The following is a 54527-nucleotide window of genomic DNA, read 5'->3' as shown; positions in this document are numbered from 1 at the left end:
GACCAGCAGGCCGGGGCGGCCGGCCGACAACCCGAGCGGACTGAGCCGGTTCGAACGGGACGTGCTGGAACGCACCAACGTCAAGGCCGTCGTCGTCGTCCTCGGCGTCAACGACATCCTGAACAGCCCGGAACTGGCCGACCGCGACGGCATCCTCACCGGCCTGCGCACCCTCGTCGACCGGGCGCACGCCCGGGGACTGCGGGTCGTCGGCGCCACGATCACGCCGTTCGGCGGCTACGGCGGCTACACCGAGGCCCGCGAGACGATGCGGCAGGAGGTCAACGAGGAGATCCGCTCCGGCCGGGTCTTCGACGCCGTCGTCGACTTCGACAAGGCCCTGCGCGACCCGTACGACCCGCGCCGGATGCGCTCCGACTACGACAGCGGCGACCACCTGCACCCCGGCGACAAGGGGTACGCGCGCATGGGCGAGGTCATCGACCTGGCCGCGCTGAAGGGCGCGGCGCCGGTGGCGGCGTAGCGGGACCACCCTCGGTGTCGGGGCGCCGCCCGCACCCCGCTCAGTCCTCGCCCCGCCTGTGGCGGTCGCGGTCCTCACGGCGCGTCTCGCGCTGCTCGCGGCGTTCGTCACGCTGCTCGCGCAGCATGTCCCGGTGACCGTCCAGCATCCTGCGGTGGGTCCCCTCCACGCTCTCCCGGACGGAGTCGTGCAGCTCCCGCATCGCGGCCTTGCGCTCCAGCTTCTCCTGGCGGCGCTCCTCCTTCAGCCGCTGCCGCTCGGCCCGCGTCACCTTGCGCTCGACGCCGACGCCGCCCCAGAAGGCGAAGCCCGTCACGACCACGCGCGGGGCGCCCGGGTCCCCGGGCACGCCCTCCTCGCTGTGGTCGAAGCCGCCCATGAAGCCGATGCCGCGCACGACCACCTCGACGCCCGGCGGCACGACCACGTTCATCCCGCCCATGATCGCGACGCAGTTGATCACGACCTCGCCCGCCGCGAAGTCCGCGTCGCGCAGGTCGATCTCCCCGCCGCCCCAGAACGCGAAGCAGTTGAACCGGCTCGGCACCGTCCAGCGCCCCTTGCGCTGGAAGCCGGACATCACGGCGACCGCCCAGGTCGAGGAGCCCTCGCCGCCGGTGATCCGCCCCGCCCAGCCCCCGTCCCGCTCGGGCTCCTTGGTCATCGACACCCGGGGCGCCGCGCCCGCCCCGCCGACCGGCAGGTCCCGGGTGATCGGCGCCAGGTCCCCGTACGTCCGCGCGCTGTAGGTGGCGTCCAGCCGCTCCTCGAACTCGGTCATGTCCAGGCGGCCCTCGGCGAGGGCGTCGCGCAGGACCTCGGCGACTCGTTCACGGTCGGCGTCGGAGGCGCGGAGTTCCGGGGCGTCGTCGGTCATGTACAGCAGCCTACGAGGTCACCGCGCCGGACACTACGCGCCCGCGCGTTCCGCGTACATCTTCGCGATCACCGACTCGATGTCCGGCTCCCGCACCGACAGGTCCACCAGCGGATACCGGGCCGCGATCCCCGCCACCAGCCCGGCCGCCGACGCCGACGCCGGGAACGCCAGCCACTGCCGCGGCCCCTCCACCCGCACCACCCGGGCCGGCTCCGGCGCCTCGATCGGCGGCAACTCCCGCTCCAGGTCCACCACCAGGGTGCGTTCGCTCTCCCCCGCCTCGTGCAGTCCCTCCAGCGGGCCGTCGTACATCAGCCGCCCGTGGTCGATGACCATCACGCGCGAGCAGAGCTGCTCGATGTCCTGGAGATCGTGCGTGGTCAGCAGCACCGTCGTGCCGCGCTCGGCGTTCAAGTCCCGCAGGAAACCCCGCACCTTGGCCTTGGACACCACGTCCAGGCCGATCGTCGGCTCGTCCAGGTACAGCACCTCCGGGTCGTGCAGCAGCGCCGCCGCGATGTCGCCGCGCATCCGCTGCCCCAGGGAGAGTTGCCGCACCGGCACGTCGAGCAGCTCCTGGAGCTGGAGGAGTTCGACACAGCGGTCCAGGTTCTCGCGGTAACGGGCGTCCGGGATGCGGTACATGCGGTGCATGAGCCGGTAGGAGTCGATCAGCGGCAGGTCCCACCACAGCGTCGTCCGCTGCCCGAACACCACCCCGATGCGGTGCGCCAGCCGGATCCGCTCCCGGGACGGGTCGATGCCCGCCACCCGCAGCCGGCCGCCGCTCGGCGTCAGGATGCCGGTGAGCATCTTGATCGTCGTCGACTTCCCGGCGCCGTTCGGGCCGATGTAGCCGACCATCTCGCCGCGCGACACCGTGAACGACAGCCCGTCCACCGCCCGCACCTGCCGCCGCTCCCGCTTCAGGAAGCCCGTCTTCTTGCGCACGTCGAAGACCTTCTCGACGCCGTCCAGCTCGATGAAAGCGTCAGCGTCCGCCTCCGCCACGGTCCCCGATCCCACCGGCCCCACCGACCCCACCGGTCCCACCGGTCCAGCCGGTCCCGCCCGTCCCGCCGGGTCCGCCGCGGCGTCCGCCTCCGCCGCGGTCCCCGATCCCACCGGCCCCACCGGTCCCACCGGTCTCACCGGTCCCACCGGTCCCGCCGGGTCCGCCGCCGTGTCGGCCGTCTCCGCCATGTCCGCCCTCTCCATCGGCTCCATCGGCTCCCTCAGCTCCCCGTACTGCGGTACGAACGCAGGCCCGCCCGCCAGGCCAGCCCCGCCAGGGCACAGCAGGCCGCGGCCGCGAGCGGCGGCGTGAACGCCACCCACCCGGGCAGGTCCAGCGGATACGGCCGCCCCAGCACATAGCTCGCCGGCAGCCAGTTCACGAACGCCAGCGGCAGCACGAACGTCGCCCCGCGCACCAGGTCGAGCGCGAACACGGTCGGCGGGTACTGCAGCATCGTCGTACCGCCGTAGGTGAAGGCGTTGGCCACCTCCGAGGCGTCCTGCGCCGCGAACTGGAACGCCGCCGCCGCCACGAACACCGCGCAGAAGATCCCCGCCCCGCTGATCAGCGCCACCGGCATCAGCAGCACCTTCGCCGCCGTCCAGTCGATGTCGACGACCACCAGCGCGTACCCGAGCACCAGCAGCCCCTGCACCACCCGGCCGAGCCGGCGCAGCGCGAACCGGTCCGCCGCCACCTGCGCCAGCACCGGCGCCGGACGCACCAGCAGCGTGTCCAGCGTGCCGTCGCGCACCCGGCGGCCCAGCCGTTCCATGGAGCCGATGGCCAGGTCGGCCAGCCCGAACGACACCCCCGACAACCCGTACAGGAACGCCACCTCGGGCAGCGAGTAGCCGCCCAGCGCGTCCACCCGGGAGAACATCAGCAGGATCGCCACGAAGTCCAGCGCCGTCATCGCGAAGTTCCCGAACGCCGTCAGCACGAAGGACGTCCGGTACGCCATCGTCGACCTGATCCACATCCCGGCGATCAGCCCGTACGTGCGCACCCCCTCGACGACGCGCCCGCGCCGTACCCCCGTCCGGGCCGCCTCGGCCGCCTCAGCCACCTCGGCCACCTCGGCCACGTCAGCCACCCTGGACCACCACCCGTCGCGTCGCCGCCGACTGCACCAGCCGCCCCAGCGCCAGCAGCACCACCGCCCAGGACGCCTGGAACAGATACGTCCCCAGCGGATCCGCCTCCCCCAGCAGCACGTCCGCCGGACCCTGGAGCAGCGACGACCACGGCAGCGCCCGCACCACGTCACCGAGCGCGCCCGGGAACACGTTCAGCGGCAGCAGCATCCCCGAGCAGAACAGCCCCGCCAGCCACGCCATCTGCGTCACCCCCGTGCCGTCGAGCAGCCAGAACGCCGACAGCGCCACCAGATAGCGCAGCGCGAAACCCACCACCATCGCCAGCACCACCGTCACCAGGAACGCCGCCCACACGGACACCTCCCGCGGCAGCGCCACCGGGAAGAACAGCGACCCGAACACGAACGGCACCACCCCCCGGCCCAGCAACTGGAACACCGCCCGCCCCACGTCCGCCGCCAGCCACCACAGCTGAAGATCCACCGGACGGTACAGATCGACGGCGACATCACCCGTACGGATGCGCTCCATCAACTCGTCCTCGAACCCGCCGCCCCCGATCGCCAGCGCCGCCAGCAGCGCCTGCCCCAGCCACACGAACGTCACGGCCTGCGCCTGGTCGTACCCTCCGAGCTGCGGTTTCTCGTCCCACAGGGCCAGATAGGTGTAAACCAGGATCAAACCGAAGACCGTGTTGGTGAACACCCCGGCGGCGGTGGCCGCCCGATACGTCGCGTACCGTCGGAATCCCCCCGCCGCGACGGCCACGTACAACCGCCCCGAGCCCGCACTCACAGCCCTCCCCCTCCGACCGGCACCAAAGCGCAGGAGCCTAGTGCGACCGCGGGGGCCCCTGCCACGGAATTTCACGGGTGTGCCGTCGAGTGGGAACGGAACCCGCGGTGCGAGAGTCTTCACCAGAAGAAACTCAGACGTTCCGAAAACCGTACGAAGCGAAGCAGAAGCCGAAACAGGAGTCCGTGCACGAGATGAGCGACGAGCCGCAGCCGCAGCCGCCGAACCAGGGCTGGGCCCCGAGAGAGCCCCAGGCGGCCGGCGAGGGGCGGACGGGGGAACAGGCGACTCCCGCAGCGCCCGCAGAAGCCGGAAAGGCGAAGAAGCCCAAGCGGCCCAAGCGCACCGGATGGCGCCGGCTGATCCCGACCTGGCGCATCGTGCTGAGCACCGTCGTCGTCGGCCTGCTGCTGATCGTCGGCGGCTTCTTCCTCGGCTACCACCTCGTGCAGATCCCCGCCGCCAACGCGCTCGCCACCAAGCAGTCCAACGTCTACCTGTACGCCGACGGCAGCGTCCTCGCCCGCGACGGCGAGGTCAACCGCGAGAGCGTCGGCCTCGCCCGCATCTCCAAGGACGCCCAGCACGCCGTCCTCGCCGCCGAGGACCGCGACTTCTACAGCGAGTCCGCCATCGACCCCATGGCGATGGTCCGGGCCGGCTGGAACACCGCCACCGGCAAGGGCAAGCAGTCCGGCTCCACCATCACCCAGCAGTACGTCAAGAACTACTACCTGGCCCAGGACCAGACCGTCACCCGCAAGGTGAAGGAGTTCTTCATCGCGATCAAGCTCGACCGGGAGAAGAGCAAGAGCGAGATCCTCGAGGGCTACCTCAACACCAGCTTCTTCGGCCGCGGCGCCTACGGCATCCAGTCCGCCGCCCAGGCCTACTTCGGCGTCGACGCCAAGGACCTCACCGCCGCCCAGGGCGCCTACCTGGCCTCCCTGCTCAACGCCCCCAGCCAGTACGACGTCGTCGCCCACCCGGAGAACCGGCCCGCCGCCGAGGCCCGCTGGAAGTACGTCATGAACGGCATGGCCGACAAGGGCTGGATCAGCCCCTCCGAGCGCGCCGCCGCGCAGTTCCCCAAGCCCAAGCAGTCCACCATCTCCACCAACATGTCCGGACAGCGCGGCTACGTCGTCAACATCGTCAAGAAGTACCTGATCGAGAACGACATCGTCGACGAGGAGGAACTCGGCCGCGGCGGCTACCGCATCACCACCACCCTCCAGAAGGACAAGCAGGACGCCTTCGTCAAGGCCGTCGACGACAAGCTGATGTCCCAGCTGGACAAGAAGGAACGCAAGGTCGACAGCTACGTCCGGGCCGGCGGCGCCTCCGTCGACCCGAAGACCGGCAAGGTCGTCGCGATGTACAACGGCATCGACTACGTCAAGCAGTACACGCCCAACGCCGTCCGCCGCGACTTCCAGGTCGGCTCCACCTTCAAGCCCTTCGTGTTCACGTCCGCCGTGGAGAACCACTCCGAGACGCAGAGCGGGCAGACGATCAACCCCAACACCCGCTACGACGGCACCAGCGAACGCCCCGTCCAGGGCTGGAGCGGCGGCCGCTACGCCCCGGAGAACGAGGACCACCGCGACTACGGCCACGTCACCGTCCGCGAGGCCACCGACAAGTCCATCAACGCCGTGTACGCGCAGATGGCCGTCGACGTCGGCTCCGACAAGGTCAAGCAGACCGCGATCGACCTCGGGCTCTCCCCCGACACCCCCGAGCTGACCCCCTCCCCCTCCATCGCCCTCGGCGTCGCCACCGCCAGCCCCCTCGACATGGCCGAGGCCTACGCGACCCTCGCCAACCACGGCAGGCACAGCACCTACACGCTGGTCGAGAAGGTCATGAAGGACGGCAAGCAGGAGATCGAGCTGCCCGAGCGGCGCGAGCACCAGGCCGTCAGCCGCGAGTCCGCCGACACCACCACGTCCGTCCTGCGCAGCGTCGTCCAGAACGGCACCGCCACCGCGGCCCAGGCCGCCGGCCGCCCCGCCGCGGGCAAGACCGGCACCGCCGAGGAGGACACGGCCGCCTGGTTCGCCGGCTACACCCCCGACCTGGCCACCGTCGTCGCCGTCATGGGCCAGGACCCGAAGACCGCCGCCCACAAGCCCCTGTACGGCGCCATGGGCCTCGCCCGTATCAACGGCGGCGGCGCCCCCGCCGAGATCTGGAGCCAGTACACCCGCAACGCCCTCAAGGGCGAACCCGTCAGCGACTTCGACCTCCGGCTCCAGGACGGCGCCGACGTCACCGCGCCCCCGAGCAGCGACGCCTCGGACGAACCGGGCGACGGCGACGAGAGCGGCAGCGGCGACGCCTCCGACGGACCGGGCGACGCCGACGAGGACGGCACCGGCTCCGAAACCCCCGGCGACTCCGACGGCGGCAGCACCCCGCCCGGCGACAACGGCGGCACCGAGTCCGACCCGCCGTCGACCGGCGGCGGCACCCCCTCCACCGGTGGCCCCAGCACCGAGCCCGGCCCCACCGGCGGCGGCGACGGCGGGGACGACGACTCCTCGAACGGCGGCACGGGGCCGGGCGGCGGAGACACCGACGGCGCGGGCGGCGGGGACTCCAACACCGGTTTCCCCGACCTCCCCGTCACGCCCCGGCGTCAGTGACCGTCAGTGACCGGAGGTCGCCTTCAGCCCGACCACGGCGACCAGCAGCAGACAGATGAAGAAGATCCGGGCGGCGGTCGCCGGCTCCCCCAGCACCACCATGCCGAGCACCGCCGCCCCGGCCGCACCGATGCCCACCCACACGCCGTAGGCGGTACCGATGGGCAGCGTCCGCGCCGCGTACGACAGCAGCATCATGCTCGCGACGATCCCGGCACCCGTGAACACACTGGGCCACAGCCGGGTGAAACCGTCGGTGTACTTCATCCCGATCGACCAGCCGACCTCGAGCAGACCGGCGACGAACAACAGAACCCACGCCACGACAGACACCTCCGTGAACGAACTGAACGGTGGTGCGTCGTCTTTGCCTTCAGCCCGGTACGGCGCGTCTCGTCGGGGTGCTTCCCAAGATAGCAAAGGCAGGAAAAAGGGGCTGGTGACCTTGATCACCAGCCCCTGAAGTCCGACCTGGACCCGCGATTCAGAGGTACAGCCCGGTGGAATCCTCCGACCCCTCGAACCGGTCCGCCGCCACGGCGTGCAGATCACGCTCGCGCATGAGCACGTAGCCCACACCCCGCACCTCGACCTCGGCACGGTCCTCCGGGTCGTAGAGCACCCGGTCGCCCGGCTCCACGGTCCGTACGTTCTGACCGACCGCGACCACCTCGGCCCAGGCCAGCCGCTTGCCGACGGCCGCCGTCGCGGGGATCAGGATGCCGCCCCCGGAACGCCGCTCGCCCTCACCGGTGTCCTGCCGCACGAGCACGCGGTCGTGCAGCATCCGGATGGGCAGCTTGTCGTCCTGGGGACCGTGCTCGTTTCTCTTGGCGCTCACGCCCTGAACCTACCTGCCCCCGCTCAGCGCCTGCCCCGCCGGGTGCCGCCCAGGGCGAGCAGCCCCACGACCCCGACCACCACCAGCGCGACGGGCACGACCCGCTCCAGCCGCGGGGCACCCTCCTCGTCGACGAACTGGGCCTTCACATCACTGACCACCCGATTGACCTGGACGTACGCCCGCCCCAGCGTGTGATCGACACTGGAGGCGACCTTGGCCTTCGCATCGTCGACGATCGTCTTCGGGTGCACCCGCATCCCGAGCTCGTCGAGCGTCTCGGCCAGCACCTCGCGGCGGCGCTTGATGTCCGCCTCGATCTGCGCCGGGGTCCTGATGTCCGACGTGTCCGCCACCGTACGCCTCCGAAGTCCGCTCTGCCGCTGTCCCGGACAGTCTGTCAGCTACTTGCGTCTCCGCACTGTCAGGACCCCCCGGTTCGGGCCTGTCCGGCGGATCATGCCGCGGACGCGGGGGCTGGCACGCACATCTGCCGCGTTGTCGTCACTCGCCGACGCTCCGCGTCGACTCCCTCCTCCGCCTTGCAGCTGCACGCACCAGCCCCCGCTCACCGGCGCCCACAAGGCACCGCTCACATCCCGCGACCTGATCCGCCGGACAGGCCCTACGCTGGATCGATGAGCGAGCGACTCCAGCCCGGGGACACGGCCCCCGCCTTCACCCTCCCGGACGCCGACGGCAACGAGGTGTCCCTGTCCGACCACAAGGGCCGCAAGGTCATCGTCTACTTCTACCCTGCCGCGCTTACCCCCGGCTGCACGAAGCAGGCCTGCGACTTCACGGACAACCTGGAGCTGCTGACCGGCGCCGGGTACGACGTCATCGGCATCTCCCCCGACAAGCCGGAGAAGCTGGCCAAGTTCCGCGAGGCCGAGTCCCTGAAGATCACCCTCCTCGCCGACCCGGACAAGAAGACCCTCGACGCGTACGCCGCCTTCGGCGAGAAGAAGAACTACGGCCGCACCTACATGGGCGTCATCCGCTCCACCATCGTCGTCGACGAGGAGGGCAAGGTCGAACGCGCCCTGTACAACGTCCGCGCGACGGGTCACGTAGCCAAGATCATCAAGGACCTGGGCATCTGAGGTCCCCTTCGGCGGGGCCCGTACCGAACTTGAACCATAGCCGACATGCCCTCTGACCTGCACCGATGCCGTGACCTCACTGCTGACGTTGGGGCACTGACTGAAGCGGGCCCGGCAACAGGGATGCCGGGCCCGCCCAAGGCCCCGGGTCGTCGGCCTGCGGAGCAAGGGACCGGGCCCCGCTCCCCCTGGAACAGGATCGACGAGTCTGCGTGTCGACCGTGGCCGAATCACTTCAGGCCATTGCGCCCTGAATCGTCCACCCATCTCACCGCGTACACGACTATCCACGCTGATCGTCGTGGACAACGGCGGAGGCGTGCAGCACTGCCCGCCGTCTCGCAGCAGCAGGCCTCGCATCATCTCGCGGGCCAGGCGGGCAGTCGCCGTGGCAACGTCCTCCGCGATACAGCCGACGACGTCCAGTCGCGACAGCCCCAGCACCGACCTATAGGCGAGCGCTTCCTCCGGCGAGACGGCCCGGATCGCTCCCGCCGACAGGTCCCTGGCGAGCAGCAGTTGCGCCCGCGCGTAAGTGCTACTGGTGTGCGGTGGCTGTGCCACGCCCAGGGCGAGACTGTCGCACTCTCGGTGGTCGACGCTTCCCGTGACCTGGGGTCCGCCGCGGGCGTCCGCGGGGTCCACCACGGCGGCCTTCTACCAGGTGCCGAAGTAGCGGGCGGACCAGTCCGTGACGGCCTGCTCGGCGGAGACGACAGTCACGGCCGCGCTTGCGCTGCTCACGCGTACAGCGTGGTTGATCATGATCATTCCTTCAAGTCGGTGACGTGGCGGCAGCGCACCGACCAGAAGGCGCTGCGCCGGACTACACGTCGGCATGGTTGACGAATCCCAGCGAGGTCAGGCCCTCGGCCCGGCAGAGCCGGTCTGAGGCGCCCCCGACCTCGGTTTGCAAGAGCTGATAGACGGCCCCGTGCCGGTGCCCCCAGTGCATGGCCGCGCGCCACAGGGCCCGCCCGTAGCCGCGGCCTCGGTGCTGCGGCAGGACGCCGAAGTACTGCGGCAGCAGACGTGCATCCCCCCGGGCGTCGGCCAAGGTCTCCATCGGACCGATGGCGCCGGCCACGAGTCCGTCATGGAGCACGGTCAGGACGTGGCCGACCCTCCCGGCCTGCATCTGCCCATACAGGAACGCGAACCCGTCCTCGGCCATCGCCGTGGCGAACGCCTGGAACTCGGCGCCCTCGGGCAGCTCCTTGTACTCCTGGACCGGCACCCCGGGCGCCTCCCCGGGCCCGGCGTTGAAGTCCTTGAGCTGGACACGGGCGCCCTGGGCGTACTCGTCGGGCTGGTCGGCGTCCAGGAACCACACGATCCGGGCCTTGGCCGCGCCGTGGACGGCAGCCAGCTTCCGGGCCAGCTCGGCGCCGGCCGACAGGCTGCCCGGCGCCGCCCCGTATACGTAGACCTTGACGACGCCCCGGCCGCGCTCGACGAGGGTCGGGACAAGGGTCTGCTCCTGGTCGTGCTCGATCGCGTCGGCCAGGACTCGTTCGGTCTTGGTCGCGCCCCAGCGGCGGTCCTTGTCGTGCGGGAGGAAGCGGCCCGTACCGGCGTTGTCCACCACGGCCTCCAGGAGTTCGTGAAGGGGGTCACCCCAGCGCGCAGGGCCCAGGGTGGGCACGTACGGCACGGGCATCACGGGCTCAATCAGGACCCAGGAGAAGCGCATGGCGGCACGCTACCCACGGCCCGCACCCGCCGCAGGCCCCGACGCGAAGTCGTCGGGGCCCGCTCGATCACGACCGGCCTACGACCCGACTAGAACGGGACGTCATCGCCGGCCGAGCAGCTGCACTTGGCACTCTCCATGACGGTGTCCATGTCGCCGACCACGGTGACCTGGGTGACCGACGGGACCGGCGCGAGGACGGGCCGTGTGAAGTACGGCTCCTTCCCCATCGGTGCGGGCCCGTCGTCCGCCAGCGGACGCCTCGGCGAGATCTCGACTGCAACAGCGGTCATCTCTTTCACCCTGCCTTCTTCTCTCGGTGCTGGCAGTACGCCGCCAGCGGGGCCTTCGCCTCCTGGTAGTGCTTGGCCAGCGGCCTGCACACCGTGCAGGAACCGGCCAGGCTGCATCCCGAGCAGCCGCCAGTGCGAAGCATGAGACGGTCCGCGATCGCGCCCAGCCGGGCCAGGCCCTCGATGCCCTCGTGGACGAGGCTGGGCTGTTCGTCGCGGCCGATCTTGCAGATGGACACCAGACCGTGCGGGTCCATGTGAAAGAACGTGTGACCGGCGTTGCAGCCCGTGAACTGCGCTCGCGTGCGCAAGTGCTCCTTGGACTGCGCGGTCAGCACCTCCCCGCCCCCGTAGATCGTGGGCGTGATGTTCGTATAGACCTCGTACTCGACGCCCCACGCCTCGCACAGGTCGACCATGGCCTGTTCCTCGCTACCGTTGTCGCCGGTGACCACAACGCTCATGCGCAGCGGGAGACGGGCGTGCCGGGCGGCGTTCATGCCCTGAACGAACTGGTCCCAAGCACCAGCGCGTTGCGTCAGCTCGTCGTAACTGGCCTTGGTCGCCCCGTACATCGAGACGGTGACGCGGTAGGGCGGGCACTCCTTGAAGAGGCGGAGCAGGTTCTCCCGCCACAGCAGCGACCCGTTGGTCGAGACCGTGATCATCATGCCCAGCTCGAACGCGTGCCGGTGGGACCGCATGAAGTCCTTGTCGATGGTGGGCTCCCCGCCGGTGATCTGGAGGAAGAGCACGCCGGCCTCGGCCATGATGTCCAGACAGCGCCGCTTGTCCTCCCACGGCATCCCGGACTGCATCTTCAGCCCGAGATAGCAGTGCTTGCAGTCGTAGTTGCAGCCGAGGTTGACCTCCCAGGACGCCTTGCCGTAGCCCCGGGAGGTCGGCTGCCGGATGAGGAGGTATTCGCCGGACGGACGGCCGGTCACGTCGAGGTCGGGCCACTGCCCCAGGACCGCGTCGACGAGCCAGGCCGGAGCAGGCTCGGCAGGGTCGTGGGTGCGTAGTTCCTCGTAGCGGGCCTCTGGCAGGAGGGCCCCGCCACGGCTCCCTGGCCGCACGAGCGTGTGCTGTTCCAGGAACGGGCTGGCGATCAAAGAGTGCACGAATGACTCCTTGGTGGGTTGGTGCCGCTCGCGGCCGGTCGCGAGCTGCCCGGTCTCTTCCTTGTGCGGACAGATCGCGGCCAGAGCACGGCAGTTCAGGGCAAGGTCTTCGAGGTGGACGGCGGCCGTGCGGTTGTCCGGGCCGGGCCCTTGGCGCAGGGTGTGGTCGACGCGGCCGAGGAGCCAGCGGGCCGTCTCTCGGTCGGCGGTGTCGTGGCACTCGTTGTTGATCGCCTCGTCCACCTCCGGCACCAGGTGCCCGACGTGCTCGCCCAGGCGCGCGGTCAGCTGGTCGACCTGCCCGCGGTCCGGTACGCGCGACGGCAGGCAGGAGGTGATGCTCAGCGCCTCCGTCCAGTCCGGCCGCGGGTCTGCCGTCGGCTCCGCAGGCTTCACCGCATGCCTGCTTCGGCCGTCTTCTTCCTCGCCACGTCGACGAGCTGTCTGATCGCGTCGGGGCTGCACAGTTCGGCGGGGCCGTCCATCGCGACCACCCAGCAGGAGCGCGCCCGGGGGTGCTGGAAGTCGATTCCGGGGCAGGGCACCCCGAGGTAGTGGTCATCGCCGAAGCACTCGGTCCCGGGCTCTCGCCAGGTCTCGCAAGCCCTCGCGGGGACGAGGCAGTAGTACCAGCCAGCGGTCTGGTCGACGAAGACCGGACCACGGTGGAGAGCCGCGTTCAGGTAGGCGCTCACCTCGGCACGCCCCTCGCTGCCCGCGGCGGCGGTGATCAGCGAGGCGGGGACACGGATGGCGGTGAACGCTCCGCCGCAGCGCAGCAGTGCCACTCCCCGGTCGTTCCATTCCCTCTGGGCCCGGTTGCGGTTGTCCGCAGCAGCGAGCAGCCAGTTCGATACGGCCCTGTCCCGGGCCTGCACCAGCGCCCCGGCCGTGGTCACGACTGCCACCTTCGAGCCGTCGACTTGCCGAACGGGTCCCATGTCTGACTGCCTCCCTCTACGCTCGATTCCGTGCTGGTCTCGACTCTAGAAACCGCAGGTCGAGGCTGGAACTGACTGCGAGTACAGGTGGCTTGCGCTCCAACCGCCAGGATGGACACCCCATGCGGCCTCGCCCTAACCGAACCCCGACCGCCAGTACGGGAATGCCTACGCGGCCCCGCACCGGCCTCATCTCCGGCTACGTCCTGCGCGTCGTAAGGGAGCAGCAGGGCTGCACGCAGGAGGAGGCGGCCGAGTACCTGGGCGTGAGCCTGGACACCGTCGCGGGGTGGGAGACCGCGCGCCGACCGCTGACCGCCGTTCCGTACGGCCAGATGTTCACGTACCGGCACAAGCTGATGCTGATGGGCGCCTCGGCCGCGCTGCTCCAGGCGTGGGAGCGGGCCCTCGAAGCAGACGTCCTCCTCGCGACCGTCCTCGACGAGGAAGCCCCCGTCGAGGAGAGCCCCCTCGCGGTGATGGTGATGCAGCGCGAGCTGGGCGCCGTACTCGCGTGGCCGCTCAACGGCGTGCCACCGGAGCCGGTACGGACCCTGCCCGCCCCTGCCCGGCCCCGGCGCGGACCGACGCCGTCCGGGCCGCAGCTCTCCCGGGAGGAGCGCCGGCGCTTCTTCACACAGATGCGGACCACCGCCGAGCAGGCCCGCGGCCCCGGCCAGTTCCTGCTACGCCGTCAGGCCCTCTACCTGTCCGGGTACGACACCGCCACGGACACCGCCGACTGGCTCGCTCACCAGCAAAGGACCGAACGGCCCGACGACTGGCTCACGGGCTGGCTCAACGGCCGGTCAGTGGCCGCCGTCGCCGCCCGCCAGGGCGACCGCGACCGCATGGACCACTGGATCGACACGGCCCTCCAGGACGACGCAGGCGAGGCCGCCAACCTCAACTACTGGGCGTACTGGGTCGGCGAGATGCAGCACGTAGAGCTGTCCGACGACTTCATCGCCGACCGGACACCGCGCCCCTGGCCCGGAGACCGACTGCTCGACCACCTCGTCCAGGGCATCGCACCCGAGCACGGATACGTGGACCTCAACGTCCACAGCGTGTGGGCCCTGCTCCAACTCCGGCCCAACCTCCTGCGCTCAGGAGCTGCCGCACGCGCCCTACGCGACCGGCTACCGATCATGTTGGATAGCCGGGAGCTCTCGCCACGTGGCAGACGGGAGCTGGAGAGCATCCGCTATGCAATCCGCCTCGCCGAGGCGTGAGAGGAGCCCGAAGTGTCAGACGACCTTTCCGCGGTGGCGAACTTCCTGTACGAGGCGGGGACGCTCAAGCAGACGAAGCGCACCGGATGGTGGATGGCGGGCGTCCGGGACCCGGAGTCGGTGGCCGAGCACTCGTGGCGCACCAGCCTGATCGCGTCGATCATCGCGAAGCTGGAGGGCGCCGACCCGGCGCGGGCCGCGTTCCTCGCCGTCTGGCACGACACCGGCGAGACCCGGACCGGGGACGTCAACCACCTCGGCAAGAAGTACACCGACGGCGAAGCCGACCCCTGCTCCATCGCCTCCGATCAGGTCGCCGGCATGCCCGAGGCCCTGGCACAGGCCGTGACCGACCTGATCGGCGAGTACGAGGCGCGCGAATCCCCCGAGGCAGTGTGTGCCAGGGACGCCGACAAGCTGGAGTGCATGATCCAGGGCATCGAGTACCGAGCCCAGGGATACGAGAACGCGCAGCGGTGGATCGACAACAGCCGCGGCCGGATCGTCACCAAGAGCGGCCAGGCCATCGCAGACGCCGTCCTGGAGACCGGGTCCCTCGACTGGCTCCGCTCCGCCCTGGGCGAAACGAAGCGCTGACCGGGCTGCCCGGCCTTCCTGGACGCCAGAGACGGGCCGGGCACGGCCGTCCGCGATGAGGGCGGCATGTGCGAGGGGCGGCGGCAGACCGGGACGGCCGGTCGTGGCGATCAGCGCCGACGAGTCCTGACGGGAGTTGTTCGCCCGGCCCACAACCAGCGGCTCCCAGGAGCGTACGTTCCCGCCCGCGGCGGTCAGGCCGCGGGGAAGATGGCCAGCTTGAACTCGGCGAGCGTCAGCAGTCGGGCCGTGGACGCGTTGTGCGTGACCCGCAACGCGACCGGCACCTGCGGGTCCACGAAGATGCCGTGCACCTTCACGGAGTAGTTCCCGCCGGGCGACGGCGGCCGGTGCTCCGTCGCCGTGGTGTCGGCCGGGTTCGGCGTCAGCCCGAGTGGATCCCTCACGTACTGGTCCCGCAGCTCGGTGTAGTCGCCGGCTTCCCACTGGATCATCGCGTGCAGGACACCCCAGCCGGCCTTGGACGGCCAGATCAAGCCGCTGCGGTCGTCCGTCGACCAGTCGCTCACCACGTAGCCGTCGGGCTGCTCGACCTGGTGCATCTCGAAGCGGTCCGTGGACTCGGCGGCGCCGAAGGGGAACCGCACGACCCGGTAGGTGGGCCCGGAGGGGATGAGTTGCGGGGTGTCGACCTTCAGGGAGCACACCTGCACCCCCGGCGAGGCACTGCCGTTCGTTCCGGTCATGGGTCAGCGCTGCCCGTCCACGAGCCCGGCCATGCGCCGCGCGCTCTCGTGCGCCACCCCGGCCGCAATCAGCGCCATGTAGTCCGCTCGCCTGCGCGTCCCGTCGGCGGCCTCCAACTCGGCGATGTACACGGCGGTCCTGTCTTGCAGCTCCTGGACCCTGGTCGAATACTCCTCGGCTGTGACGAACCCCCCGGCCCGGCCGGGGCGGTCTCTGTGCCGTCGAGGACTTGCCTCTGCGCCGGTGTGCCGTCCTCGTAGATGACGAAGACGTCGACCGGATCGCCGACCGGACACGCACCGGTACGGGCCCTTCCGCATGCCGTGCGTGACTGTCCGATAACCAGTTCGTTACTCCGTACGAGCTGCGAACACGCGGCCGGGACGGAGGGGATCCGATGGGGACCAGTGCGTACAGCCGGGAGCGGCTGGAGGAGGCGGCTCGGGGAGCGCGGACGTTTTCGGAGGCGTTGGTGCGGTTGGGGGTGGATCCCAAGAGTTCGACGCGGCGGTACGTGCTGGGGCGAATGAAGAAGCTCGGGGTGGATGTGTCGCACTTCCAGCGCGAGGGGGTGAAGTGGACTAGGGAGGTCCTTCAGGAAGCGGTCTCGGCCTCGACGAACATGTACGAGGTACTGCGACATCTCGGGCTGGACGCCGTCGGCGGACACCACACGCACATCAGCCGCCGGATCAAGGCGTACCGCATCGACGTGTCGCACTTCCGAGTGCCGTCCCGGCGCGGCGAGTCGCGCCGTCCACGGACCCCCGAAGCCCTGCTCGTCGAGCAGGCGCCCGCTGCGGCCCGGCGCGTCCACAGCGACCGTCTGCGCTGGGCTATGACGACACTCGGCGTTCCGGAACAGTGCAGCCTCTGCGGCGTGCAGACGGTCTGGCGCGGCCGACCGCTACCGCTTGAAGTCGATCACATCGACGGCAACTGGCGAGACAACCGCATCCAGAACCTTCGGTTCCTATGCCCCAATTGCCACTCAACGACGGACGAGTACCGAGGACGAGGCAAAGGGCGCGCCAAGGGAACGCCCTCATGAACAACAGCGTCCAGTACTCTCGCGAGCGGCTCTTTGAAGCTGCCGCTCTGTGTTCCGACATCGACGAGGTCATCGCCTTCTTTGGCACCCAGCCGTACGCCACCCTGCGTCGCAACCTCACCCGTCGCTTCGCCCACTTCGGAATCGACATCTCGCACTTCAGGCCCTGGGGCAAGCGACCCCGTCCTTCGGCGGGCGAGTTGAGTGCCGCGGTCAGCGCGGCATCCTCGATCGCAGAGACTCTTCGTCGCCTGCAGCGCCCGGACAACGGCGGCCAACGCGCGCTCTTGCGTCAGTGGGTCGCCGAAGAGGGCCTCACCACCACTCACTTCTTGGGACAGGCACATCAGCGCGGCAAGTCCCGCCCGATGTTGGCCAAGAAGCCCGAGGAGGTTCTGGTCAAGCGAGACGACGGCGGTCGAACTCGGACTGCACCACTCCGCCGTGCACTCCGCGAGATCGGCATGACCGAGACGTGCGCCGAGTGTGGCATCGGGCCCGAATGGCTTGGAAAGCCGATGACGCTGGAGGTCGATCACGTCAACGGGGACCGGAGCGACAATCGGCGCGAGAATCTGCGGTTGCTGTGTCCGAACTGCCACGCGACGACCAGCACCTGGTGCAGGGGACGCTCAAGACACCGTGCGGCTCCCGGTACGATGGCAGACGCTGGCGGCGGTGGCGCAACGGCGACGCAGCAGACTTAGGATCTGTGGCCCCTGATCGGGCTTGAGGGTTCGAATCCCTTCCGCCGCACGTGAATGGCCTGCGAATCCAAAGAGGATGCGCAGGCCGTTTTCGTGGGCGCTTCAGCCCAACAGCTCCCGCACCACCGGCACCAGTGCCCGGAACGCCTTGCCGCGGTGGCTGATCGCGTTCTTTTCCGCCGCCGTCAGTTCCGCGCAGGTGCGGGTCTCGCCGTCCGGCTGGAGGATCGGGTCGTAGCCGAAGCCGCCCGTGCCGGCGGGGGCGTGGCGGAGGGTGCCCTTCAGTTGGCCCTCGACCACTCGTTCCGTGCCGTCGGGGAGGGCCAGGGCGGCCGCGCAGGCGAAGTGGGCGGCGCGGTGTTCGTCGGCGATGTCGCCGATCTGGGCCAGCAACAGGTCCAGGTTGGCCTGGTCGTCGCCGTGGCGGCCGGCCCAGCGGGCGGAGAAGATGCCGGGGGCGCCGTTCAGGACGTCGACGCAGAGGCCGGAGTCGTCGGCGACGGCGGGCAGGCCGGTGGCCTGGGCGAGGGCGTGGGCCTTGAGGAGCGCGTTCTCGGCGAAGGTGACGCCGGTTTCCTTGACGTCGGGGATGTGCGGGTAGGCGTCCGCGCCGACGAGGTCGTGGGGCAGGCCCGCGTCGGCGAGGATGGCCCTCAGTTCGGTGATCTTGCCGGCGTTGCGGGTGGCGAGGATGAGGCGGGTCATGGGGTCCAGTATTCCGGACCCCGAGCCTCGCCCGGCCGGGCCCTGCCTACGGCGTGCAGACCTTCGTCAGTTCGCCCGCCGCGTCGGTGACGGGGCTGAGGTCGGGGGTCTCGTCGCCGTTCTCGACCGAGGTGCGGACGTTGTCGACGGCCTTGCCGAGGTCGTCGACGGCCTTGTTGACGTCGGTGTTGTCGGTCTGGTCGCCGATCTTGCCGAGGTTCTTGTCGATGGAGTTGAGGGATTCCTCCCACTGGGTGGGGTCGTCCGCGTTCTCCACGGCCTGCTGGAGTTCGGTGACGCTGTCGGCTATCGCGTCGGCCGTGCGTACGCAGTCGAGCGCCTTGTCGACGGCGTCGCAGCCGGTGGTGAGGCCGGCCGTCAGGGCGATGGTCGCGGCGGTGGCGACGGCGGTGGCGGTGCGGCGAAGGCGGCGTTGGCGGCTCGCGGCCATGGGTCTCGGTCCTCCCCTTGGGACAGGGCCGGGCGGCCCGTGTGCGGTGCGGCGTCGGGCGTACGGCAAGGACTGCTGCCGTACGCCCGTGGTGCTGTACTGCTAGGGACGCGTCTGCGGGCGGCCCAGTTGCCTGCCGTTGGCGTTCCCTTTACTCGTTTTACCTTTCGAGGACCGCGTCGAGTGCCTTGCGCTGGAGGTCGGCGAGTTCGGTGCAGCCGGCGGTGGCGAGGTCGAGCAGGGTGTTCAGTTCGTCGCGGGCGAAGGGTTCGGCCTCGGCGGTGCCCTGGACCTCGACGAAGCGGCCGTCGCCGGTGCAGACGACGTTCATGTCGGTGTCGGCGCGGACGTCTTCCTCGTAGCGCAGGTCGAGGAGCGGGGTGCCGTCGACGATGCCGACGGAGACGGCGGAGACGGTGCCGGTGAGGGGCTTGCGGTTGGCCTTGATCAGCTTCCGGCCCTGGGCCCAGGCGACGGCGTCGGCGAGGGCGACGTAGGCGCCGGTGATGGCGGCGGTGCGGGTGCCGCCGTCGGCCTGGAGGACGTCGCAGTCCAGGACGACGGTGTTCTCGCCGAGTGCCTTGTAGTCGATGACGGCGCGCAGGGACCGGCCGATGAGGCGGCTGATCTCGTGGGTGCGGCCGCCGATGCGGCCCTTGACGGACTCGCGGTCGCCGCGGGTGTTGGTGGCGCGGGGAAGCATGGCGTACTCGGCGGTGACCCAGCCTTCGCCGCTGCCCTTGCGCCAGCGGGGGACGCCTTCGGTGACGGAGGCGTTGCAGAGGACCTTGGTGTCGCCGAAGGAGACGAGGACGGAGCCTTCGGCGTGCTTGCTCCAGCCGCGTTCGATGGTGACGGGGCGGAGCTGCTGGGGGGTGCGGCCGTCGATTCGTGACATGCGGGTGAGCCTAGCGGCCCATGGGGAAGGGGCCTGTCCCGGAGTGGGAAAGGCCCCTTGCCGGTGAGCCGGTGACTCACATCATGTCTTCGATGTCCGCGGCGATCGGGTCGGCGTCGGTGCCGATGACGACCTGGATGGCGGTGCCCATCTTGACGACGCCGTGGGCGCCGGCTGCCTTGAGGGCGGCGTCGTCGACCTTGGAAGCGTCCTTGACCTCGGTGCGGAGGCGGGTGATGCAGCCTTCGACCTCGTCGATGTTGTCGATGCCGCCGAGGCCGGCGACGATCTTCTCAGCCTTGCTGGCCATGTTCGTTCTCCCTGATCCGGACCGCTTTGTCGCAGTAACCCACAGTTGGCCCATCTTCGCGAGCGGTCATGCGGTGTGTACCGAATGATGGCGTCACGACGGCGGTGCCGTCTGTCAACTGGTCTACACCAGTGTACCGGCGACCGGATGGAGACCGGATGAGTGCCGACAGCGCGGTCAGTCCCGCTCGCGCCCGTTGGAACACTGCGTTCCAAGGGTTGCAGAAGATGGGTCGCTCTCTTCAGTTGCCCATCGCGGTCCTGCCCGCCGCCGGCATTCTCAACCGGCTGGGGCAGCCGGACGTGTTCGGGGACGACGGTCTGGGCTGGACGAACGTCTCGAAGGTGATGACGGGCGCGGGCGGCGCGCTGCTCGACGGATCGCTGGGGCTGCCGCTGCTGTTCTGTGTGGGCGTGGCCATCGGGATGGCGAAGAAGGCGGACGGTTCGACGGCGCTCGCGGCGGTGGCGGGGTTCCTCGTCTACTACAACGTGCTGCGGCAGTTCCCGGAGGACTGCCCGGAGGGGTCGGAGGTGGTCCCGCAGATCGGTTGCCAGGTGAGCGACGGTTCGGGGGAGGTGACGGCGTTCGTCTTCCAGAATCCGGGGGTGTTCGGCGGCATCGTGATGGGGTTGCTGACGGCGTACTTCTGGCAGCGTTTCCACCGGACGCGGCTGGTGGACTGGCTGGGCTTCTTCAACGGCCGCCGGCTGGTGCCGATCATCATGGCGTTCGTGGCGATCGTGTTCGCGGCGCTGTGCCTGTGGGTGTGGCCGCCGATCGGTGACGCGCTGGAGAGTTTCAGCGACTGGCTGACCGGGATCGGCGCGTGGGGCGCGGGTGTGTTCGGGCTGGCGAACCGGGCGTTGCTGGTGATCGGTCTGCATCAGTTCCTGAACGTGCCGATGTGGTTCCAGTTCGGTTCGTACACGAAGCCGGACGGCACGGTGGTGCACGGTGACATCAACATGTTCCTGGCGGGCGATCCGAACGCGGGGCAGTTCACGACCGGTTTCTTCCCGATCATGATGTTCGCGTTGCCCGCGGCGGCGCTGGCGATCACGCACTGTGCGAAGCCGAGCCGGCGCAAGGAGGTCGGCGGTCTGATGCTGTCGGTGGGGCTGACGTCGTTCGTGACGGGGATCACGGAGCCGCTGGAGTACTCGTTCCTGTTCATCGCGCCACTGCTGTACGCGGCGCACGCGGTGCTGACGGGTGTGTCGATGGCGGTGACGTGGGCGCTGGGGGTGAAGGACGGGTTCAGCTTCTCGGCGGGGCTGATCGACTACGTCATCAACTGGAACCTGGCGACCAAGCCGTGGCTGATCATTCCGATCGGGCTGTGTTTCGCGGTGGTGTACTACGTGGTCTTCCGGTTCGCGATCACGAAGTTCGATCTGAAGACCCCGGGGCGGGAACCCGAGGAAGACGTGGAGGACGTCACCAAGGTGTAGACCTCTTCCGTTCCTCACGTACCCTTCGAGGGTGGTCTCGCGAAGGCCCCCGGACCGTCGGTCCGGGGGCCTTCTCCGCGCGCTCCGGCGCCTGTGACCAGGGGACTTGGCCGGGTACTGCGCGTAGCGGTCCGGTCGCGGAATCACGGGTTCCTTACGCCGCCTTCATCGTGCTACAACAGGTCTACACCACTGAGTGGTGTAGACCACCACCCGATGGAGGAAGCATGAGCACCGCCACCGACACGGCGGCCCCCGCAAAGAAGCGGGGATCCGGTCTTTTCCAGGGGCTGCAGAAGGTAGGACGCAGCCTCCAGCTCCCGATCGCCGTTCTTCCGGCGGCGGGCATCATGGTCCGGCTCGGCCAGGACGACATCTTCGGCAAGGACGGCCTCGGCTGGGACAAGGTCGCCGCCGTCTTCAACAACGCGGGCGGTGCCCTCACCGGCTCGCTGCCGATCCTGTTCTGCATAGGCGTGGCCATCGGCTTCGCCAAGAAGGCCGATGGCTCGACCGCGCTGGCCGCGGTGGTCGGCTTCCTCGTCTACAGCAAGGTGCTCGAGGCCTTCCCGGTCACCGAGGCGGTGGTGCAGAACGGCGAGGACGTCGCCGCGACGTACAACGACCCGGGTGTGCTCGGCGGCATCATCATGGGTCTGCTGGCCGCCGTGCTGTGGCAGCGGTACCACCGCAAGAAGCTGGTGGACTGGCTCGGCTTCTTCAACGGCCGGCGTCTGGTGCCGATCATCATGGCCTTCGTCGGCATCGTCGTGGGTGTCTTCTTCGGTCTGGTCTGGGAGCCCATCGGCGACGGCATCTCGAACTTCGGCGAGTGGATGACCGGCCTCGGCTCCGGCGGCGCGGCCCTCTTCGGTGGTGTGAACCGCGCGCTGATCCCGGTCGGCATGCACCAGTTCGTGAACACGGTGGCCTGGTTCCAGCTCGGTGACTTCACCAACTCCGCCGGTGACGTGGTGCACGGTGACATCACCCGCTTCCTGGCCGGTGACCCCTCCGCGGGCATCTTCCAGGCGGGCTTCTTCCCGATCATGATGTTCGGTCTGCCGGCCGCCGCCCTGGCCATGGCGCACACCGCCCGCCCGGAGCGCCGCAAGGCCGTCCTCGGCATGATGGTCTCCCTGGCCGCGACCTCGTTCGTGACCGGTGTGACCGAGCCGATCGAGTTCTCGTTCATGTTCATCGCGCCGGTCCTGTACGTGCTGCACGCGGTGCTCACCGCGATCTCGATGGCGATCACGTGGGGCCTGGGCGTGCACGCCGGGTTCAACTTCTCGGCCGGTTTCATCGACTACGCCCTGAACTGGCACCTCGCGACCAAGCCATGGCTGATCATCCCGATCGGTCTGGTGTTCGCGGCGATCTACTATGTGACGTTCCGTTTCGCGATCGTCAAGTTCAACCTGAAGACCCCGGGCCGCGAGCCCGAGGAGGAGGTCGAGGACCTCACCAAGGCGTGAGCCCCGGCCGTACGGCGTGACGAAGGCCCCGGAACCGTGAAGGTTCCGGGGCCTTCGCGTCGTGTCGCGTCCGGGGGTGTCGCGGGCTCAGATCTCGTACACCGCGCCCGTGGCGGCGACCTCCACCGTCCCGTCGTACACCTCGCGCGCGTCGGCCAGGTTGACCGCGGGGTCGGTCCACGGGGGGATGTGGGTGAGCACCAGGCGCCGGGCGCCGGCCCGGGCGGCGCTCTGTCCCGCCTCGCGTCCGTTGAGGTGCAGGTCGGGGATGTTCTCCTTGCCGTGCGTGAAGGCGGCCTCGCACAGGAACAGGTCGGTGTCACGGGCGAGTTCGTCCAGCACGGGGGTGGCGCCCGTGTCGCCGGAGTACGTCAGTGAACGGCCGCCGTGCTCGACGCGGACGGCGTAGGCCTCCACGGGGTGGGCGACGCGCTCGGTGTGCACGGTGAACGGGCCGACCTCGAAGGTGGACGGCTTGACCGTGTGGAAGTCGAACACCTCGCTCATGGAGGAGGCGGACGGGGTGTCGGCGTAGGCGGTGGTCAGCCGGTGCTCGGTGCCCTCGGGTCCGTAGACCGGGAGCGGGGCGCAGCGGCCGCCGTCGTGCCGGTAGTAGCGCGCCACGAAGTAGGCGCACATGTCGATGCAGTGGTCGGCGTGCAGATGGCTGAGGAAGATCGCGTCGAGGTCGTAGAGACCGCAGTGGCGCTGCAGCTCGCCGAGGGCGCCGTTGCCCATGTCGAGGAGCAGCCGGAAGCCGTCGGCCTCGACGAGGTAGCTCGAGCAGGCCGATTCCGCGGACGGGAACGACCCCGAGCAGCCGACGACGGTGAGCTTCATGAAGCAGAAACCTCCGCTGGCGCGTGTGGAGAGACGGGGGTCGTGCGGTCCGTCGAGCGTAAGGCGCAAAACCTGCGGTCGCTCCTCCGCCAGGGGCCGTTGTGGGCGAACTCACCTGTGGGATCACCGGTTCGGCTGGAAGCGGGGGGTGCGGGGCCATAGAAGGGGCGCGCGGCTGCGGCGTGCGCCGGTACCGTCGTCGGTATGGACACGTCCTGGTGGCTCGTCTTCGCGGCGGTGGTGCTGCTCGCGCTCGTGGCGACGCTCGTCGACGGCTGGGGCCGGGGCCGGCGGCCGCCCCGAGGCCGGGGACGGCGCCCCCCGAAAGGGCGGGACGGCCGGGACGGGCCCGGCGGGCGGGGGCCCGAAAACTGAAGCGCCCCGCGGCGGGTACGTCGCGGGGCGGTTTCCGGGAGGAGCCGTCAGGCCCAGAGCTGGCCGTGGAGGGTCTCGATGGCCGCCTCGGTCGTCTCGGCGGTGTAGACGCCGGTCGACAGGTACTTCCAGCCGCCGTCGGCGACGACGAACACGATGTCCGCGCTCTCCCCCGCCTTGACCGCCTTGTTCCCGACGCCGATCGCGGCGTGCAGGGCGGCGCCGGTGGAGACGCCCGCGAAGATGCCCTCCTGCTGGAGCAGCTCGCGGGTGCGGGTGACCGCGTCGGCGGAGCCCACCGAGAAGCGGGTGGTGAGGACGGAGGCGTCGTACAGCTCGGGGACGAAGCCCTCGTCGAGGTTGCGCAGACCGTAGACCAGGTCGTCGTAGCGCGGCTCGGCGGCGACGATCTTCACCTCCGGCTTGTGCTCGCGCAGGTAGCGGCCGACGCCCATGAGCGTGCCCGTCGTCCCCAGGCCCGCGACGAAGTGCGTGACCGACGGCAGGTCGGCGAGGATCTCGGGGCCGGTGCCGGCGTAGTGGGCGCCGGCGTTGTCCGGGTTGCCGTACTGGTAGAGCATCACCCAGTCGGGGTGTTCGGCGGAGAGTTCCTTGGCGACGCGTACGGCGGTGTTGGAGCCGCCCGCGGCCGGGGAGGAGATGATCTCCGCGCCCCACATGGTGAGCAGGTCCCGGCGTTCCTGGGAGGTGTTCTCGGGCATGACGCAGACGATGCGGTAGCCCTTGAGCCTGGCGGCCATGGCCAGCGAGATGCCGGTGTTTCCGCTGGTCGGCTCCAGGATGGTGCAGCCCTTGGTGAGGCGGCCGTCCTTCTCGGCCTGCTCGATCATGTGGAGCGCGGGGCGGTCCTTGATCGAGCCGGTCGGGTTGCGGTCCTCCAGCTTGGCCCAGATGCGGACGTCGTCGGACGGCGACAGCCGCGGCAGGCGCACCAGGGGGGTGTTGCCCACCGCGGCCAGCGGGGAGTCGTAGCGCATCGGCGATCAGGCCATGCCGCCGGCGACCGCCGGCAGGATCGTGATGCTGTCGCCGTCGGTGAGCTTGGTGTCGATGCCGTCCAGGAAGCGGACGTCCTCGTCGTTGAGGTAGACGTTGACGAAGCGGCGCAGCTGCTCGCCGTCGACGATGCGGGCCTGGATGCCCGTGTGCCGGGTCTCGAGGTCGGCGAAGAGCTTGGCGAGGGTGTCCCCGGTGCCCTCCACCGCCTTCTGGCCGTCGGTGTACTGGCGGAGGATGGTCGGGATGCGGACCTCGATGGCCATGGCTGAGGGCTCCTGTCGGAAGTATGTCGTGGGTTCTGAGGGCGCGCGGCGGCACACGTCGGCACGCCGCGGCTCACGGCCGTACGGCGGCGACGAAGATCAACAGATGGCGCTTTTCAGCCTGCACAGGTCGACGTGCAGGCGCGCCACGAGCAGCGTGCCCGGCGCCTTTTCGCTCACGTCGAGAAGAACCATGGGCTCATCGTATCGATTCCCGGGCCGGCTTCCGGAGTGTGATCTCACCTGATGGACTCATTCCGTCCGAAGTGCGAGATCAGTACGCCTCGACGACCTTGACCTCCTCCTCCGTGACCTCACCCTCCACGATGCGGAACGAGCGGAACTGGAACTCGCCGGCACCGTCGGTGTCCGCGGTGGAGACGAGGACGTAGTGGGCGCCGGGCTCGTTGGCGTAGGTGATGTCGGTGCGGGAGGGGTGGGCCTCGGTGGCGGTGTGGGAGTGGTAGATGACCACCGGTTCCTCGTCCCGGTCGTCCATCTCGCGGTAGAGCTTGAGGAGGTCCTGCGAGTCGAACTCGTAGAAGGTGGGCGAGCGGGCGGCGTTGAGCATGGGGATGAACCGCTCGGGGCGGCCCTCGCCGACGGGACCGGCCACCACGCCGCACGCCTCGTCGGGGTGGTCCTCGCGCGCGTGGGCGACGATCTGGTCGTACAGGGCCTGTGTGATGGTCAGCATGCGGCCAGGATATGCAGACGGGCCCCTCCGTACCGGTGGGTGGTACGGAGGGGCCCATATGCCGGACATCCTGAGCGGTGGACGCGCCGGGTGCCACGAGCACCCCGTGCGGCCGGACGTCCGCGGTGCGCGCGAACGCGCTGGTCAGCCGACCTTCTGGAGCTCCGGCTCGTCCTCGCCGGGCCGTCGCGTGGTGATCTGCGGGTTGCGGCTCTTGAGCACGAACCAGCCGATGAGGAGCGCGATGAACCAGCCGCCCATCACGTACAGGCAGACGCGGGCGTCGGCGTCGTAGGCGATGAGGCAGGTGACGAAGAGGAGGAAGGCGATGGCGATGTAGGAGCACACCGAGCCGCCCGGCGCCGGGAAGGAGGAGGCGGGCAGGCGGCCCGCGACGACCTTGCGGCGGTAGCGCACGTGGCTGATCAGGATCATCAGCCAGGTCCAGATGCCGGCGGCGGTGGCGATGGAGGTGACGTAGCCGAAGGCCTTCTCCGGGACGAGGTAGTTCAGGACCACGCCGATGGCCATGAAGACGACGGAGACGGCGATGCCGATGGCCGGTGTCTTGGTCGAGGAGAGCCTGTTGAAGACCCTGGGGGCCTCGCCGTTGTCCGCGAGGGTGCGCAGCATGCGGCCCGTGGAGTACATGCCGGAGTTGCAGGAGGACAGGGCGGCGGTGAGCACGACGAAGTTGACGATGCCGGCGCCGGCCGGGATGCCGATGACGGTGAAGGCCTCCACGAAGGGGCTGACGCCCTCGGCGAACTCGGTCCACTTGACCACCGCCAGGATGACGGTGAGGGCGCCGACGTAGAAGAGCGCGATGCGCCAGGGCAGGGTGTTGATCGCCTTGGGGAGGGTCTTCTCCGGGTTCTCCGACTCGCCGGCGGTGACGCCGACCAGCTCGACGGCGAGGTAGGCGAACATGACGCCCTGGAGGGTCATCAGGGACGAGCCGATGCCCTTGGGGAAGAAGCCGTCGAACTCCCACAGGTTGGAGACGGCGGCGGTGTCGCCGGCCTGGCTGAAGCCGAGGGTGAGCACGCCGACGCCGATCACGATCATGCCGATGATGGCGGTGACCTTGACCATCGAGAACCAGAACTCGATCTCGCCGAACAGCTTCACCGAGATCAGGTTGGCCACGAACAGCAGGACCAGGAAGACCAGGGCCGAGACCCATTGCGGGATGTCCGGGAACCAGTAGTGGATGTAGATGGCGGCGGCGGTCAGCTCCGCCATGCCGGTGACCACCCACATCAGCCAGTACGTCCAGCCGGTGAAGTAACCGAAGAAGGGGCCGAGGAACTCGCGCGAGTACTCGGCGAAGGAGCCGGAGACGGGTCGGTAGAGGAGCAGCTCGCCGAGCGCCCGCATGATGAAGAAGATGATCACACCCGCGAGGGCGTACATGAGGATGATGCTGGGGCCGGCCTTGGCGATGTTGGCCCCGGCCCCCAGGAAGAGACCGACGCCGATGGCGCCGCCGATCGCGATCATCTGGACCTGGCGGCTGTTGAGACCGCGCTCGTAGCCCTCTTCGGGGGCCTTGTCCGTGTCGACCTGCGCAGAGGTCATGTGTGGTGCGCCTTTCTCCATGCCGATCCGGACCTTGCGTCGGCCTCGGATCGGGTCTCGATCCCCCCGGATGATGGAGCTGAGCGGGCCTCACATCCCGCTCGGTGCCTGGCCGGCGGTCTGCCGGCTCGGTGGCGCACCCGGCCGAACATTCGGGTGGTGTTCGCCGGGCGGTCGTGAAGATTTACCACGACGGCGGCGCTGATCACAGGGGTGGACTGTGACGTGTCACACAGGGAGAAGCGGACGAAAGCCGCACCTCCGGGACAAAGGAGGCGCGGCTTTGACGGGATCGTTATCCGGATTTGAGGCCCCGCTGAGCGGACACGGAGAGTGGCGAAACGGCCTTATTCAGGGCATAACCGCACTCAGGTCATGAGCGTCGCGACGAGCGACTCCTGGAGTCCGCCGAGCCACAGGTAGGCCATCACCATCGGCTTGCGCGGGTCCTCGTCCGGGAGCCGGTAGAGCAGGTCGGTGTCGTCCTCGTCGGCGATCTCCAGGCGGGAGCCGATCGCCAGGCGCAGGTCGTTCAGGGCGCGCAGCCACTGCTGGGACTCCTGGGGCGACAGTTTCAGCACCGCGCCCTCTTCGCCCGCCGACGCCGAGGAGAGGGCGTCCAGGGTGCGGACCACCGCCAGCGCGTTGTCCCGCTTGCCGGCCCTGAGGTCGTTCTCGGTGTAGCGGCGGAACTCCGCGGAGTGCGCCCGCTGCTCCTCGGCCTCCCGGGCCTGCGGGGCGCCCTCGGGATCGCCGTAGGCGTCCGGGAACAGGCGGCGCAGCACCGGGTCGGAGGGCGGCTCGCTCGGGCCCTCGGCGAACAGCTCGGCGAGCGGATCCTCGGAGGCGTCCTCGGCGGGCCCGGGGCCGATCAGCTCCAGGAGCTGCACGGCCAGCGAGCGGATGATGGAGATCTCGACGTCGTCGAGCGCGACGGCCGCGCCGCCGCCGGGGAGCGGTTCGAATTGTCCGGGCATGAAGGCGATTCAGCTGCTTCCGTCCTGCGGGCGGGCGTGGGTCGTTTCCGGGCTCATTTCCGGTCCTGCTGGAGGGTGGCCCACAGACCGTAGCCGTGCATGGCCTGTACGTCCCGTTCCATCTCCTCCCGGCTGCCGCTGGAGACGACCGCCCGGCCCTTGTGGTGGACGTCCATCATGAGCTTGGTGGCCTTGTCCTTGGAGTAGCCGAAGTACGACTGGAAGACGTACGTCACGTAGCTCATGAGGTTGACGGGATCGTTGTGGACGATCGTCACCCAGGGCACGTCGGGCTCGGGTACGGCGAAGACCTCCTCCGTCGGCTCGGTCTTCTCGATCTCCATGGGTGCGGCTGCCGTCACACAGCCCATGCTGCCACCACAGGGGGGCACCCGCACAAACGGGCCTGTGGCGGGCGTCACCGGGGCCGGACGGACATCGAAATCGTCAAAGTGACGAAATGGGGGTACGATCCGTCCTATGCCGCATACACCGGGGGACAACCCCCGGACCCCCGGCCGCACCGGGGGCACCCGGCACGTGATGGCTAGGAGAAACTTCGTGGACGCAGCGGACCTTGGGCTGCCGGTGGACGTCCCCTCGACGGCGCTCTTCACGGACCAGTACGAGCTGACCATGCTGCGGGCAGCCCTGAAGGCCGGTACGGCCGGGCGGCGCAGCGTGTTCGAGGTCTTCACCCGGCGGCTGCCGGACGGCCGCCGCTACGGCGTGGTGGCGGGCACCGGGCGGGTACTGGACGCGGTGGAGAACTTCCGCTTCGACCCGGACGTGCTGCGCTTCCTGCGCGAGCAGGACATCGTCGACGAGGAGACCCTGGACTGGCTCGCCCGGTACCGCTTCAGCGGCGACATCTGGGGCTACCCCGAGGGCGAGGTGTACTTCCCGGGCTCGCCGATCATGCGGGTGGAGGGCACCTTCGGCGAGTGCGTGCTGTTGGAGACGGTGATCCTGTCCATCCTCAACCACGACTCGGCGATCGCGGCCGCCGCCTCCCGGATGTCCTCCGCCGCAGGGCAGCGCCCGCTGATCGAGATGGGCGCCCGCCGCACCCACGAGCTGGCCGCCGTCGCCGCCGCCCGCTCGGCCTACGTCGGCGGCTTCGCGACCACCTCCGACCTGGCCGCCGGCTTCCGCTACAACATCCCCACCGTCGGCACCTCCGCGCACGCCTTCACCCTGCTGCACGACAACGAGCGGGACGCCTTCCGTGCCCAGGTGGATTCGCTGGGCCGGGACACCACGCTCCTGGTGGACACCTACGACGTCGCCGAGGCGGTCCGCACGGCCGTGGAGGTGGCGGGGCCCGAGCTGGGCGCCGTGCGCATCGACTCCGGCGACCTGCTGCTGGTCGCGCACCGGGTGCGCCAGCAGCTGGACGAGCTGGGCGCCACCCAGACGAAGATCGTCGTGACCTCGGACCTGGACGAGTACGCCATCGCCTCACTGGCGGCGGCGCCCGTGGACGCCTACGGCGTCGGCACCCAGCTGGTGACCGGCTCCGGGCACCCGACGGCCTCGATGGTCTACAAGCTGGTCGCCCGCGCCGAGTCCGGCGAGCAGGGGGCGCCACTGGTGCCGGTGGCCAAGAAGTCCAGCGGCGGCAAGACCTCCGTCGGCGGCCGCAAGTGGGCCGCGCGGCGCCTGGACGCGGAGGGGTACGCGGAGGCCGAGGTGGTCGGCACCGGGCCGGTGCCCGACGATCTCGCCGGCCGGCAGCTCCTGGTCGAGCTGGTCAAGGGCGGCGAGGTCGTCGCCCGCGAGCCGCTGGACGCCGCCCGGGACCGGCACGCGGCCGCCCGCGCCAACCTCCCGCTGTCCGCCACCCAGCTCTCCCGAGGGGAACCCGTCATTCCGACGGAGTACGCGCACGGGGGCTCGGGTAGCTAATGCTGGGGCGGCCCCGCAAGGGCCGAATCAGCCCCGCGTCCCCCGTTCCGCCCGTCCCCCGTCCCGTCCGTCCCCCGTCCGTCCCCCGTCCCCCATCCCCCATCCCACAGTCGACCCAGTCGAAGGACACCGACCATGCGCCGCGCCTTGATCGTCGTAGACGTGCAGAACGACTTCTGCGAGGGAGGCAGCCTCGCGGTGTCCGGCGGTGCCGACGTGGCCGCCGCCATCACCGAGCTGATCGGGCAGGCGCCCGCCGGCTACCGCCACGTCGTGGCCACCCGCGACCACCACGTGGCGCCGGGCGGCCACTTCGCCGACAATCCGGACTACGTCCACTCCTGGCCGGCGCACTGCGTGGCCGGCACCGAGGGGGTCGGCTTCCACCCGAACTTCGCCCCCGCCGTCGCCTCCGGCGCGATAGACGCCGTCTTCGACAAGGGCGCGTACGCGGCCGCCTACAGCGGCTTCGAGGGCGCCGACGAGAACGGCACGGGCCTGGCCGAGTGGCTGCGCTCCCGCGAGATCGACGAGGTCGACGTCGTGGGCATCGCCACCGACCACTGCGTGCGGGCCACCGCCCTGGACGCCGCCCGCGAGGGCTTCCGCACGCAGGTGCTGCTCGACCTGACCGCCGGGGTGGCCGCTCAGACCACCGAGCGGGCGCTGGAGGAGCTGCGGGAGGCGGGCGTGGAGCTGTCCGGCAAGCCGGTCGTGCAGTAGCCGGCTCCGCCTAGGTCTGCGCGGTCGGGCGTCTGAGCAGGGCGCGGATCGGGTGCCACAGCTCCTGGACCAGGTCCGGGCCGCCCACGGCGCCCGCCACCGGTGCCGTGCGCCATATCAGGCCGTCCGGGTGGTGCAGGACCGCGGTGACCTCGTCCGGGGTGGGCGGAGCCGCGTTGCCCCGCAGGTAGACGCTGCGCAGCCCCAGGTTGCGCAGCCTGGTCAGGGCGCGCGCCCGGTTCTGGGCGTGGACGAGAAAACGCACGCTGCCGGCGCTCGCCGGGGCGGGGCTGGGCAGGTTCAGCGCCACCACCACCGTGCCGTTCGGCAGCTTGCAGAAGCCTCCTGCGGCCATGCGGTCATACCCCCGAGTCAGCCTGTGTCGGTCCGGGTGCCGGACCCGGTGTCAATAAGAGAACCACAGGACGCACCTAAACACGGATCGGCGGTGACCCGCCAGGGGGTCACCGCCGATCATGCTCTGACCTGGGCAGACGCTATTTACCTGCCCGCGGGGCCAACCTCGAGCTCGATCGTCGAGCCGTTCCTGGCCTCCTTGAGGATCTTGATCTTCGTGTTGGTGTCAGTGATCTCGACACCGCCGGTCGGGTTCGCCGGGTCGTAGTAGTCGTTCTTGCGGTCGTTGAAGACCGAGACGCCCTTCGAGCCCGGGACGTACTTCGCGACGTCCGCCTTGTGCAGGGTCATGCCGTCCGTGCGGTAGCGGCTGAACGGCGAGTCGTACGCCTGGACGCGGTTGCGCATCAAGGTGCCGTCCTTCCACTTCAGCGCGGTCGGGTGCGAGTCGATCGGCAGGACCAGGCCCTTGCCCGGGTGCTGGCTGGTGTTGTTGTCCGCCTGGGAGGTGTCCCACTTCCAGATCAGCAGGCCGTTCTGGTAGTTGTAGTGCTCGACCCAGTTCGGGCGCTCCGAGAAGCCGAAGTTGTACGGGCCGGTCTTCAGCGTCTTGTCGTACGACACGTACTGCCGGTTCTCGGCGATGTAGTACTGCGCGTACTCCTTGGTGAAGGAGGCGCCCTTGCGGGTGAAGCCGACCGCCGTCCAGGCGTCGTCCGCGGTCTCCGCGTTGTCGGAGAAGAGCGTCTCGCCGTCGGCCGTCACCGCGATCTCGTCGGCGGCGAAGCCCTTCATGGCCAGGCCGCCGTCGGTCTGGTAGCGGAAGCGCAGGTCGATCTTCTTGCCGGCGTAGGCGTCCAGCGGGTAGACCAGCTTGCCGTAGGCGTCCACGGTGGCGCTCAGGGCGGGCTTGTCACTGCCGTCGCGCTGGATCGGCTGCCCGTCGAAGGTGCCGTCGATCGCGGTCCAGTTGGCGCCGCCGTCGGTGGACACCTCGGTGTAGAGGAAGTCGTAGTCGGCCTCGATGTCGTACCAGCCGTCCAGGGTGAGGGAGGCGGCGGACTTGCCGGTGAGGTCGACGCTGCGGGTCAGGGTGTTCTTGAGGTCGTTGCCGCTGCCGCTCCACCACTGGGTCTTGCCCTCGGCGGGGGGCACGATCTCGGTGGTGACCTCCTCCTTCGGCAGCTCGACGACCAGGCCCTGCTTGTGCTTGGTGTTGTACTCGGCCAGGCCCAGCTTGTGCCAGGAGTTGACGCCCGCCTTGGCGGTGTCGTAGTTCAGCCAGCCCAACTGGAGCTTGTCCCAGGCGTTCATGTCGCCGGGCAGGTCGCCGATCTCGCCCCGGCCGGTGCCCAGCCACGAGCCGGACGACATCAGCGTCCAGAAGCCGGTGGAGTTGTCGCCGCCGTTGGTGTCGTAGTGGTCCGGCAGGCCGAGGTCGTGGCCGTACTCGTGCGCGTAGACGCCGAGTCCGCCGTTCTCCGGCTGGATCGTGTAGTCGCCGACCCAGATGCCGGTGTCGCCGATCTGGGTGCCGCCGAGCTGGTTGCCCTCGGGGCCGGTGGCGCCGGCGTCGGTGCCGAAGGCGTACCAGCGGTGGGCCCAGATGGCGTCCTCGCCCTGCGCGCCGCCGCCCGCGGACTCGTCCTCGCCGGCGTGCACGATCTGGAAGTGGTCGATGTAGCCGTCGGGCTCGTTGAAGTCGCCGTCGCCGTCGAAGTCGTAGCGGTCCCACTGGTCGTACTGGGTCAGCTGGGACTTGATCTGGGCGTCGGTGCGGCCGGCCGCCTTCTGGTCGGCGACCCAGGCGGTGACGCCGTCCTGCACCGCGTACCAGGCGCAGTTGTCGGGGTCGCACTTGTTGGAGCCGTAGCGGGCCTCGTTGTAGGGGACCTTGACCCAGTCGGAGACCTCGCCGTCGACCGAGTAGCGGCCGGAGGACTGCTTCTCGTAGTAGGTCTTGACCGAGTTGACGCCCTTGCCGGAACCGAAGTACAGGTCCTGGAAGTGCTCCTGGTCGTAGTCCTTCTGCCAGGCCGTGGAGTTGTCCGTCCTGCGGTTCGGCTTGGCTATCTCGTTGTGCAGCGGGCCGGGCGTGCCGCCGTAGCGGCTGTCGACCTTGTCGCCGAACTCGACCAGGATGGTGAAGATCTTGTCGGTCTTCTCCCGGCCCAGCTCGACGTACTTGGCGTCGCCCTTCTTGCTCTTCAGCTGGACGACGTTGGAGCCGTCCTTCTTCTTCACCGACGCGTTGCCGGATATGACCTGCTTGAGGGCTTCCTCACGCTGGGCGGCCTGAGTGTCGCTCAGGGGGCCCTTGAGGTCGTGGGAGCGCGTGGTCTTGTCCGGGCTGGGGTCGTGGCGGTCCACGGCCTCCGGCCGGGACGGCGAGTCCGCCTGCGCCACGCCGGCCGCCGAGAACGTGGCGGCCGCCGCGGCGAATGCGACGGTGGTCGCCGCCGTTCTGAACGTCCAGGATCTTCTGGTCACTTGAGTTCCTCCCCCGCGTCCACGCGCGCGGATGGGGGACCAAGGACAGTGCATAGTCCGCGCACACGTGCTCAACGCGTGTAGTCAAGTGACGACATTTGACTAGAGGTTCACCGGAAAAGACAGACCTTGACTTGAGCAGAACAAGTGCACTATGCGGAGTCGCCGTTCGCTTTGCGGACACCGGATCGTGACCTGAGCCCGGTGTGTCGGGGCCCGGCCGGCACCCGACGGGCGCGCGGGACCGTCCACTTCCCGGACGTCATGAATCCGTGCGCCCCCCGTGCATCGGCCGTGCCGGTTAGGTCGGGCTTAGTACTGGTTCCGCTCGGGCACACAGCGGGTTAGAGTCGCTTGGCGGAACGCCCGGAGACCGGCGGAAAGCCAGGCCGACAACCTGTCTCACCCCCATGATTGCCTTCCGAGGACACGATGGCCATGCCCCGTCCGACTGCCGCACAGTTCGCCTACGGTACGTGCACCGTGATCTTCTCGACGCTCGCCATGCTGCTGCTGTCGCGGACGAGTTCGGGTCCCGGAGTCGCCCTCATCGCCGTCGCGGCCCTCGCCCTCGGGCTGCTGGTCGCCATGACGGTCCCCCAGCCCAAAGCTCGCGCGGTGACCGCCGTGCCGGCCCACCGGCTCGCCGCGCACCGGGAGCCGGTGCAGGTGCCCGCGGCGGCCCGGGTCTCCGCGGGCGCGGGCGAGGCGACGCGCGGGCGGGCCGCCTGAGGTCGTCCGCGTCCGTCCGCGTCCGTCAACGGGTGCTGACCACGACCGTCTTGGCCGCCTTGTCGTGCAGGCCCTGTTTGTAGGGCTTGTCGAAGAAGCTCCAGCCACCCGCGATGATCGTCCACACGCAGGCGCAGCAGAACGCGAACGGGATCCACAGCACCAGGGCGCGGATCAGCGACGTCTGCACCGAGGGTGTCGCGCCGTTGTCCAGGTTGGCCACCCGCATCCCGAGCCACTTCTTGCCTAGGGTCTGGCCCGTCCGCGTGGTCATGTAGGTGTCGTACGCGATGTAGAGCACGGCGGCGATCACGGACTGCCCGAAGGACTTGCCGACGGAGACGTCGTCGCCGTCCACCGTGTACTCCTGGACGTTGAAGGCCCAGCTGAGCAACCAGACCACGATGCCCACGAGGATCATGTCGATGATCCGCGCGAGCGTGCGCCGCCCGCTGTCGGCGAGCGGGGGCATCCCCGCCAGCGGATCGGCGGGGTAGCCGCCACCGCCGTACGGGTCACCGCCGTAGGGGCCGCCTCCGCCGGGCGGGGGCCCGCCGTAGGGGCCGCCGCCGGGGGGCGGGGGGCCGCCGTAAGGGCCGCCTCCGCCGGGGGGCGGGGGCGGGGGCGGGTTGTCGTAGGGGTTCTTCCTCAGCGGGTCGTCGTCCGGCGGCTGCTGCCCGCCGGAGCCGGGGGGCGGTTCGCTGCTCATGTCCCGAGTCGAACCCGGAGTCTCCCTCCCCGCATCCGGCGAGGGTCCGTCCGGAGTAGTGCGGGTGCGTGGTCCGACGCCGTCCGGGCGGGGTATGACGGTGCGTCGGCGGGTGCGGGTGCGTGGGGGCTGGTCGCGCAGTTCCCCGCGCCCCTGAAAGAAGGGCGTGCACTGGACGCGCCCCTTCAGGGGCGCGGGGAACTGCGCGAGCAACCACAACGCACCCGCACCCGAAACGAGACCTGCGCTCCCCCGAACCCACCCGCCAAGCTAGCCCGCGACAAACGTGTTGGCGGCCTTGTCGTGCCAGCACTGGTGCCAGGGGCGGTCGAACAGGCACCACACGACGCCGACCACGCCGACGGCGAGGAGGCCGGGAACGCTGTAGACCAGCCAGCGGCGCAGGGCCGCGCCGAAGGACGGCGGCTCGTGGGCCTCGATGTCCCGGACCTCCAGTCCGAGCAGCTTCTTGCCCAGGGTGCGGCCCCACTTGGCGGTCGGCAGCGCCTCGTAGGCGACACCGACGAGCAGCAGGACCGCGAGCACGATGCCCAGGTACGTGGACGTCGTGCCGTCCAGCAGCCAGACCGTGACGGTCTCGCCGGAGAGCTTGGCCTCGTCGATCTTGCCGTTGACGTGGTCGACCGCCTTGACGCCGAGAGGCACGGCGGCGACGGCGGTGACGCCCCCGAGGACCACCGTGTCGATCAGCCGGGCGGCCAGCCGCTTGCCGAGCCCGGCGGGCCGGGCCGCGGCCTGGCGGCGGGCGGCGGCCTGGAACACGTCCTCGACCGGCGGCTTCCACGGCGCGACCGGTTGCTCCTCCGCGCCCGCTCCGGCCAGCCGGTGCACCTGCTGTGCCCAGGAGGTCTGACCGCCGCCGGGTCCGCCCGCCGCGACCGGCGCGGAGGCGGCGGGCTGCTGCGGCGGCGGCGCCTGGTGAGGCACCGCGGGGGCGGCGGGCGTCGGGGGCGCCTGCGCGGCGGCGGCCCGGGCGGCCGCCGCCTTGCCGGCACCGAACCCGGGCCCGGAGGCGGGAGCGGAGCCGGAACCGTGACCGGAGCCGGAACCGGGAGCGGAGCCGGGACCGGCCTCGGCGCCGGGGCCGCCCGGCTGCGGGCCCGTGCGCGGGGTGACCGCGCGGAAGGTCATGGTGCCCTCGTCCTGCGCGGGGGCGGGGGCGTCCTGCCGTCCCGCCGCGGGCCGGCGGAAGACGAAGGTGTTGCCGGCCTCGGCCTCCGCCCTGCCGGGCGCGGCGCCCGCCGGGGCGTCCGGACGCGCCGCGCCGGAGGCGGCCGCGGCGTCCTGCGCGGGACGGTCACCGCCCGCCGAGCCCCCTGAACCCGCCGCCGAGCCCGCCGCGCCGGAGCCCGCGGCCCCCGCGCGGGGGTCGCCCGCGGCGCCGTCGGCGGGCGGTGCCGCCTGCCGGGCGTGCGGAACCCGCGGGTCCGCGCCCGGTGCCGCGCCCGGCCAGGCGCCGGGCCGCTCCGGGGCGCCGGCGGGACCGGACGGGGCGGAGCGGTCGGCGGTCCAGGCCGCGGCGGACTCCGGACGGCTGCCGTGCTGGGACGCGGCGGCGGGCGGCGGGTCCTCGACCGGGTCCTCGTCGAAGAAGTGCGGGCCGGTCTCCTCGACGGAGGGCCGCGCGCCGGGCGGGGGCGCGAGCGGCTCGCCGTCCTTGGGGGCGGGGCGGCTCGTGCCCGCCACCCAGGAGGCGCCGTTCCAGTACCGGACGTATCCGGGAATGGACGGGTCCGGGTAATACCCCTCGCGGGGCCTGTCGTCGCCGGGGGCCGGGGTTGGGGCGCTCATGTCCGTCGTCCCGTATCTGCTCGGGGGTTGATAGGGGGGCCTCAACATCTATCAGACGGGCGCAATCCGCACCGCCGGTCCCGCCGTACCCGCCCCTTTCCGGGCAACCTCGTGCCGGAAAAAAGTTCCCCGAACCCGCGTAATGCTCCGGGCCCGGGCCGCTCTCTCCACGCAAGGACGTACGAGACCCGGGAGAGGAACCCGCCATGCACACCAACCCCACCGGCCCCACCGTCGTGGAACGCGAGCTGGAGCTGAGGCTCATCCTGTCGCCCGAGAGCGGCATCCCGGTGCCGGCCAGGCTCGGCTACCACACGGACGATCCCTACGCCGTGCACATCACCTTCCACATCGACTCCGGCCACCCGGTGCACTGGACGTTCGCCCGCGACCTCCTGGTGGAGGGCGTCTTCCGGCCGTCCGGGCACGGGGACGTGCGGGTGTGGCCGTCGAAGACGGAGGGCCGCAGCGTCGTGCTCGTCGCGCTGAGCAGCCCGGACGGCGACGCCCTCCTGGAGGCGCCCACGCCCCAGGTGTCGGCCTGGCTGGAGCGGACCCTGCGGGCGGTGCCGCCGGGGACCGAGGGCGCGCAGCTCGGGATCGACGACGGGCTGGCCGAGCTGCTCGCCAGGTGAGGAGCGGCAGCGGCCGAAGGAGCGAACGTCAGAAGAGCTTGCCCGGGTTGAGGATGCCCAGCGGGTCGAAGACCTCCTTGACGGCCCGCTGCATCTCCAGGCCCACCGGGCCGATCTCCCGCGCCAGCCACTCCTTCTTCAGGACGCCCACGCCGTGTTCGCCGGTGATGGTGCCGCCGAGTTCCAGACCGAGCGCCATGATCTCGTCGAAGGACTCGCGGGCCCGCCGGGACTCGTCGGGGTCCTGGGCGTCGAAGCAGACGGTGGGGTGGGTGTTGCCGTCGCCCGCGTGGGCGCAGACGCCGATGGTGAGGGCGTACTTGGCGGCGATCCGGTCGATGCCCTCCAGCATGGCGCCGAGCCGGGAGCGGGGCACGCACACGTCGTCGATCATCGTGGTGCCCTTGACGGCTTCGAGGGCAGTGAGGGCCAGGCGCCTGGCCTGGAGGAGGAGTTCGGACTCGGCGGCGTCCTCGGCCGGGACCACCTGCGTGGCGCCCGCGGCCTCGCACAGGGCGCCGACGGCGGTGAGGTCGGCGGCCGGGTCGGTGGTGTCGAAGGCGGCGAGGAGCAGGGCCTCGGTGGTCTCCGGGAGGCCCATGTGGGCGAGGTCGTTGACCGCCTTGACGGTCGTACGGTCCATCAGTTCGAGGAGGGAGGGGACGTGGCCCCCTTCCATGATCCGGCAGATCGCGTCGCAGGCGGCGGACGCGGAGGCGAACTCGGCGGCCAGCACCAGCTGCTCGGGCGGCTTGGGGCGCAGCCCGAGGACCGCCTTCACGACGATGCCGAGGGAGCCCTCGGAGCCGACGAAGAGCCGGGTGAGGTCGTACCCGGCGACGCCCTTGGCGGTGCGGCGGCCGGTGGACATCAGGCGGCCGTCGGCGAGGACGACGTCGAGGCCGAGGACGTACTCGGCGGTCACCCCGTACTTGACGCAGCACAGCCCGCCGGAGGCGGTGCCGATGTTGCCGCCGATGGTGCACATCTCCCAGCTGGAGGGGTCCGGCGGGTAGTAGAGGCCGTGTTCGTTCACCGCGCGGGAGAGCGTGGCGTTGACGACGCCCGGTTCGACGACGGCGACCCGGTCGACCGGGTTGATCTCCAGGATGCGGTCCATCTTCGTCAGGGAGAGGACCACGCAGCCGTCGGTGGCGTTGGCCGCGCCGGACAGGCCGGTGCGGGCGCCCTGCGGGACGACGGGGACGCGCAGCTCGGTGGCGGTGCGCATGACGTGCTGGACGTCCTCCACGGTGCGCGGCAGGACGACCGCGGCGGGGGCGCCGGCGGGGCAGAAGCTGGCCATGTCGTTGGCGTAGGAGGCCGTGACGTCGGGATCGGTGAGGACGGACCCGGCGGGCAGACCGGCCAGCAGCCGGTCGACGAGGGTGCTCGGGTCGCCGAGGGGGCTGCCGGGGGTGCTGTCGACCGCCGCGGCTGCGTCGTCTTCATCGCGAGGCGCTTCGATACGGCTCATTGGGTTCCCTCCGAGAAACCTCGGCCGGTAAGCCGGGGAGAAATCGGGCTTCTGCAAAACAGCGCGGGAAACGACGGTTCACCCCGATGGGTGAATTGGTGCGCACTGGCACCCTTTCCCGGCATGTCACAAATAAAACGGCTACTGTGTGAGGTATGACCGCCAACTATGTGAAGCGGGCGTTCAAGTACCGCTTCCGTCCGACCGATGCGCAGGCAGCCGAGCTGTTGCGCACGTTCGGCTGTGTGCGGAAGGTCTACAACCTGGCGCTCGCCGCGCGAACTGAAGCGTGGGCACGGCAGGAGCGGGTCAACTACAACCAGACGTCGGCAATGCTGACGGCGTGGAAGAAGTCGGAGGAACTCGCGTTTCTCAACGAGGTGTCGTCGGTGCCGCTCCAACAGGCTCTGCGACACCTGCAGGGTGCGTTCGCGCACTTCTTCGCCAAGCGGGCCGGCTACCCGCGCTTCAAGTCGAAGCGGGCCTCCCGGGCAGCGGCGGAGTACACCAATTCCGCCTTTCGATTCCGTGACGGCAGACTCGTCCTGGCCAAGATGACGGAGCCACTGGACGTCGTCTGGTCGAGGCCGCTGCCCGAAGGCAGCACACCGACGACAGTGACGATCTCCCGGGACGCCGCAGGCCGCTGGTTCGTCTCGATGCTGTGCGAGGACCCGGGCGTGCAGCCGCTCCCGGTAAACGACAGCGCCGTCGGCATCGACGTCGGCCTGGACCACCTTCTCACCCTGTCCACCGGAGAAAAGGTCGCCAACCCGCGCCATGAGCGCAGGGACCGGGCAAAGCTCGCAAAAGCACAGCGGGATTTGTCTCGCAAGGAGAAAGGTTCGAAGAACCGGGAGAAGGCACGCCGCAGGGTGGCCCGGGTCCACGCCAGGATCACCGACCGCAGGCGGAACCATCTGCATAAACTGACCACTCGACTCGTGCGCGAAAATCAAACGCTCGTGATCGAGGACCTGACCGTCCGCAACATGGTCAGAAACCGGAGCCTGGCCCGCGCCATCTCGGACGCGTCGTGGACTCAGTTCCGCACCCTGTTGGAGTACAAGGCCGCCTGGTACGGGCGCGACGTGGTGGTTGTGGACCGCTTCTTCCCCTCCTCCAAACTGTGTTCCCGCTGCGGCACTGTCCAGAACGCAATGCCGCTGCATGTACGTTCCTGGACGTGCGATGGCTGCGGCACGACCCACGACCGGGACGTGAACGCCGCCGAGAACCTTCTGGCCGCCGGGCTGGCGGTGACAGTCTGTGGAGCCGGTATGAGACCTCAACGGAGAACTCCGGGCGGGCAGTCGGCGACGAAGCAGAAAACACACGGCGCGAGCCGTAGACCCCCTCGGTCACGAGGGGAAGAAGCCAAGATCACAGGCTCGCATCCACGGCCATCGGTGTGAACCCCGTCGACGGCAGCCGTCACCTGCCCGGTGTGATCGTCGTATGGGCGCACAGTGAGCGCCATGGAGGTCATGGAGAGGCTCACCCGGCGGGAACAGGGCGAGGCACCGGCACCCTGGCGGCGATCGCGCCGCGGGCGCCGGGTGCTGATCGCCTCCGTGGCCGGGGCCGCCGTGCTCGGCGGGGTCCTGGTGCTGCTCCCCTGGGGGGCCGGTGACGCTCCCCCGCCCGCACCCGGGCCCGCGGCGCTGGCGCGCGGGGCGGTCACCACCGGCGTGCCCGCCGCGCTGCCGGACCTGGCCGCGCTGATCGGCGACCGGGAGACCCATCTGCGGGCGCATCCGCTGGACGGGGCGTCGTGGGCGGTGCTCGGCGCCGCGTACGTGGAGCAGGGCCGCCGGACGGCCGACGGCGCGAACTGGCCGAAGGCCGAGAAGGCGCTGCGCGCCTCGCTGCGGACGGGGCCGAAGCGCAACCCGCAGGCGCTGGAGGGGCTCGCGGCGCTGGCCGTGGCGCGGCGGGACTTCCCGGCGGCGAAGAAGTGGGGCGAGAGCGCGGTGAAGGCGGCGCCGAAGCGGTGGACGGCGCACGCGGTGCTGATCGGCGCGTACACCGGGCTCGGCGACGACAAGGGCGTGGGCCGCGCCCTGGACAAGGTGATGGAGCTGCGCCCGGGCACTCCGGCCGTGGGCGCGCTGGCGGCGGCCGTCTACCGGGACCGGGGCTGGCGGGAGGACGCGGCGGCCCGGATCTCGGACGCGGCGGCGGCCGCCGCGGCACCGGCACAGCGGGCGGCGTACCTGGAGCAGGCCGGGCGCCTCGCGTTCGAGCGCGGGGACCGGACGGAGGCGCTGCGGTTCTTCCAGGAGGCGCTGCGCACCGACCCCGACCAGCGGGCCGCGCAGGCCGGGCAGGGCCGGGCGCTGGCGGCGCTGGGCCGGACGACGGAGGCGCTGTCGGCGTACCAGGCGGCGCTGGCCAAGCGGCCCAGCCCCGAGTACGCGCTGGAGCTGGGCGAGCTGTACGAGTCGCTGGGCCTCGGCCAGGCCGCGCGGGTGGAGTACGACCTGCTGCGGGAGCGGGCGCGGGGCGCGGAGGCGGCCGGGGCCGACGAGCAGTTGGTGCTGGGGCTGCTCGACGCGGACCACGGCGATCCGGCGGCGGCGGTGGAGCGGCTGCGGGTGGAGTGGGGGCGGCAGCCGGGGACGGCGGTCGCCGACGCGCTGGGCTGGGCGCTGCACCGCACCGGTGCGGACGAGGAGGCGCTGGAGTTCGCGACGATCGCGACCGACGGCGACAAGGGCGGCGGGGTGCGCAGCGCGCTGTACGTGTTCCACCGGGGGGTGATCGAGAAGGAGCTGGGGCGGTACGGGCCCGCGCGGCGGCACCTCGGGGAGGCGCTGACGATCAACCCGTACTTCTCGCCGCTGCGGGTGCCGGAGGCGAAGCGGGCGCTGGCGGAGCTGGGCGAGCCCCCGGTGGAGGGCCCGCCCGACTAGACGCGCTCGGCGTCACCAGGTGGCTCAGAGGTTGCCGCGCTTGTCCTGCTCGCGCTCGATCGCCTCGAACAGGGCCTTGAAGTTGCCCTTGCCGAAGCCCATGGAGCCGTGGCGCTCGATCATCTCGAAGAAGACGGTCGGGCGGTCCTGGACCGGCTTGGTGAAGATCTGCAGCAGGTAGCCGTCCTCGTCCCGGTCGACGAGGATCTTCAGCTCGCGCAGGACGTCGACGGGCACCCGGGTCTCGCCGGCCCACTCGCCGAGCGTGTCGTAGTACGAGTCGGGGGTGTCCAGGAACTCGACGCCTGCCGCCCGCATCGCGCGGACGGTCGCCACGATGTCGTTGGTGTTCAGCGCGATGTGCTGGACGCCGGCGCCGCCGTAGAACTCCAGGTACTCGTCGATCTGGGACTTCTTCTTGGCGACGGCGGGCTCGTTGATCGGGAACTTCACCTTGAGGGTGCCGTCGGCCACGACCTTCGACATCAGCGCGCTGTACTCGGTGGCGATGTCGTCGCCCACGAACTCCTTCATGTTCGTGAAGCCCATGACCTTGTTGTAGAAGCCGACCCACTCGTTCATGCGGCCGAGTTCGACGTTGCCCACGCAGTGGTCCACCGCCTGGAAGACCCGCTGCTCGGGCGGGGCGACCATCGGCTTGGCGGCGACGTACCCGGGCAGGTACGGGCCGTCGTAGCCGGTGCGCTCGACGAGGGTGTGCCGGGTCTCGCCGTAGGTGGCGATGGCGGCGAGGACGACGGTGCCGTGCTCGTCCTTGACCTCGTGCGGCTCGGCGAGCGAGCGGGCGCCGTGCTCGACGGCGTAGGCGTGGGCGGCGCGCGCGTCCGGGACCTCGATGGCGAGGTCGACGACGCCGTCGCCGTGCTCGGCGACGTGCTGGGCCAGGAAGGTGCCCCAGTCGGTCGAGGGCTTGATCACCGAGGTGAACACGAAGCGGGCGGAGCCGCTCTCCAGGACGTAGCTCGCGGTCTCCCGGCTGCCGTTCTCCGGTCCGGAGTACGCGACCAGCTTCATGCCGAAGGCGGTGGAGTAGTAGTGCGCGGCCTGCTTGGCGTTGCCCACGGCGAAGACGACCGCGTCCATTCCCTTGACCGGGAAGGGATCGGCCTGCCGGGCGGTGTCGGGAGTGTGGTGTGTGGTCTGCGTCATAGCCGCAGGTTCTCCCCTGTTCGCAAGGTGCGCAATAGTTTGCGTTTTCACTGGGCAACATGACCAGTGACGTGCGGGTGCGGGCGGGCGATCTGTACAGGATGACCAGCAGGGAGGGTGCGGGTATGGCGGGTACGGGGATCGACCGGCTGGACGGGCGGATCATCGGTCTGCTGGCGCGGGAGCCGCGGATCGGGGTGCTGGAGATGTCCCGGCGGCTCGGGGTGGCGCGCGGCACCGCGCAGGCGCGGCTCGACCGGCTTCAGTCGAACGGAGTCATCCGCGGCTTCGGTCCCGAAGTGGACCCGGCGGCCCTCGGCTACCCGGTCACGGCGTTCGCCACGCTGGAGATCAGACAGGGCCAAGGGGCCGACGTACGGGCGCACTTGGCGGCGGTGCCGGAGGTGCTGGAGCTGCACACCACGACCGGCACCGGGGACATGCTGTGCCGCCTGGTGGCCCGCTCGAACGCCGATCTCCAGCGGGTGATCGACCGGGTTGTCGGTTTTGATGGCATCGTCCGGGCCGCCACGGCGATCGTCATGGAGAACCCCGTTCCGCTGCGGATCATCCCGCTGGTGGAGCAGGCGGCCGGGGACAGCGGCGGACACGACTGAGACGGACACGACTGAGACGGGACCGATCCCGGAGGTGAGCGGACGTGAACTTCTGGGACTTCCTGGGCAGCCGCCACCAGCAGCTGCTCGCCGACGCCGGCCAGCACGCCAGCGCGGTCTTCCAGTGCATGGTCGTGGCGACCCTGATCGGGGTGCTGATCGGCGTCCTCACCTACCGCAGCGACTGGGCGGGGAACCTGGCGACCCTGACCACGTCGACCATCCTCACCATCCCGTCGCTGGCCATGATCGGTCTGCTCATCCCGATCGTCGGCCTCGGCGTGCCGCCGACGGTGACGGCGCTGACGCTGTACGGGCTGCTGCCGATCGTGCGGAACTCGATCGTGGGCCTGCGCGGCGTCGACCCGGCGCTGGTGGACGCCGCCAAGGGCATCGGGATGTCGCGTCCGGCGCGGCTGCTGCGGGTGGAGCTGCCGCTGGCCTGGCCGCCGATCCTGACCGGCATCCGGGTCTCCACCCAGATGCTGATGGGCATCGCGGCGATCGCCGCCTACGCCTCCGGGCCGGGCCTCGGCAACGAGATCTTCCGCGGGATCGCCTCGCTGGGCAGCAAGAACGCGCTCAACCAGGTCCTCGCGGGCACGCTCGGGATCATCGTCCTGGCCCTGCTGTTCGACGCGGCGTACGTGCTGCTGGGACGGCTGACCATTCCGAGGGGGATCCGTGTCTGAGAACGGTCACGACAGCGCCACCGGGGCGACCATCGAGCTGGAGGCCCTCACCAAGCGCTACCCGGGCACTGCGCAGCCCGCCGTCGAGAACGTGTCGATGGAGATCAAGGCCGGGGAGACGGTCATCTTCGTGGGGCCCTCGGGCTGCGGGAAGTCCACCACCCTGAAGATGATCAACCGGCTGATCGAGCCCAGCGGCGGCCGCATCCGCATCAACGGCGAGGACGTCACCGACATCGACCCGGTGAAGCTGCGCCGCAAGGTCGGCTACGCGATCCAGTCCTCCGGCCTCTTCCCGCACATGACCGTCGCCCAGAACATCGCGCTGGTGCCGAAGATGATCGGCTGGTCGAAGGCGCGGATCAGGGAGCGGGTGGAGGAGATGCTGGACCTGGTCGGCCTGGACGCCGGGGAGTTCCACGGCCGCTATCCGCGCCAGCTGTCCGGCGGCCAGCAGCAGCGGGTGGGCGTGGCGCGGGCGCTGGCGGCCGATCCGCCCGTGCTGCTGATGGACGAGCCGTTCGGCGCGGTCGACCCGATCACCCGGGACCACCTCCAGGACGAGCTGATCCGCCTCCAGCACGAGCTGCACAAGACGATCGTCTTCGTCACCCACGACTTCGACGAGGCGATCAAGCTGGGCGACCGGATCGCGGTGCTCCGCGAACGCTCCCACATCGCGCAGTTCGACACCCCGGAGGCGATCCTCACCAACCCGGCGGACGACTTCGTGTCCGGCTTCGTGGGCGCGGGCGCGGCCCTCAAGCGCCTGAACCTGACCCGGGTGCGGGACGTGGGCATCACGGACTACCCGACGGTGACCGTGGAGGACCCGCTCCAGCACATCTTCGACCGGCTGCGGGAGTCGGGCACCAACGAGATCCTGCTCCTGGACCGGCGCGGGCGCCCCTACAAGTGGCTGCGGCGCGGCGACCTGATGCGGGCCAGGGGCTCGCTGGCGCGGGCCGGGACGCTGGTCCACGACACGGTGACCCGGGACGCGACGCTGCGGGACGCGCTGGAGGCGGTGCTCACCGACAACGCGGGGCGGGTCGCGGTCACCGGGCGGCGCGGCACGTACGAGGGCGTCGTCGACATGGAGACGCTGATGAACTCCGTGCACGAACTGCTGGAGGCCGACCGGCTGGACGCGCTGGAGCACCAGCACGACCTGGAGGAGACCCGGGCCACCCAGACGCACACCGAGCAGGAGGGCTTCGGCGAGGTCGGAGGCCGCGCGTGAGCAGCTCCGCGCGCCGCTTCCCCGGCCGCCGCCCCGAGGGCGAGCACGAGGTCAAGGGGCTCGCCTTCCGGGACGAGGGCGGGGACGAGAACGGGGACGAGGCGGAGGGCGGGTCGCAGGGCGGGGCTCCCCCGCCGTCCCCGGTGGCGGCGGGCCCCCGGGTCGGCTGGCGCAAGCTGACCTTCCTGCCGGTCGTCCTGATCGCCGTACTGCTGGCGACCTGGCTGTGGTTCCGGCAGGCGGACCTGGACGCGCTCAGCCAGAACGCCCTGGGCAACGGCCAGGTCACCAAGGCCCTGTGGCAGCACGTCCAGCTGACGGTGATCTCCACCTTCTTCGTGCTGATCATCGCCATCCCGCTGGGCATCCTGCTCACCCGCAGGGCGTTCCGGAAGGCCACCCCGTTCGCGATGGCCTTCGCCAACATGGGCCAGGCGACCCCGGCGATCGGTCTGCTGGCGCTGCTGGTGATCTGGCTGGGCATCGGCCGCCGGGCCGCCCTGATCGGCATCATCATCTACGCCGTCCTGCCCGTCCTGTCCAACACCATCGCCGGCCTGAAGGCGAACGACCCGACGCTCCTGGAGGCGGCCCGCGGCATCGGAATGTCCCCGCTGGGCGTCCTCGCCCGGGTGGAACTGCCCCTGGCCGTCCCGCTCATCCTGGCGGGTGTGCGTACGGCCCTGGTCCTGAACGTCGGTACGGCGACGCTGGCGACCTTCGGCGGCGGCGGGGGCCTGGGCGTGCTGATCACCACCGGCATCACCAGCCAGCGGATGCCGGTGCTGGTGCTGGGCTCGATCCTCACCGTCGCCCTCGCCCTGCTGGTGGACTGGCTGGCCTCGCTGGCCGAACTGCTGCTGCGGCCGCGGGGACTGGAGGTGGGCACATGAGACGGCGTACCTGCTGGGCGCTGGCCGCCGCACTCCTTACCGCCTCCGCCGGGTGCGGCCTGACCAGCGGCTCCCCGATGGTCGACGACGTGGAGCCGGGCTCGATCGGGAAGGGGCGCCCCCTGGAGGGCGCCGATCTGACGGTCACGTCGAAGGAGTTCACCGAGCAACTGGTCCTCGGCGCGATCATGGGCATCGCCTTCGAGGCGGCCGGGGCCGAGGTGCTCGACCGCACCGGCATCCAGGGCTCGGTCGGCACCCGCGCGGCGGTCGAGAACGGCGACGCCGACGCCACCTACGAGTACACGGGCACCGCGTGGATCACCTACCTGGGCAACAGCAAGCCGATCCCCGACCCGGAGCAGCAGTGGAAGGCGGTGAAGGAGGCCGACGCGAAGAAGGGCCTGACGTGGCTGGAGCCGGCCCGCCTGAACAACACGTACGCGCTGGCGATGAACCAGGCGAACTACAAGAAGTACCGGACGAAGACCCTCTCCGAGGTCACCGCCCTGTCCAAGTCGGACCCGGGCGCGGTGACGCTGTGCGTGGAGGGCGAGTTCGCCAACCGCGCGGACGGCCTGCCGGGCCTGGAGAAGGCGTACGGCATGTCGCTGCCCGCCGGGAACATCACGCAGATGGACACCGGCATCATCTACACCCAGACCGCGAAGGGCGCCTGCACCTACGGCGAGGTGTACACCACCGACGGGCGGATCAAGTCCATGAACCTGGTGGTGATGGAGGACGACAAGAAGTTCTTCCCGAACTACAACGCGGCGCCCATGGTCCGCACGGCCACGCTGAAGAAGTGGCCGGCGATCGCGTCGGTCCTGGACCCGGTCACGAAGGCGCTGACCAACGACGTGGCGCAGACCCTGAACGCGAAGGTCGACGTGGACGGCGAGGACCCGCACCAGGTGGCGCTGGACTGGATGAAGGAGAGGGGTTTCGTGAAGGAGGGATAGGGCCGCGTTCCGTTCTCGCGGGGTTCAGCAGGCGGGCACGTCGCCCTTGCCGCTCTCCAGCGCCTTCAGCGAGTCGACCGCGCCCTTGAGCGTCGTCACCGGGATCAGCCGCAGCCCCTTCGGCAGCTCGGCCCGCGCGTCCGAGCACTCGGCCTTCGGCACCAGGAAGACGGTGGCCCCGTCCCGCCGGGCGGCCTGCGTCTTGAGCGGAACCCCGCCGACGGCACCGACCTTGCCGCCGTCGGTGATGGTCCCGGTCCCGGCGACGACCTCGCCCCCGGTGAGATCGCCGGCGCCGAGCTTGTCGACGATGCCGAGCGAGAACAGCAGCCCGGCGCTGGGCCCGCCGACGTCCTCCAGCCGAAGCTCGACGTCGACGTCGCCCTGGTCCATCCGGAGGTACCGGAGCGCGGCCGTGGTGGCCGAGTCCTGGGACTCCTTCATCTGCTCCTGGTTGTACCGCTCGATCTCGCTCACGTCGTCGCCGCTCGGGTAGACGGCGTCGCGCGGCATCACCGCCCGGTCGGTGTCGAACCAGCTGCCGAGCACGTCCCCGAGGTGGATGCTCGCGTCCGGCCCGGTCGCCTCGATCGTCGTCATCCGCAGCTGGCCGCTGGTGTCGTGCGTCGGCGCGCCACTGATCGTGATCACCTCGGCGCCCTGGTTCTTCCCCAGCACGTCGGCCGTCAGCCCCGGCTGCGCCACGGAGAACGGCAGGGGCGCGAACAGGGCGGTCGCGAGCAGCGCCACGACGGGGAGACCGCAGACGGCGAGGAACCGGGGACGCGTGAGACGAGAGAGCACGGAGTCAATCTAACGTGGCGGTCCCGGTGGCTCGGACGCCCGGGCACGGCCCCGTCTCACCGCAGTCTCACCGCAGTGCCTCCGCCACCTCCCGGGCGGCGTGCTTCACGCGTTCGCCGACCCGTTCGGGGACCACGTCGGCCAGCATCACCACGCCGACGCTGCCCTCCACCCCCGTGACGCCGAGCAGGGGGGCCGCCGCGCCGCAGGCGCCCGCCTCCAGTTCGCCGTGGGTGAGGGTGTAGCCGGGGTCGTCCACGGCCTCACCGCCGGTGGGCCGGGGCGGCTGGCGGGCGGCCAGGATCGCCTTGCCCGCGGCGCCCCGTTCCAGGGGGTGGCGGAAGCCCGCGCGGTAGGCGACGTGGTAGTCGGTCCAGGTCGGCTCCACGACCGCGACGGCCAGCGCCTCGGCGCCGTCCACCAGGGTCAGGTGGGCCGTCGCCCCTATGTCCTCGGCCAGCGCGCGCAGGGCCGGCATGGCGGCCTCGCGGACCAGGGGGTGCACCTGGCGGCCCAGGCCCAGTACGCCGAGGCCGACGCGGGCGCGGCCGCCCAGGTCGCGGCGTACGAGTGCGTGCTGCTCCAGCGTGGCGAGCAACCGGTACACGACGGTCCGGTTGACGCCCAGTTTGTGGGACAGCTCGGTGACGGTCAGCCCGTGGTCCGTATCGGCCAGCAGTTTGAGGACGCGCAGTCCCCGGTCGAGCGTCTGAGAGGTCTCCGCGGTCACGACGCCCACTCCTTAGTGGTGAGGTCGGCGGCCCTCATCGCGGCGGATGCGTCACCGAGTCCCGTCAGTGACGCGCTTCAGAGGCCGCCGATCGGCTGACGGCCCGGCCTTGTCCCGGGCCCAGTCGCTTCACGGCTGCGCTCCGCGGCGGCGCTGCCACGGGGCGTGCGTAGCGGGACAGTAAAGGACCCGGTTCGCTCAGCGGAAGGCTCCGTCCAGAATCCGGGCGCCAACCGTTATCAACCGCCTGTGTTTGTCCCAGTACGTACCGCGCACGCCCTCGGCACCGGCGCCCCGCGCGTCACTTCATCCGCGTCGCCCACTCCTGGACCTTGGCGATGCGCTGGCGCAGCTGGCCGCCGGTCGCCTCGGCGCTGGGCGGGCCGCCGCACACGCGGCGCAGTTCGGTGTGGATCACGCCGTGCGGTTTGCCGCTCTGGTGGACGTAGGCGCCGACCATGGTGTTGAGCTGCTTGCGCAGCTCCATCAGCTCCTTGTGGGAGACCACCGGGCGGCGTTCGGCGGGCAGTTCGAGCAGGTCGGCCTCTTCGTCGGGCTTCTTGCGGCTGTGCGCGATCTGCCGGGCCTGCCGCTTCTGGAGGAGCAGCTGCACCTGGTCGGGCTCCAGCAGTCCCGGGATGCCGAGGTAGTCCTGCTCCTCCTCGCTGCCCGGGTGGGCCTGCATGCCGAACTCGGCGCCGTTGTACATGACCCGGTCGAAGGTGGCCTCGGACTCCAGCGCCTCGAAGGAGAACTGCTCCTGCTCGCCGGTGTCCTCGTCCTGCTCCCGGTTGGCCTCGTCCATCTCCTTCTCGGACTCGGCGTAGGGGTCCTCCTCGCCCTCCTTCTTGGGCTTGTCGAGGACGTGGTCGCGCTCGCGCTCCATCTCGTTGGCGAAGGTGAGCAGATCCGGGACGGTCGGGAGGAAGACGGAGGCGGTCTCGCCGCGGCGCCGGGAGCGGACGAAGCGGCCGACGGCCTGGGCGAAGAAGAGGGGGGTGGAGATGGTGGTGGCGTAGACGCCGACCGCGAGGCGGGGGACGTCGACGCCCTCGGACACCATGCGGACGGCGACCATCCAGCGGTCGGTGCTGTCGCTGAACGCGTCGATGTTCCTGGACGCGCCGGTGTCGTCGGACAGTACGACGGTGGCCTTGTCGCCGGTGATCTCGCGGATCAGCTTCGCGTAGGCGCGGGCGGAGTCCTGGTCGGCGGCGATAACGAGCGCCCCGGCGTCCGGGATGGCCTTCCTGACCTCGGTGAGCCGCTGGTCGGCGGCGCGCAGCACGGCCGGCATCCACTCGCCGCGCGGGTCGAGCGCGGTGCGCCAGGCCTGGCTGACGGCGTCCTTCGTCATGGGCTCGCCGAGCCGGGCCGCGATCTCGTCGCCCGCCTTCGTGCGCCAGCGCATGTTGCCGCTGTAGCTCATGAAGATGACGGGGCGCACGACGCCGTCGGCGAGCGCGGAGCCGTAGCCGTAGGTGTAGTCGGCGGCGGAGCGGCGGATGCCGTCGTTGCCCTCCTCGTACGCCACGAAGGGGATGGGGTTGGTGTCCGAGCGGAAGGGCGTGCCGGTGAGCGCGAGGCGCCGGGTGGCGGGCTCGAACGCCTCCAGGCACGCCTCGCCCCAGGACTTGGAGTCGCCGGCGTGGTGGATCTCGTCGAGGATGACGAGGGTCTTGCGCTGCTCGACGCGGTTGCGGTGCAGCATGGGGCGCACGCCGACGCCCGCGTAGGTGATGGCGATGCCCTGGTACTCGCGGCTGAGCGGGCCCGCGCTGTACTCGGGGTCCAGCTTGATCCCTATCCGCGCCGCGGCCTCGGCCCACTGCTTCTTCAGGTGCTCGGTCGGCGCGACGACGGTCACCTGCTGCACGACGTGGTGGTGCAGCAGCCAGGACGCCAGCGTCAGCGCGAAGGTCGTCTTTCCGGCGCCGGGGGTGGCGACGGCCAGGAAGTCCCGGGGCTGGTCCTGGAGGTACTTCTCCATCGCCCCCTGCTGCCAGGCCCGCAGCTTGCCGGCGGTGCCCCAGGGGGCACGGCCCGGGAAGGCCGGGGACAGGTGGTGCGAGGTGCTGGAGCTGGCGGTGGTAGTCACGGTCTCCGAAGGGGGTAGAGCGGCTCGGCCACGTATGACAACCGGGCCACCCTACCGGCGGGCCGGAGCGATCACCGCGCGCACGGGGGCGGGTCACCCCCGGGTGGGACGGACGTCACAACCCGCACCCGGCGGCGGTACGAGGGCCCGGGAGACGTCTGGGGGCTCACCGCTCCCGCACCCGTGTCGCCACCCACGCCCCGGCCAGCGCCACCGCCGCCATCGGCAGGAACACCGCCGCGAAGGCCGCCGGGTGGGAGCTGTTCGCCGCACCGGCCTCGGTGGCCGCGTGGCTGACCGTGCCGCCGCCGAGGGCCGCGAAGGCCGCGCCCCCGGCCGACAGCAGGACGACGTTGGAGAGGCCGTCGGAGATCTGGAGCGCGGCGGAGTTGGTACCGGCCTCCTCGGGGGCGGAGAGCTTGAGCAGGAGCACGCTGGTGGAGGAGATCACCAGACCCATGCCGAAGCAGCCGAAGGCCCAGGCGACGGCCACGGTCCAGGCCGGGACGGCGTCGATCAGCACGCTCGGCGCCGTCGCGACGGCCGCCGCGACCAGGAGCATGCCGAGGGCCATCAGACGCTCCCGGTACGGCTCCAGACGCGGCCGGGACTGGAGCCACGAGCCCCCGGCCCAGGTCGCGCCGCCGGCCGCGAGGGAGAGTCCGGCCAGTGTCGGGCTGAGCCCCCGCTGCGTGACCAGCATCAGCGGGACGAAGGACTCGGCGGCGATGAAGGACCCCGCGGCCACCCCGCGCAGCAGAACCACGGAGGGCAGACCGCGCACCGCCCGGTAGGTGCCGCGCGGCAACAGCCCGAGCACGGCGGGCACGAGCAGCGCCACGCCCACGGCTCCCGGGAGCAGGGCGATCGGGCGCAGGTCCTGGGCGGCGTACTGGAGCAGACCCGCGCCCAGTGAGACGGCGAGGGCGAGGCGGATCCGGCGCCCGTCGAAGGAGGCCGGGGTATCCCCGCCCCCGACGGCGCCGGACGCGCGGCTGCGTATCTGCGGCAGCGCGAGGGCGAGCGGGACGACGACCAGCACCGGGATGCCGACGAACACCCAGCGCCAGCCGAGGTGCTCGGTCACCGCGCCGGAGGCCAGTGGTCCGACGACGGACGGGACCACCCAGCCCGCCGCGAACGCCGCCATGATCGCGGGTCGCAGCCGCTCCGGGTAGGCCCGGCCGACGACGACGTACAACGCGACGATCACCAGCCCGCCGCCGAGCCCCTGCACGGCCCGCCCGAGGATGAACAGCCACATCGCGCCCGCCGTCCCGGACAGCACGAGCCCGGCCGCGAAGGCGGCGATGCCGGTCGTCAGCGGCGTCAGCGGCCCGCGCCGGTCCGACCACTGCCCGGAGAGCACCATCCCGAACAGACTGGTCGTGAAGTACCCCGAGAACGCGAACGCGTACAGCGACACCCCGTCCAGCTCCCGCGCCGCCACCGGCATCGCCGTACCGACCGCCGTCGCCTCGAAGGCGATCAGCACGATGACGGAGACGATGCCGATGCTCAGCGCCCGGTAGGCGCGGCTCAGCACGGTGTCGTCGGGGGCGGCTGCGGGGACGGAGGACTCGGCGGGGACGGCGACATCGGTGTCGCGGGGCTCAGGGACGGTCATGGTCGCCAGAGTAAGGGCCGCGACCTGCTTTTACCCCTGTCGAGAGACGGTACGGGCCCGGGACCTTGGTCGTACGACCCGGCAGCCCCCCGCCGCCCCGCCCTACCGTCGAGGCACCGAGTCACAGACCCGGCCGTGTGCCCGAGTGGCCCAGGGGCTCGCCTGCGCTGCATTCATCAGCGAGCTCCGCTCGCGGGGAGTTACGCGGGTTCGACTCCCGCCCCGGCCTCCAGCCGTCTGACAGGCGAGCGAGCAGGCAGCAGTCAAGCAGTGGACAGCAAAAGGCCTTGGTCCGAGACAAGTCTCCGCATACGGGCGGCCACATCCCGCGGGCCGAGCTCCGTCACGGCCGACAGCGCACTCAGCCTCCGACTGGAAGACCAGATACCGGTCGTCGGCGGCTGGAACGGCATGACCGCTATGCCCTCGGCGGCGAATGGGGCCGGGTCGAGGTAGGTCACTCCCCCAGTCCCGCACGCGTACGCGCGGGCACCGGTCACGGCACAAAGGTCGGCGAGCCGCTGAGAGCGTCCCGGCCTGGAGGGCAGGTCGCTGCTGATCAGGACTTGGCCCTGCCAGCCGAGCGAGTCCAGCAACAGGCGGGTGGAGACCGTGGCGACGGCGGCGATCCTCCCCGTGTCGAAGGCGTCCAGCACCCCGTCCAGCAGTTCGGCGAGGGCCGACCAGTGTGGGCCGGCTCCGTAGTACTGGCGCAGCATCCCCATGGTCTTCCGGCGGGCCCTGCCGGAGTCGACGATCAACGCGTCCCGGACGAGAGTCGGCCTGCCCTGGGGAAGACGGGTGGGGACGGTGAGCCACTGCCGGCGGCTCGGTGCGTCGAGGGCGCCGAGGCGTGCTCGGTGCTGGTAGTCGCGGCGGGCGAACTGCACGTCGTCCAGGACTATCCAGTAGTCCGCCGCGAAGAGCTTGGCCAGTGTGGCCAGTCTCGGGAACAGGTTGGGCTGGTGAATCGCGCACAGCCCGCCCGGCTCCGGCAGGTCAGGAAGCGATGAGGCGGCTGGTGAAGCCGTCACGGATGAGAGACTCGTACGCTCCACGCACGTCCTCCGGTACTTCCTGCTCAATGGCGAATCCGAGCTTCGGATACTCGATGACCCGCTGGAGGTCACCGACGAGCATGTCCAGGACGAGCTTCTCGTCGCCGATGGACTTCACGTAGTCGTCGAACTCCAGCGGCTCCGACGCGCAGCGGACCTCGACGTCGGGCCACACTTTGCGAGCGGTCGCGAACGACCTCCGCTCCATGTAGGGCTTGGACACCAGCATCACCGTGGTCGGGGTGATGCCGGCGGCGGCGAGGACCTCGCGGGAGAGGGTGATGTTCTGGCCCGTGTTACCGGCGTTCGGTTCCAGCAGGATAGCCCCGGCGGGGACGCCCAGGTCGATGGCGTGCTCGCGAAAGTGGACGGCCTCGCCGCGCGGGAAGACCTCGGCGGTGGTGGGGCTGTTGCCGCCGGTGAAGACCAGGGTCGGGAACAGCTCCGCGCGGTACAGCTCTGCGGAGTGGGTGGCGACGCCGAGGTCGTGGCTGCCCAGCCCGATCGCCACGTCGGCGGGTCGCAGCTGGTGGTGCATCTGGTGGTAGTCCCAGATGAGCGCGGCGCGACGCCACTGGTTCTCGGTGATGGCCTGCTGC

Annotated in this window: 58 protein-coding genes, 2 tRNA genes and 1 riboswitch (2 of these 61 running past the window's edge); of the genes, 23 read left to right on the top strand and 37 right to left on the bottom strand. The window is 70.6% G+C overall.

All coding sequences use genetic code 11. From position 1 onward, the window contains the following. Positions 1-484 carry the final stretch of an SGNH/GDSL hydrolase family protein gene (locus ACFV9J_RS03665; RefSeq protein WP_385349269.1) on the top strand. The gene continues 881 nt to the left of window position 1, outside the view, so the window shows 484 of its 1365 coding nt (coding positions 882-1365); the start codon falls outside the window, past its left edge; the stop codon is at positions 482-484. A gap of 40 nt (positions 485-524) precedes the next feature. Here the strand turns inward: ACFV9J_RS03665 and ACFV9J_RS03660 are convergent, their stop codons facing one another. Genes ACFV9J_RS03660 through ACFV9J_RS03645 form a run of 4 tightly spaced genes read right to left on the bottom strand, consistent with a single transcriptional unit; the run spans position 525 to position 4277 of the window. Next, positions 525-1361, bottom strand: coding sequence for a DUF1707 domain-containing protein (locus ACFV9J_RS03660; protein WP_385349267.1), 837 nt, complete (start codon positions 1359-1361; stop codon positions 525-527). A gap of 33 nt (positions 1362-1394) precedes the next feature. Continuing rightward, a complete protein-coding gene (locus ACFV9J_RS03655; protein ID WP_385349264.1) occupies positions 1395-2567 on the bottom strand; it encodes an ATP-binding cassette domain-containing protein in 1173 nt (390 codons plus the stop codon). A 32-nt stretch (positions 2568-2599) separates the two neighbouring features. After that, a complete protein-coding gene (locus ACFV9J_RS03650; protein WP_385350088.1) occupies positions 2600-3469 on the bottom strand; it encodes an ABC transporter permease in 870 nt (289 codons plus the stop codon). A 1-nt stretch (position 3470) separates the two neighbouring features. Next, on the bottom strand, positions 3471-4277 hold the full coding sequence (locus ACFV9J_RS03645; protein ID WP_385349261.1) for an ABC transporter permease: 807 nt from the start codon (positions 4275-4277) through the stop codon (positions 3471-3473). Between the two features lie 194 nt (positions 4278-4471). Between ACFV9J_RS03645 and ACFV9J_RS03640 the strand changes: the two genes are divergently transcribed. After that, a complete protein-coding gene (locus tag ACFV9J_RS03640) occupies positions 4472-6928 on the top strand; it encodes a transglycosylase domain-containing protein (RefSeq protein WP_385349258.1) in 2457 nt (818 codons plus the stop codon). Between the two features lie 3 nt (positions 6929-6931). On the opposite strand, the gene ACFV9J_RS03635 is transcribed toward ACFV9J_RS03640, so the two are convergent. The 3 genes from ACFV9J_RS03635 to ACFV9J_RS03625 form a co-directional block, all read right to left on the bottom strand. Continuing rightward, positions 6932-7252: a multidrug efflux SMR transporter gene (locus ACFV9J_RS03635; RefSeq protein WP_003975912.1), complete on the bottom strand. Its 321-nt coding sequence runs from the start codon at positions 7250-7252 to the stop codon at positions 6932-6934. Positions 7253-7283: 31 nt separating this feature from the next. Further along, positions 7284-7351, bottom strand: a riboswitch (guanidine-III (ykkC-III) riboswitch). A 61-nt stretch (positions 7352-7412) separates the two neighbouring features. Continuing rightward, complete coding sequence (locus tag ACFV9J_RS03630) at positions 7413-7769, bottom strand: co-chaperone GroES (RefSeq protein WP_003975911.1); 357 nt, start codon at positions 7767-7769, stop codon at positions 7413-7415. A gap of 23 nt (positions 7770-7792) precedes the next feature. After that, positions 7793-8125 (bottom strand): DUF3618 domain-containing protein, encoded by a 333-nt coding sequence (locus ACFV9J_RS03625; protein ID WP_385349253.1) that lies wholly within the window; start codon positions 8123-8125, stop codon positions 7793-7795. Positions 8126-8407: 282 nt separating this feature from the next. Between ACFV9J_RS03625 and bcp the strand changes: the two genes are divergently transcribed. Next, positions 8408-8875: a thioredoxin-dependent thiol peroxidase gene (bcp, locus tag ACFV9J_RS03620; protein WP_385349250.1), complete on the top strand. Its 468-nt coding sequence runs from the start codon at positions 8408-8410 to the stop codon at positions 8873-8875. Positions 8876-9701: 826 nt separating this feature from the next. Here the strand turns inward: bcp and ACFV9J_RS03615 are convergent. The 4 genes from ACFV9J_RS03615 to ACFV9J_RS03600 form a co-directional block, all read right to left on the bottom strand. Then, positions 9702-10568 (bottom strand): GNAT family N-acetyltransferase, encoded by an 867-nt coding sequence (locus tag ACFV9J_RS03615; RefSeq protein ID WP_385349247.1) that lies wholly within the window; start codon positions 10566-10568, stop codon positions 9702-9704. An 89-nt stretch (positions 10569-10657) separates the two neighbouring features. Beyond that, positions 10658-10861 carry a hypothetical protein gene (locus ACFV9J_RS03610; protein ID WP_385349245.1) on the bottom strand — a complete coding sequence of 68 codons (204 nt, stop codon included), beginning with the start codon at positions 10859-10861 and terminating at the stop codon, positions 10658-10660. A 5-nt stretch (positions 10862-10866) separates the two neighbouring features. Further along, on the bottom strand, positions 10867-12381 hold the full coding sequence (locus ACFV9J_RS03605; RefSeq protein ID WP_385349242.1) for a DUF6415 family natural product biosynthesis protein: 1515 nt from the start codon (positions 12379-12381) through the stop codon (positions 10867-10869). Further along, entirely contained in the window at positions 12378-12884 is a 507-nt protein-coding gene (locus ACFV9J_RS03600; protein WP_385349240.1) for a hypothetical protein, read from the bottom strand. The genes ACFV9J_RS03605 and ACFV9J_RS03600 overlap by 4 nt, the downstream gene beginning before the upstream one ends. 206 nt (positions 12885-13090) lie before the next feature. Here ACFV9J_RS03600 and ACFV9J_RS03595 point away from each other — a divergent pair, with 206 nt between their 5' ends. After that, positions 13091-14161 (top strand): helix-turn-helix domain-containing protein, encoded by a 1071-nt coding sequence (locus tag ACFV9J_RS03595; RefSeq protein ID WP_385349237.1) that lies wholly within the window; start codon positions 13091-13093, stop codon positions 14159-14161. Between the two features lie 12 nt (positions 14162-14173). After that, a complete protein-coding gene (locus ACFV9J_RS03590; protein WP_385349234.1) occupies positions 14174-14758 on the top strand; it encodes an HD family hydrolase in 585 nt (194 codons plus the stop codon). Between the two features lie 194 nt (positions 14759-14952). Here ACFV9J_RS03590 and ACFV9J_RS03585 read toward each other — a convergent pair whose 3' ends face one another. Beyond that, complete coding sequence (locus ACFV9J_RS03585) at positions 14953-15465, bottom strand: hypothetical protein (RefSeq protein WP_385349232.1); 513 nt, start codon at positions 15463-15465, stop codon at positions 14953-14955. Positions 15466-15468: 3 nt separating this feature from the next. Further along, positions 15469-15597: a hypothetical protein gene (locus ACFV9J_RS03580; RefSeq protein ID WP_385349229.1), complete on the bottom strand. Its 129-nt coding sequence runs from the start codon at positions 15595-15597 to the stop codon at positions 15469-15471. Between the two features lie 266 nt (positions 15598-15863). On the opposite strand from ACFV9J_RS03580, the gene ACFV9J_RS03575 reads away from it, so the two are divergent. The 3 genes from ACFV9J_RS03575 to ACFV9J_RS03565 all read left to right on the top strand — a co-directional run bounded on the left by ACFV9J_RS03575 (position 15864) and on the right by ACFV9J_RS03565 (position 17273). After that, positions 15864-16517, top strand: coding sequence for an HNH endonuclease signature motif containing protein (locus ACFV9J_RS03575; RefSeq protein WP_385349226.1), 654 nt, complete (start codon positions 15864-15866; stop codon positions 16515-16517). Next, positions 16514-17224: an HNH endonuclease gene (locus ACFV9J_RS03570; RefSeq protein ID WP_385349223.1), complete on the top strand. Its 711-nt coding sequence runs from the start codon at positions 16514-16516 to the stop codon at positions 17222-17224. The genes ACFV9J_RS03575 and ACFV9J_RS03570 overlap by 4 nt, the downstream gene beginning before the upstream one ends. Then, a tRNA-Leu gene (locus ACFV9J_RS03565) sits at positions 17190-17273 on the top strand. The genes ACFV9J_RS03570 and ACFV9J_RS03565 overlap by 35 nt, the downstream gene beginning before the upstream one ends. A gap of 53 nt (positions 17274-17326) precedes the next feature. On the opposite strand, the gene rdgB is transcribed toward ACFV9J_RS03565, so the two are convergent. The 4 genes from rdgB to ACFV9J_RS03545 all read right to left on the bottom strand — a co-directional run bounded on the left by rdgB (position 17327) and on the right by ACFV9J_RS03545 (position 19588). Next, the gene (gene rdgB, locus ACFV9J_RS03560; RefSeq protein ID WP_385349219.1) at positions 17327-17929 is read right to left on the bottom strand and encodes an RdgB/HAM1 family non-canonical purine NTP pyrophosphatase; all 603 of its coding nucleotides are present in this window, start codon (positions 17927-17929) and stop codon (positions 17327-17329) included. Positions 17930-17975: 46 nt separating this feature from the next. Beyond that, the gene (locus tag ACFV9J_RS03555) at positions 17976-18380 is read right to left on the bottom strand and encodes a hypothetical protein (RefSeq protein ID WP_385349216.1); all 405 of its coding nucleotides are present in this window, start codon (positions 18378-18380) and stop codon (positions 17976-17978) included. Positions 18381-18540: 160 nt separating this feature from the next. Further along, the gene (gene rph, locus ACFV9J_RS03550; protein WP_385349213.1) at positions 18541-19278 is read right to left on the bottom strand and encodes a ribonuclease PH; all 738 of its coding nucleotides are present in this window, start codon (positions 19276-19278) and stop codon (positions 18541-18543) included. Between the two features lie 76 nt (positions 19279-19354). Beyond that, complete coding sequence (locus tag ACFV9J_RS03545) at positions 19355-19588, bottom strand: glucose PTS transporter subunit EIIB (RefSeq protein ID WP_109032686.1); 234 nt, start codon at positions 19586-19588, stop codon at positions 19355-19357. Between the two features lie 158 nt (positions 19589-19746). On the opposite strand from ACFV9J_RS03545, the gene ACFV9J_RS03540 reads away from it, so the two are divergent. Beyond that, a complete protein-coding gene (locus ACFV9J_RS03540; RefSeq protein ID WP_385349210.1) occupies positions 19747-21042 on the top strand; it encodes a PTS transporter subunit EIIC in 1296 nt (431 codons plus the stop codon). Positions 21043-21269: 227 nt separating this feature from the next. Next, positions 21270-22520 carry a PTS transporter subunit EIIC gene (locus tag ACFV9J_RS03535; protein ID WP_333752239.1) on the top strand — a complete coding sequence of 417 codons (1251 nt, stop codon included), beginning with the start codon at positions 21270-21272 and terminating at the stop codon, positions 22518-22520. A gap of 87 nt (positions 22521-22607) precedes the next feature. On the opposite strand, the gene ACFV9J_RS03530 is transcribed toward ACFV9J_RS03535, so the two are convergent. Next, the gene (locus ACFV9J_RS03530) at positions 22608-23360 is read right to left on the bottom strand and encodes an MBL fold metallo-hydrolase (protein ID WP_385349207.1); all 753 of its coding nucleotides are present in this window, start codon (positions 23358-23360) and stop codon (positions 22608-22610) included. 204 nt (positions 23361-23564) lie between these two features. On the opposite strand from ACFV9J_RS03530, the gene ACFV9J_RS03525 reads away from it, so the two are divergent. Further along, positions 23565-23735: a hypothetical protein gene (locus ACFV9J_RS03525; protein ID WP_385350138.1), complete on the top strand. Its 171-nt coding sequence runs from the start codon at positions 23565-23567 to the stop codon at positions 23733-23735. Between the two features lie 47 nt (positions 23736-23782). Here ACFV9J_RS03525 and ACFV9J_RS03520 read toward each other — a convergent pair whose 3' ends face one another. The 7 genes from ACFV9J_RS03520 to clpS all read right to left on the bottom strand — a co-directional run bounded on the left by ACFV9J_RS03520 (position 23783) and on the right by clpS (position 28644). Beyond that, positions 23783-24733, bottom strand: a complete 951-nt coding sequence (locus tag ACFV9J_RS03520; RefSeq protein WP_385349205.1) for a PLP-dependent cysteine synthase family protein — start codon at positions 24731-24733, stop codon at positions 23783-23785. A gap of 6 nt (positions 24734-24739) precedes the next feature. Further along, a complete protein-coding gene (locus ACFV9J_RS03515) occupies positions 24740-25018 on the bottom strand; it encodes a MoaD/ThiS family protein (RefSeq protein ID WP_385349202.1) in 279 nt (92 codons plus the stop codon). A 99-nt stretch (positions 25019-25117) separates the two neighbouring features. Next, positions 25118-25213 (bottom strand): putative leader peptide, encoded by a 96-nt coding sequence (locus ACFV9J_RS03510; RefSeq protein ID WP_309546867.1) that lies wholly within the window; start codon positions 25211-25213, stop codon positions 25118-25120. Positions 25214-25292: 79 nt separating this feature from the next. Continuing rightward, on the bottom strand, positions 25293-25715 hold the full coding sequence (locus ACFV9J_RS03505; RefSeq protein WP_109032680.1) for a Mov34/MPN/PAD-1 family protein: 423 nt from the start codon (positions 25713-25715) through the stop codon (positions 25293-25295). 144 nt (positions 25716-25859) lie between these two features. After that, positions 25860-27296, bottom strand: a complete 1437-nt coding sequence (locus tag ACFV9J_RS03500) for an amino acid permease (protein WP_385349197.1) — start codon at positions 27294-27296, stop codon at positions 25860-25862. Positions 27297-27664: 368 nt separating this feature from the next. Next, complete coding sequence (locus ACFV9J_RS03495) at positions 27665-28273, bottom strand: DUF2017 domain-containing protein (protein ID WP_385349194.1); 609 nt, start codon at positions 28271-28273, stop codon at positions 27665-27667. A gap of 53 nt (positions 28274-28326) precedes the next feature. Beyond that, on the bottom strand, positions 28327-28644 hold the full coding sequence (clpS, locus tag ACFV9J_RS03490; RefSeq protein ID WP_087809089.1) for an ATP-dependent Clp protease adapter ClpS: 318 nt from the start codon (positions 28642-28644) through the stop codon (positions 28327-28329). Between the two features lie 190 nt (positions 28645-28834). Here clpS and ACFV9J_RS03485 point away from each other — a divergent pair, with 190 nt between their 5' ends. Next, positions 28835-30181 (top strand): nicotinate phosphoribosyltransferase, encoded by a 1347-nt coding sequence (locus ACFV9J_RS03485; RefSeq protein ID WP_385349191.1) that lies wholly within the window; start codon positions 28835-28837, stop codon positions 30179-30181. 135 nt (positions 30182-30316) lie between these two features. Continuing rightward, on the top strand, positions 30317-30904 hold the full coding sequence (locus ACFV9J_RS03480) for a nicotinamidase (protein ID WP_385349188.1): 588 nt from the start codon (positions 30317-30319) through the stop codon (positions 30902-30904). Between the two features lie 10 nt (positions 30905-30914). Here the strand turns inward: ACFV9J_RS03480 and ACFV9J_RS03475 are convergent, their stop codons facing one another. Together ACFV9J_RS03475 and ACFV9J_RS03470 are read right to left on the bottom strand one after the other, a co-directional pair. Next, positions 30915-31259: a hypothetical protein gene (locus tag ACFV9J_RS03475; RefSeq protein WP_385349186.1), complete on the bottom strand. Its 345-nt coding sequence runs from the start codon at positions 31257-31259 to the stop codon at positions 30915-30917. A gap of 146 nt (positions 31260-31405) precedes the next feature. Continuing rightward, complete coding sequence (locus ACFV9J_RS03470; RefSeq protein WP_385349183.1) at positions 31406-33751, bottom strand: immune inhibitor A domain-containing protein; 2346 nt, start codon at positions 33749-33751, stop codon at positions 31406-31408. 438 nt (positions 33752-34189) lie between these two features. On the opposite strand from ACFV9J_RS03470, the gene ACFV9J_RS03465 reads away from it, so the two are divergent. Next, positions 34190-34483: a hypothetical protein gene (locus ACFV9J_RS03465; RefSeq protein WP_385349180.1), complete on the top strand. Its 294-nt coding sequence runs from the start codon at positions 34190-34192 to the stop codon at positions 34481-34483. Between the two features lie 25 nt (positions 34484-34508). On the opposite strand, the gene ACFV9J_RS03460 is transcribed toward ACFV9J_RS03465, so the two are convergent. After that, entirely contained in the window at positions 34509-35192 is a 684-nt protein-coding gene (locus ACFV9J_RS03460) for an RDD family protein (protein WP_385349177.1), read from the bottom strand. Between the two features lie 270 nt (positions 35193-35462). Then, positions 35463-37004 (bottom strand): RDD family protein, encoded by a 1542-nt coding sequence (locus tag ACFV9J_RS03455; RefSeq protein WP_385349175.1) that lies wholly within the window; start codon positions 37002-37004, stop codon positions 35463-35465. A gap of 206 nt (positions 37005-37210) precedes the next feature. Between ACFV9J_RS03455 and ACFV9J_RS03450 the strand changes: the two genes are divergently transcribed. After that, positions 37211-37639 carry an SsgA family sporulation/cell division regulator gene (locus tag ACFV9J_RS03450; protein WP_385349172.1) on the top strand — a complete coding sequence of 143 codons (429 nt, stop codon included), beginning with the start codon at positions 37211-37213 and terminating at the stop codon, positions 37637-37639. A gap of 28 nt (positions 37640-37667) precedes the next feature. Here ACFV9J_RS03450 and ACFV9J_RS03445 read toward each other — a convergent pair whose 3' ends face one another. Continuing rightward, positions 37668-39116, bottom strand: a complete 1449-nt coding sequence (locus ACFV9J_RS03445; RefSeq protein ID WP_385349169.1) for an FAD-binding oxidoreductase — start codon at positions 39114-39116, stop codon at positions 37668-37670. Between the two features lie 155 nt (positions 39117-39271). Here ACFV9J_RS03445 and ACFV9J_RS03440 point away from each other — a divergent pair, with 155 nt between their 5' ends. Both ACFV9J_RS03440 and ACFV9J_RS03435 read left to right on the top strand, forming a co-directional pair. After that, positions 39272-40531 (top strand): RNA-guided endonuclease InsQ/TnpB family protein, encoded by a 1260-nt coding sequence (locus ACFV9J_RS03440; RefSeq protein WP_385349166.1) that lies wholly within the window; start codon positions 39272-39274, stop codon positions 40529-40531. 63 nt (positions 40532-40594) lie between these two features. After that, on the top strand, positions 40595-42031 hold the full coding sequence (locus ACFV9J_RS03435) for a tetratricopeptide repeat protein (protein ID WP_385349163.1): 1437 nt from the start codon (positions 40595-40597) through the stop codon (positions 42029-42031). A gap of 24 nt (positions 42032-42055) precedes the next feature. On the opposite strand, the gene hppD is transcribed toward ACFV9J_RS03435, so the two are convergent. After that, positions 42056-43201 (bottom strand): 4-hydroxyphenylpyruvate dioxygenase, encoded by a 1146-nt coding sequence (gene hppD / locus ACFV9J_RS03430; protein ID WP_385349161.1) that lies wholly within the window; start codon positions 43199-43201, stop codon positions 42056-42058. A gap of 125 nt (positions 43202-43326) precedes the next feature. On the opposite strand from hppD, the gene ACFV9J_RS03425 reads away from it, so the two are divergent. Genes ACFV9J_RS03425 through ACFV9J_RS03405 form a run of 5 tightly spaced genes read left to right on the top strand, consistent with a single transcriptional unit; the run spans position 43327 to position 47611 of the window. Beyond that, entirely contained in the window at positions 43327-43818 is a 492-nt protein-coding gene (locus tag ACFV9J_RS03425) for an Lrp/AsnC family transcriptional regulator (RefSeq protein ID WP_385350085.1), read from the top strand. A 44-nt stretch (positions 43819-43862) separates the two neighbouring features. After that, on the top strand, positions 43863-44510 hold the full coding sequence (locus ACFV9J_RS03420; RefSeq protein ID WP_385349158.1) for an ABC transporter permease: 648 nt from the start codon (positions 43863-43865) through the stop codon (positions 44508-44510). Next, on the top strand, positions 44503-45753 hold the full coding sequence (locus ACFV9J_RS03415) for a betaine/proline/choline family ABC transporter ATP-binding protein (protein WP_385349155.1): 1251 nt from the start codon (positions 44503-44505) through the stop codon (positions 45751-45753). Before ACFV9J_RS03420 ends, ACFV9J_RS03415 begins: the two co-directional genes overlap by 8 nt. Beyond that, positions 45750-46646, top strand: coding sequence for an ABC transporter permease (locus ACFV9J_RS03410; protein WP_385349152.1), 897 nt, complete (start codon positions 45750-45752; stop codon positions 46644-46646). The genes ACFV9J_RS03415 and ACFV9J_RS03410 overlap by 4 nt, the downstream gene beginning before the upstream one ends. Further along, positions 46643-47611: a glycine betaine ABC transporter substrate-binding protein gene (locus ACFV9J_RS03405; protein WP_385349149.1), complete on the top strand. Its 969-nt coding sequence runs from the start codon at positions 46643-46645 to the stop codon at positions 47609-47611. The genes ACFV9J_RS03410 and ACFV9J_RS03405 overlap by 4 nt, the downstream gene beginning before the upstream one ends. Before the next feature lie 24 nt (positions 47612-47635). Here ACFV9J_RS03405 and ACFV9J_RS03400 read toward each other — a convergent pair whose 3' ends face one another. The 4 genes from ACFV9J_RS03400 to ACFV9J_RS03385 form a co-directional block, all read right to left on the bottom strand. Then, positions 47636-48415, bottom strand: a complete 780-nt coding sequence (locus ACFV9J_RS03400) for a S16 family serine protease (protein WP_385349146.1) — start codon at positions 48413-48415, stop codon at positions 47636-47638. 67 nt (positions 48416-48482) lie between these two features. Next, positions 48483-49145, bottom strand: coding sequence for an IclR family transcriptional regulator (locus tag ACFV9J_RS03395; protein ID WP_115746407.1), 663 nt, complete (start codon positions 49143-49145; stop codon positions 48483-48485). A 301-nt stretch (positions 49146-49446) separates the two neighbouring features. Next, the gene (locus tag ACFV9J_RS03390; RefSeq protein ID WP_385349142.1) at positions 49447-51243 is read right to left on the bottom strand and encodes a DEAD/DEAH box helicase; all 1797 of its coding nucleotides are present in this window, start codon (positions 51241-51243) and stop codon (positions 49447-49449) included. Positions 51244-51409: 166 nt separating this feature from the next. Then, the gene (locus tag ACFV9J_RS03385) at positions 51410-52870 is read right to left on the bottom strand and encodes an MFS transporter (RefSeq protein ID WP_385349140.1); all 1461 of its coding nucleotides are present in this window, start codon (positions 52868-52870) and stop codon (positions 51410-51412) included. Between the two features lie 131 nt (positions 52871-53001). Here ACFV9J_RS03385 and ACFV9J_RS03380 point away from each other — a divergent pair. Continuing rightward, positions 53002-53102 (top strand) — tRNA-OTHER (locus tag ACFV9J_RS03380). Positions 53103-53133: 31 nt separating this feature from the next. Here the strand turns inward: ACFV9J_RS03380 and ACFV9J_RS03375 are convergent. Together ACFV9J_RS03375 and ACFV9J_RS03370 are read right to left on the bottom strand one after the other, a co-directional pair. Then, the gene (locus ACFV9J_RS03375; RefSeq protein ID WP_385349137.1) at positions 53134-53904 is read right to left on the bottom strand and encodes a WbqC family protein; all 771 of its coding nucleotides are present in this window, start codon (positions 53902-53904) and stop codon (positions 53134-53136) included. Further along, on the bottom strand, positions 53870-54527 hold the 3' portion of the coding sequence (locus ACFV9J_RS03370) for a YdcF family protein (RefSeq protein ID WP_385349134.1). It continues 11 nt past the right edge of the window; only the last 658 of its 669 coding nucleotides appear in the window; its start codon lies beyond the right edge, outside the window; the stop codon is at positions 53870-53872. The genes ACFV9J_RS03375 and ACFV9J_RS03370 overlap by 35 nt, the downstream gene beginning before the upstream one ends.

The organism is Streptomyces sp. NPDC059906, from assembly GCF_042730645.1.
In the GTDB taxonomy this organism is placed as follows: domain Bacteria; phylum Actinomycetota; class Actinomycetes; order Streptomycetales; family Streptomycetaceae; genus Streptomyces; species Streptomyces rubrogriseus.
This window is presented reverse-complemented; position numbering and strand designations above follow the sequence as displayed.

Coding starts and splice junctions, on each gene's coding strand:
- ACFV9J_RS03445 (WP_385349169.1), bottom strand. CDS start 39,116: ATGAGCCGTATCGAAGCGCCTCGCGATGAAGACGACGCAGCCGCGGCG.
- ACFV9J_RS03495 (WP_385349194.1), bottom strand. CDS start 28,273: ATGCCCGGACAATTCGAACCGCTCCCCGGCGGCGGCGCGGCCGTCGCG.
- ACFV9J_RS03515 (WP_385349202.1), bottom strand. CDS start 25,018: ATGGCCATCGAGGTCCGCATCCCGACCATCCTCCGCCAGTACACCGAC.
- ACFV9J_RS03535 (WP_333752239.1), top strand. CDS start 21,270: ATGAGCACCGCCACCGACACGGCGGCCCCCGCAAAGAAGCGGGGATCC.
- ACFV9J_RS03510 (WP_309546867.1), bottom strand. CDS start 25,213: ATGGTTCTTCTCGACGTGAGCGAAAAGGCGCCGGGCACGCTGCTCGTG.
- bcp (WP_385349250.1), top strand. CDS start 8,408: ATGAGCGAGCGACTCCAGCCCGGGGACACGGCCCCCGCCTTCACCCTC.
- rdgB (WP_385349219.1), bottom strand. CDS start 17,929: ATGACCCGCCTCATCCTCGCCACCCGCAACGCCGGCAAGATCACCGAA.
- ACFV9J_RS03475 (WP_385349186.1), bottom strand. CDS start 31,259: ATGGCCGCAGGAGGCTTCTGCAAGCTGCCGAACGGCACGGTGGTGGTG.
- ACFV9J_RS03575 (WP_385349226.1), top strand. CDS start 15,864: ATGGGGACCAGTGCGTACAGCCGGGAGCGGCTGGAGGAGGCGGCTCGG.
- ACFV9J_RS03505 (WP_109032680.1), bottom strand. CDS start 25,715: ATGCTGACCATCACACAGGCCCTGTACGACCAGATCGTCGCCCACGCG.
- ACFV9J_RS03595 (WP_385349237.1), top strand. CDS start 13,091: ATGCCTACGCGGCCCCGCACCGGCCTCATCTCCGGCTACGTCCTGCGC.
- ACFV9J_RS03385 (WP_385349140.1), bottom strand. CDS start 52,870: ATGACCGTCCCTGAGCCCCGCGACACCGATGTCGCCGTCCCCGCCGAG.
- ACFV9J_RS03450 (WP_385349172.1), top strand. CDS start 37,211: ATGCACACCAACCCCACCGGCCCCACCGTCGTGGAACGCGAGCTGGAG.
- ACFV9J_RS03425 (WP_385350085.1), top strand. CDS start 43,327: ATGGCGGGTACGGGGATCGACCGGCTGGACGGGCGGATCATCGGTCTG.
- ACFV9J_RS03615 (WP_385349247.1), bottom strand. CDS start 10,568: ATGCGCTTCTCCTGGGTCCTGATTGAGCCCGTGATGCCCGTGCCGTAC.
- ACFV9J_RS03640 (WP_385349258.1), top strand. CDS start 4,472: ATGAGCGACGAGCCGCAGCCGCAGCCGCCGAACCAGGGCTGGGCCCCG.
- ACFV9J_RS03660 (WP_385349267.1), bottom strand. CDS start 1,361: ATGACCGACGACGCCCCGGAACTCCGCGCCTCCGACGCCGACCGTGAA.
- ACFV9J_RS03480 (WP_385349188.1), top strand. CDS start 30,317: ATGCGCCGCGCCTTGATCGTCGTAGACGTGCAGAACGACTTCTGCGAG.
- ACFV9J_RS03465 (WP_385349180.1), top strand. CDS start 34,190: ATGCCCCGTCCGACTGCCGCACAGTTCGCCTACGGTACGTGCACCGTG.
- ACFV9J_RS03530 (WP_385349207.1), bottom strand. CDS start 23,360: ATGAAGCTCACCGTCGTCGGCTGCTCGGGGTCGTTCCCGTCCGCGGAA.
- ACFV9J_RS03545 (WP_109032686.1), bottom strand. CDS start 19,588: ATGGCCAGCAAGGCTGAGAAGATCGTCGCCGGCCTCGGCGGCATCGAC.
- ACFV9J_RS03460 (WP_385349177.1), bottom strand. CDS start 35,192: ATGAGCAGCGAACCGCCCCCCGGCTCCGGCGGGCAGCAGCCGCCGGAC.
- ACFV9J_RS03610 (WP_385349245.1), bottom strand. CDS start 10,861: ATGACCGCTGTTGCAGTCGAGATCTCGCCGAGGCGTCCGCTGGCGGAC.
- rph (WP_385349213.1), bottom strand. CDS start 19,278: ATGTCACGAATCGACGGCCGCACCCCCCAGCAGCTCCGCCCCGTCACC.
- ACFV9J_RS03440 (WP_385349166.1), top strand. CDS start 39,272: ATGACCGCCAACTATGTGAAGCGGGCGTTCAAGTACCGCTTCCGTCCG.
- ACFV9J_RS03455 (WP_385349175.1), bottom strand. CDS start 37,004: ATGAGCGCCCCAACCCCGGCCCCCGGCGACGACAGGCCCCGCGAGGGG.
- ACFV9J_RS03405 (WP_385349149.1), top strand. CDS start 46,643: ATGAGACGGCGTACCTGCTGGGCGCTGGCCGCCGCACTCCTTACCGCC.
- ACFV9J_RS03525 (WP_385350138.1), top strand. CDS start 23,565: ATGGACACGTCCTGGTGGCTCGTCTTCGCGGCGGTGGTGCTGCTCGCG.
- hppD (WP_385349161.1), bottom strand. CDS start 43,201: ATGACGCAGACCACACACCACACTCCCGACACCGCCCGGCAGGCCGAT.
- ACFV9J_RS03570 (WP_385349223.1), top strand. CDS start 16,514: ATGAACAACAGCGTCCAGTACTCTCGCGAGCGGCTCTTTGAAGCTGCC.
- ACFV9J_RS03585 (WP_385349232.1), bottom strand. CDS start 15,465: ATGACCGGAACGAACGGCAGTGCCTCGCCGGGGGTGCAGGTGTGCTCC.
- ACFV9J_RS03655 (WP_385349264.1), bottom strand. CDS start 2,567: ATGGCGGAGACGGCCGACACGGCGGCGGACCCGGCGGGACCGGTGGGA.
- ACFV9J_RS03540 (WP_385349210.1), top strand. CDS start 19,747: ATGAGTGCCGACAGCGCGGTCAGTCCCGCTCGCGCCCGTTGGAACACT.
- ACFV9J_RS03435 (WP_385349163.1), top strand. CDS start 40,595: ATGGAGGTCATGGAGAGGCTCACCCGGCGGGAACAGGGCGAGGCACCG.
- ACFV9J_RS03555 (WP_385349216.1), bottom strand. CDS start 18,380: ATGGCCGCGAGCCGCCAACGCCGCCTTCGCCGCACCGCCACCGCCGTC.
- clpS (WP_087809089.1), bottom strand. CDS start 28,644: ATGGGCTGTGTGACGGCAGCCGCACCCATGGAGATCGAGAAGACCGAG.
- ACFV9J_RS03500 (WP_385349197.1), bottom strand. CDS start 27,296: ATGACCTCTGCGCAGGTCGACACGGACAAGGCCCCCGAAGAGGGCTAC.
- ACFV9J_RS03520 (WP_385349205.1), bottom strand. CDS start 24,733: ATGCGCTACGACTCCCCGCTGGCCGCGGTGGGCAACACCCCCCTGGTG.